This window comes from Pigmentiphaga sp. NML030171 (genome assembly GCF_002188635.1).
In the GTDB taxonomy this organism is placed as follows: Bacteria; Pseudomonadota; Gammaproteobacteria; order Burkholderiales; family Burkholderiaceae_B; genus Pigmentiphaga; species Pigmentiphaga daeguensis.
This window is the reverse complement of sequence record NZ_NINX01000036.1, coordinates 1-54875: the sequence shown is the minus strand read 5'-3', so window position 1 is coordinate 54875 and position 54875 is coordinate 1. Positions and strand designations below refer to the sequence as shown.

At 67.9% G+C, this 54875-nt stretch carries 59 protein-coding genes, 1 tRNA gene and 3 pseudogenes (1 of these 63 running past the window's edge); 40 read left to right on the top strand and 23 right to left on the bottom strand.

All coding sequences use genetic code 11. The annotated features are described in order from the left end of the window. The 4 genes in view from CDO46_RS16665 to CDO46_RS16650 are tightly spaced (at most 30 nt apart) and all read left to right on the top strand, a layout consistent with a single transcriptional unit that may run on beyond the window. On the top strand, window positions 1–593 hold the 3' portion of the coding sequence (locus tag CDO46_RS16665) for a tripartite tricarboxylate transporter substrate binding protein (RefSeq protein ID WP_176400773.1). Its footprint begins 430 nt before the window's first position; the window shows 593 of its 1023 coding nt (coding positions 431–1023); the start codon falls outside the window, past its left edge; the stop codon is at window positions 591–593. Continuing rightward, window positions 590–1828 (top strand): CaiB/BaiF CoA-transferase family protein, encoded by a 1239-nt coding sequence (locus tag CDO46_RS16660; protein WP_087839611.1) that lies wholly within the window; start codon window positions 590–592, stop codon window positions 1826–1828. Before CDO46_RS16665 ends, CDO46_RS16660 begins: the two co-directional genes overlap by 4 nt. A gap of 12 nt (window positions 1829–1840) precedes the next feature. Then, a complete protein-coding gene (locus CDO46_RS16655) occupies window positions 1841–3214 on the top strand; it encodes an acetyl/propionyl/methylcrotonyl-CoA carboxylase subunit alpha (RefSeq protein WP_087839610.1) in 1374 nt (457 codons plus the stop codon). Between the two features lie 30 nt (window positions 3215–3244). Beyond that, window positions 3245–3466, top strand: a complete 222-nt coding sequence (locus CDO46_RS16650; protein WP_087783379.1) for an acetyl-CoA carboxylase biotin carboxyl carrier protein subunit — start codon at window positions 3245–3247, stop codon at window positions 3464–3466. On the opposite strand, the gene CDO46_RS16645 is transcribed toward CDO46_RS16650, so the two are convergent. Beyond that, window positions 3453–4052, bottom strand: a complete 600-nt coding sequence (locus CDO46_RS16645; protein ID WP_087839609.1) for a DUF2239 family protein — start codon at window positions 4050–4052, stop codon at window positions 3453–3455. The genes CDO46_RS16650 and CDO46_RS16645 overlap by 14 nt on opposite strands. Window positions 4053–4160: 108 nt before the next feature. Beyond that, window positions 4161–4949, bottom strand: a complete 789-nt coding sequence (locus CDO46_RS16640) for an HpcH/HpaI aldolase/citrate lyase family protein (protein ID WP_165963076.1) — start codon at window positions 4947–4949, stop codon at window positions 4161–4163. A gap of 131 nt (window positions 4950–5080) precedes the next feature. Between CDO46_RS16640 and CDO46_RS16635 the strand changes: the two genes are divergently transcribed. The 6 genes from CDO46_RS16635 to CDO46_RS16610 all read left to right on the top strand — a co-directional run bounded on the left by CDO46_RS16635 (window position 5081) and on the right by CDO46_RS16610 (window position 11016). Beyond that, a complete protein-coding gene (locus CDO46_RS16635; RefSeq protein ID WP_087839607.1) occupies window positions 5081–6388 on the top strand; it encodes an aromatic ring-hydroxylating dioxygenase subunit alpha in 1308 nt (435 codons plus the stop codon). Between the two features lie 26 nt (window positions 6389–6414). Further along, a complete protein-coding gene (locus tag CDO46_RS16630) occupies window positions 6415–6897 on the top strand; it encodes an aromatic-ring-hydroxylating dioxygenase subunit beta (protein ID WP_176400772.1) in 483 nt (160 codons plus the stop codon). Window positions 6898–6916: 19 nt separating this feature from the next. Next, entirely contained in the window at window positions 6917–7756 is an 840-nt protein-coding gene (locus tag CDO46_RS16625) for a fumarylacetoacetate hydrolase family protein (protein ID WP_087839605.1), read from the top strand. Window positions 7757–7789: 33 nt separating this feature from the next. Beyond that, window positions 7790–9211, top strand: coding sequence for an MmgE/PrpD family protein (locus CDO46_RS16620; protein ID WP_087839604.1), 1422 nt, complete (start codon window positions 7790–7792; stop codon window positions 9209–9211). Window positions 9212–9293: 82 nt separating this feature from the next. Then, window positions 9294–10268, top strand: coding sequence for a tripartite tricarboxylate transporter substrate binding protein (locus tag CDO46_RS16615; RefSeq protein WP_087839603.1), 975 nt, complete (start codon window positions 9294–9296; stop codon window positions 10266–10268). A 4-nt stretch (window positions 10269–10272) separates the two neighbouring features. Continuing rightward, window positions 10273–11016 (top strand): SDR family NAD(P)-dependent oxidoreductase, encoded by a 744-nt coding sequence (locus tag CDO46_RS16610; RefSeq protein ID WP_087839602.1) that lies wholly within the window; start codon window positions 10273–10275, stop codon window positions 11014–11016. A gap of 13 nt (window positions 11017–11029) precedes the next feature. Here the strand turns inward: CDO46_RS16610 and CDO46_RS16605 are convergent, their stop codons facing one another. Genes CDO46_RS16605 through coaBC form a run of 4 tightly spaced genes read right to left on the bottom strand, consistent with a single transcriptional unit; the run spans window position 11030 to window position 13971 of the window. Continuing rightward, complete coding sequence (locus CDO46_RS16605; RefSeq protein WP_087839601.1) at window positions 11030–11746, bottom strand: GntR family transcriptional regulator; 717 nt, start codon at window positions 11744–11746, stop codon at window positions 11030–11032. 10 nt (window positions 11747–11756) lie between these two features. Further along, the gene (dut, locus tag CDO46_RS16600; protein WP_087839600.1) at window positions 11757–12206 is read right to left on the bottom strand and encodes a dUTP diphosphatase; all 450 of its coding nucleotides are present in this window, start codon (window positions 12204–12206) and stop codon (window positions 11757–11759) included. Then, window positions 12203–12760, bottom strand: a complete 558-nt coding sequence (locus CDO46_RS16595) for a hypothetical protein (protein WP_087839599.1) — start codon at window positions 12758–12760, stop codon at window positions 12203–12205. The genes dut and CDO46_RS16595 overlap by 4 nt, the downstream gene beginning before the upstream one ends. Window positions 12761–12780: 20 nt before the next feature. Further along, on the bottom strand, window positions 12781–13971 hold the full coding sequence (gene coaBC, locus CDO46_RS16590) for a bifunctional phosphopantothenoylcysteine decarboxylase/phosphopantothenate--cysteine ligase CoaBC (protein ID WP_087839598.1): 1191 nt from the start codon (window positions 13969–13971) through the stop codon (window positions 12781–12783). A gap of 179 nt (window positions 13972–14150) precedes the next feature. Between coaBC and CDO46_RS16585 the strand changes: the two genes are divergently transcribed. Next, window positions 14151–14402 carry a type II toxin-antitoxin system Phd/YefM family antitoxin gene (locus tag CDO46_RS16585; RefSeq protein WP_087839597.1) on the top strand — a complete coding sequence of 84 codons (252 nt, stop codon included), beginning with the start codon at window positions 14151–14153 and terminating at the stop codon, window positions 14400–14402. Further along, window positions 14403–14717, top strand: a complete 315-nt coding sequence (locus tag CDO46_RS16580) for a type II toxin-antitoxin system RelE/ParE family toxin (protein ID WP_087839596.1) — start codon at window positions 14403–14405, stop codon at window positions 14715–14717. Between the two features lie 8 nt (window positions 14718–14725). Here CDO46_RS16580 and lspA read toward each other — a convergent pair whose 3' ends face one another. The 3 genes from lspA to CDO46_RS16565 all read right to left on the bottom strand — a co-directional run bounded on the left by lspA (window position 14726) and on the right by CDO46_RS16565 (window position 19224). Beyond that, window positions 14726–15217 carry a signal peptidase II gene (gene lspA, locus CDO46_RS16575; RefSeq protein ID WP_087839595.1) on the bottom strand — a complete coding sequence of 164 codons (492 nt, stop codon included), beginning with the start codon at window positions 15215–15217 and terminating at the stop codon, window positions 14726–14728. Beyond that, the gene (ileS, locus tag CDO46_RS16570; protein WP_087839594.1) at window positions 15217–18033 is read right to left on the bottom strand and encodes an isoleucine--tRNA ligase; all 2817 of its coding nucleotides are present in this window, start codon (window positions 18031–18033) and stop codon (window positions 15217–15219) included. The genes lspA and ileS overlap by 1 nt, the downstream gene beginning before the upstream one ends. Window positions 18034–18228: 195 nt before the next feature. After that, complete coding sequence (locus tag CDO46_RS16565; RefSeq protein ID WP_087839739.1) at window positions 18229–19224, bottom strand: bifunctional riboflavin kinase/FAD synthetase; 996 nt, start codon at window positions 19222–19224, stop codon at window positions 18229–18231. Between the two features lie 164 nt (window positions 19225–19388). Here CDO46_RS16565 and purN point away from each other — a divergent pair, with 164 nt between their 5' ends. From purN to CDO46_RS16550, 3 genes are all read left to right on the top strand, one after another. Then, entirely contained in the window at window positions 19389–20087 is a 699-nt protein-coding gene (gene purN / locus CDO46_RS16560) for a phosphoribosylglycinamide formyltransferase (protein ID WP_087839593.1), read from the top strand. Continuing rightward, the gene (locus CDO46_RS16555; RefSeq protein WP_087839592.1) at window positions 20084–21604 is read left to right on the top strand and encodes an RsmB/NOP family class I SAM-dependent RNA methyltransferase; all 1521 of its coding nucleotides are present in this window, start codon (window positions 20084–20086) and stop codon (window positions 21602–21604) included. The genes purN and CDO46_RS16555 overlap by 4 nt, the downstream gene beginning before the upstream one ends. Before the next feature lie 264 nt (window positions 21605–21868). After that, window positions 21869–23068 (top strand): fatty acid desaturase, encoded by a 1200-nt coding sequence (locus tag CDO46_RS16550; RefSeq protein WP_087839591.1) that lies wholly within the window; start codon window positions 21869–21871, stop codon window positions 23066–23068. A 72-nt stretch (window positions 23069–23140) separates the two neighbouring features. Here CDO46_RS16550 and CDO46_RS16545 read toward each other — a convergent pair whose 3' ends face one another. After that, window positions 23141–24571, bottom strand: a complete 1431-nt coding sequence (locus tag CDO46_RS16545) for a DHA2 family efflux MFS transporter permease subunit (RefSeq protein ID WP_087839590.1) — start codon at window positions 24569–24571, stop codon at window positions 23141–23143. Window positions 24572–24660: 89 nt separating this feature from the next. Continuing rightward, complete coding sequence (locus tag CDO46_RS16540; protein WP_087839589.1) at window positions 24661–25599, bottom strand: LysR family transcriptional regulator; 939 nt, start codon at window positions 25597–25599, stop codon at window positions 24661–24663. A 158-nt stretch (window positions 25600–25757) separates the two neighbouring features. Between CDO46_RS16540 and CDO46_RS16535 the strand changes: the two genes are divergently transcribed. From CDO46_RS16535 to CDO46_RS16505, 7 genes are all read left to right on the top strand, one after another. Beyond that, window positions 25758–26600, top strand: coding sequence for a MaoC family dehydratase N-terminal domain-containing protein (locus CDO46_RS16535; RefSeq protein WP_087839588.1), 843 nt, complete (start codon window positions 25758–25760; stop codon window positions 26598–26600). 51 nt (window positions 26601–26651) lie between these two features. Next, complete coding sequence (locus tag CDO46_RS16530) at window positions 26652–27800, top strand: acyl-CoA dehydrogenase family protein (protein WP_087839587.1); 1149 nt, start codon at window positions 26652–26654, stop codon at window positions 27798–27800. 9 nt (window positions 27801–27809) lie between these two features. Then, on the top strand, window positions 27810–29195 hold the full coding sequence (locus CDO46_RS16525; RefSeq protein WP_087839586.1) for an MmgE/PrpD family protein: 1386 nt from the start codon (window positions 27810–27812) through the stop codon (window positions 29193–29195). A 77-nt stretch (window positions 29196–29272) separates the two neighbouring features. Then, window positions 29273–30496, top strand: coding sequence for a CaiB/BaiF CoA-transferase family protein (locus CDO46_RS16520; protein ID WP_243724429.1), 1224 nt, complete (start codon window positions 29273–29275; stop codon window positions 30494–30496). Between the two features lie 210 nt (window positions 30497–30706). Next, complete coding sequence (locus CDO46_RS16515; protein ID WP_087839584.1) at window positions 30707–31672, top strand: tripartite tricarboxylate transporter substrate binding protein; 966 nt, start codon at window positions 30707–30709, stop codon at window positions 31670–31672. A 23-nt stretch (window positions 31673–31695) separates the two neighbouring features. Beyond that, entirely contained in the window at window positions 31696–32649 is a 954-nt protein-coding gene (locus CDO46_RS16510; RefSeq protein ID WP_165963074.1) for a fumarylacetoacetate hydrolase family protein, read from the top strand. Then, window positions 32646–33461 (top strand): CoA ester lyase, encoded by an 816-nt coding sequence (locus tag CDO46_RS16505; protein WP_087839582.1) that lies wholly within the window; start codon window positions 32646–32648, stop codon window positions 33459–33461. The genes CDO46_RS16510 and CDO46_RS16505 overlap by 4 nt, the downstream gene beginning before the upstream one ends. A gap of 67 nt (window positions 33462–33528) precedes the next feature. Here the strand turns inward: CDO46_RS16505 and rpmG are convergent, their stop codons facing one another. Together rpmG and rpmB are read right to left on the bottom strand one after the other, a co-directional pair. After that, the gene (gene rpmG / locus CDO46_RS16500; protein WP_087839581.1) at window positions 33529–33699 is read right to left on the bottom strand and encodes a 50S ribosomal protein L33; all 171 of its coding nucleotides are present in this window, start codon (window positions 33697–33699) and stop codon (window positions 33529–33531) included. 24 nt (window positions 33700–33723) lie between these two features. Continuing rightward, entirely contained in the window at window positions 33724–33960 is a 237-nt protein-coding gene (gene rpmB / locus CDO46_RS16495) for a 50S ribosomal protein L28 (RefSeq protein ID WP_087839580.1), read from the bottom strand. 457 nt (window positions 33961–34417) lie between these two features. Here rpmB and CDO46_RS16490 point away from each other — a divergent pair, with 457 nt between their 5' ends. The 7 genes from CDO46_RS16490 to CDO46_RS16460 all read left to right on the top strand — a co-directional run bounded on the left by CDO46_RS16490 (window position 34418) and on the right by CDO46_RS16460 (window position 40942). Continuing rightward, window positions 34418–35116 carry a TetR/AcrR family transcriptional regulator gene (locus CDO46_RS16490; protein WP_087839579.1) on the top strand — a complete coding sequence of 233 codons (699 nt, stop codon included), beginning with the start codon at window positions 34418–34420 and terminating at the stop codon, window positions 35114–35116. Between the two features lie 71 nt (window positions 35117–35187). Continuing rightward, entirely contained in the window at window positions 35188–36243 is a 1056-nt protein-coding gene (locus tag CDO46_RS16485) for a C4-dicarboxylate TRAP transporter substrate-binding protein (RefSeq protein ID WP_087839578.1), read from the top strand. A gap of 20 nt (window positions 36244–36263) precedes the next feature. Next, window positions 36264–36836: a TRAP transporter small permease subunit gene (locus tag CDO46_RS16480; protein WP_087839577.1), complete on the top strand. Its 573-nt coding sequence runs from the start codon at window positions 36264–36266 to the stop codon at window positions 36834–36836. Next, entirely contained in the window at window positions 36833–38146 is a 1314-nt protein-coding gene (locus CDO46_RS16475) for a TRAP transporter large permease (RefSeq protein ID WP_243724428.1), read from the top strand. The genes CDO46_RS16480 and CDO46_RS16475 overlap by 4 nt, the downstream gene beginning before the upstream one ends. Window positions 38147–38161: 15 nt before the next feature. Further along, a complete protein-coding gene (locus CDO46_RS16470; RefSeq protein WP_087839575.1) occupies window positions 38162–38938 on the top strand; it encodes a cyclase family protein in 777 nt (258 codons plus the stop codon). A 13-nt stretch (window positions 38939–38951) separates the two neighbouring features. After that, entirely contained in the window at window positions 38952–39914 is a 963-nt protein-coding gene (locus CDO46_RS16465) for a 3-keto-5-aminohexanoate cleavage protein (protein WP_087839574.1), read from the top strand. Between the two features lie 8 nt (window positions 39915–39922). Next, a complete protein-coding gene (locus tag CDO46_RS16460; RefSeq protein WP_087839573.1) occupies window positions 39923–40942 on the top strand; it encodes an SMP-30/gluconolactonase/LRE family protein in 1020 nt (339 codons plus the stop codon). Window positions 40943–40945: 3 nt separating this feature from the next. On the opposite strand, the gene radC is transcribed toward CDO46_RS16460, so the two are convergent. Beyond that, window positions 40946–41638, bottom strand: a complete 693-nt coding sequence (radC, locus tag CDO46_RS16455) for a DNA repair protein RadC (RefSeq protein WP_087839572.1) — start codon at window positions 41636–41638, stop codon at window positions 40946–40948. Window positions 41639–41696: 58 nt separating this feature from the next. Here radC and CDO46_RS16450 point away from each other — a divergent pair, with 58 nt between their 5' ends. From CDO46_RS16450 to CDO46_RS16435, 4 genes are all read left to right on the top strand, one after another. Further along, complete coding sequence (locus tag CDO46_RS16450) at window positions 41697–42170, top strand: peptidylprolyl isomerase (protein WP_087839571.1); 474 nt, start codon at window positions 41697–41699, stop codon at window positions 42168–42170. Further along, window positions 42170–43120, top strand: a complete 951-nt coding sequence (gene ispH, locus CDO46_RS16445; protein WP_087839570.1) for a 4-hydroxy-3-methylbut-2-enyl diphosphate reductase — start codon at window positions 42170–42172, stop codon at window positions 43118–43120. Before CDO46_RS16450 ends, ispH begins: the two co-directional genes overlap by 1 nt. 15 nt (window positions 43121–43135) lie before the next feature. Then, complete coding sequence (maiA, locus tag CDO46_RS16440; protein ID WP_087839569.1) at window positions 43136–43780, top strand: maleylacetoacetate isomerase; 645 nt, start codon at window positions 43136–43138, stop codon at window positions 43778–43780. Between the two features lie 124 nt (window positions 43781–43904). Next, window positions 43905–43980, top strand: a tRNA-Thr gene (locus tag CDO46_RS16435). A gap of 57 nt (window positions 43981–44037) precedes the next feature. Here CDO46_RS16435 and CDO46_RS16430 read toward each other — a convergent pair. Further along, window positions 44038–44295 carry a hypothetical protein gene (locus CDO46_RS16430; protein ID WP_140416871.1) on the bottom strand — a complete coding sequence of 86 codons (258 nt, stop codon included), beginning with the start codon at window positions 44293–44295 and terminating at the stop codon, window positions 44038–44040. Between the two features lie 429 nt (window positions 44296–44724). Here CDO46_RS16430 and CDO46_RS16425 point away from each other — a divergent pair, with 429 nt between their 5' ends. The 7 genes and pseudogenes from CDO46_RS16425 to CDO46_RS28685 all read left to right on the top strand — a co-directional run. Continuing rightward, on the top strand, window positions 44725–45570 hold the full coding sequence (locus CDO46_RS16425; protein WP_087839567.1) for a universal stress protein: 846 nt from the start codon (window positions 44725–44727) through the stop codon (window positions 45568–45570). A gap of 130 nt (window positions 45571–45700) precedes the next feature. Continuing rightward, window positions 45701–46450 carry an energy transducer TonB gene (locus CDO46_RS16420; RefSeq protein WP_087839566.1) on the top strand — a complete coding sequence of 250 codons (750 nt, stop codon included), beginning with the start codon at window positions 45701–45703 and terminating at the stop codon, window positions 46448–46450. Between the two features lie 10 nt (window positions 46451–46460). Next, window positions 46461–47183, top strand: a pseudogene (locus CDO46_RS16415) (MotA/TolQ/ExbB proton channel family protein); the annotation flags it as partial. 15 nt (window positions 47184–47198) lie between these two features. Then, window positions 47199–47633, top strand: coding sequence for a biopolymer transporter ExbD (locus CDO46_RS16410; RefSeq protein ID WP_087839564.1), 435 nt, complete (start codon window positions 47199–47201; stop codon window positions 47631–47633). Between the two features lie 97 nt (window positions 47634–47730). After that, a complete protein-coding gene (locus CDO46_RS16405) occupies window positions 47731–48408 on the top strand; it encodes a response regulator transcription factor (RefSeq protein WP_087839563.1) in 678 nt (225 codons plus the stop codon). After that, a pseudogene (locus CDO46_RS28690) lies at window positions 48392–48949 on the top strand (sensor histidine kinase N-terminal domain-containing protein); the annotation flags it as partial. The gene CDO46_RS16405 and the pseudogene CDO46_RS28690, both read left to right, overlap by 17 nt. After that, a pseudogene (locus CDO46_RS28685) lies at window positions 48950–49906 on the top strand (sensor histidine kinase); the annotation flags it as partial. It abuts the pseudogene before it with no gap. A 20-nt stretch (window positions 49907–49926) separates the two neighbouring features. On the opposite strand, the gene fliR reads toward CDO46_RS28685, so the two are convergent. The 8 genes from fliR to CDO46_RS16360 form a co-directional block, all read right to left on the bottom strand. After that, window positions 49927–50700 carry a flagellar biosynthetic protein FliR gene (gene fliR / locus CDO46_RS16395; RefSeq protein ID WP_165963073.1) on the bottom strand — a complete coding sequence of 258 codons (774 nt, stop codon included), beginning with the start codon at window positions 50698–50700 and terminating at the stop codon, window positions 49927–49929. 4 nt (window positions 50701–50704) lie between these two features. Then, complete coding sequence (gene fliQ / locus CDO46_RS16390) at window positions 50705–50977, bottom strand: flagellar biosynthesis protein FliQ (RefSeq protein ID WP_087839561.1); 273 nt, start codon at window positions 50975–50977, stop codon at window positions 50705–50707. A gap of 43 nt (window positions 50978–51020) precedes the next feature. Continuing rightward, window positions 51021–51764, bottom strand: coding sequence for a flagellar type III secretion system pore protein FliP (fliP, locus tag CDO46_RS16385; protein WP_087839560.1), 744 nt, complete (start codon window positions 51762–51764; stop codon window positions 51021–51023). Next, a complete protein-coding gene (gene fliO / locus CDO46_RS16380; RefSeq protein ID WP_087839559.1) occupies window positions 51764–52099 on the bottom strand; it encodes a flagellar biosynthetic protein FliO in 336 nt (111 codons plus the stop codon). Before fliO ends, fliP begins: the two co-directional genes overlap by 1 nt. Window positions 52100–52105: 6 nt before the next feature. Further along, window positions 52106–52528: a flagellar motor switch protein FliN gene (fliN, locus tag CDO46_RS16375; protein ID WP_207958601.1), complete on the bottom strand. Its 423-nt coding sequence runs from the start codon at window positions 52526–52528 to the stop codon at window positions 52106–52108. Continuing rightward, entirely contained in the window at window positions 52512–53525 is a 1014-nt protein-coding gene (fliM, locus tag CDO46_RS16370) for a flagellar motor switch protein FliM (RefSeq protein WP_087839557.1), read from the bottom strand. Before fliM ends, fliN begins: the two co-directional genes overlap by 17 nt. A gap of 59 nt (window positions 53526–53584) precedes the next feature. Next, on the bottom strand, window positions 53585–54118 hold the full coding sequence (fliL, locus tag CDO46_RS16365) for a flagellar basal body-associated protein FliL (protein ID WP_176400771.1): 534 nt from the start codon (window positions 54116–54118) through the stop codon (window positions 53585–53587). Between the two features lie 135 nt (window positions 54119–54253). Further along, window positions 54254–54875: flagellar hook-length control protein FliK (locus CDO46_RS16360; RefSeq protein WP_217896319.1), on the bottom strand; the 622-nt coding region annotated here is incomplete at its 5' end.

The window sequence follows — 54875 nt, the reverse complement described above, 5'->3', positions numbered from 1 at the left end:
AGTCGCCCATACAGTCCGCCGCCGACCTGGCCGAGCGGCTGCGCAGGGATCCCGCCAGCCAGCGCATAGGCGTGGCCACCAGCATCGGAAACCACATCCACATCGGCACCGCCAAGGCCCTGGGCGCGGCAGGCGTGGACGTGCGCAAGCTCGTGGTGGCGCCGTTCAAGTCCTCGGCCGAGTCCATGGTCGCGCTGGTCGGCGGCCACCTGGACGTGGTGGCCGCGACCACGCCCAACGTGATCGCGCTGAAGAAGGCCGGCAAGATCCGCGTGCTCGCGGTCAGTGCCGGCCAGCGGCTGGGCGGCCAGTTCGCCGACGTGCCGACCTGGAAGGAGCAGGGCATCGATTCGACCTTCAGCTCGGCCATGGGCATCGTCGCCGCCAAGGGCATCTCTGAGGACCAGATCCAGTTTTGGGAAGACATGTGCCGGCGCATGAGCCAGTCGCCGATGTGGGAGCAACTGGCCGAGACCAACCAGAGCCGGCCCAATTTCATGGGACACCGCGACGCGGCGCGGTTCTACGAAGAGGAGTACCAGAGCATGCGCGAGATCGTCGCCAAGCTGGGATTGCTGGGGGCGGGCAAATGAGCAATGCCAGGCTGACCGGGCATCCCGGCCCGCTGAGCGGCTACAAGGCGATCGAGATCTGCTCCACGGTGGCCGGCCCCGCGTGCGGGCGCATCCTGGCGGATTTCGGCGCGGACGTCATCAAGATCGAACCGCCCAGCGGCGATCCGCTGCGCAACATGGGCAAGCACGTGGGCGACGTGTCGCTGTACGCCGCCACGGCACTGCGCAACAAGCGCGCGATGGTCATCGACCTGAAGACCGCGGAAGGCCGGGACCTGGTGCGCCGGCTGGCGGCCAAGACCGACGTGCTGGTCGAGAACTACCGGCCCGGTGTGATGGAGCGGCTGGGCCTGGGCTACGAGGACCTGTCGCGCGACAACCCGGGCCTGGTCATGGTGCGCATCAGCGGCTATGGCCAGACCGGTCCCTACCGGATGCGGCCCGGCTACGGCGCGATCTGCGAGGCCATGGCCGGCGTGCGCCACCTGACCGGCGATCCCGACCGGCCGCCGGCGCGCGTGGCGGTGGCCACGACCGACTATCTGTCGGCGGTCTATGCCGCGTTCGGCACGGTGTCGGCGCTGTTGAACCGGACCCGCACCGGCAAGGGGCAGGTGGTGGACGTGGCCCTGTACGAGACGGCCTTCACGCAGATGGAAGTCTACGTGCCCGCCTTCAAGACCCTGAACCTGATCCCCAAGCGGGTGGGGCCCAACCTGCCCAACATGGCACCCAACAGCCTGTATCCCACCCGCGACGGCGGCTATGTACTGATCGCGGCCAACAGCAATCCCACCTTCGAGCGGCTGATCGCGGTCATGGGCCGGCCGGAACTGATCGAGGACCCGCGCATGAGCTCGATCCGCGCGCGCGGATCGAACATCCCCTATTGCAACAGCGTCGTCAGCGAATGGACGCTGCAGCACGACGGCAGCGAGATCGAGCGCATGCTGCTCGAGGCGGAAGTGCCCGTGTCGAGGGTCTACACGATGGCCGACATCTTCGAGGATCCGCAGTTCGCCGCGCGCGGCATGCTGCCGGAAATCCCGCACCCCGAACTGGGCTCGCTGCATCATCCCGGCATCGTGCCCAGGCTGAGCGACACCCCCGGGCGGATCATGCACACCGGGCCGGACCTGGGCCAGGATACGCGGCAGGTGTTGGCCGATGAACTGCAACTGTCGCCCGACGAGATCGACGCGCTGGTCGAGCGCGGCATCGTGGCCTGCGGCGAACCCAAGGAGCCGGCATGAGGAGCGAGCGCCATGTTCCATAAGGTGCTGGTGGCCAATCGCGGCGCGGTCGCGGCCCGCGTGCTGCGCGCGCTCAAGCAGCTCGGCATCCGTACCGTTGCCGTGTATTCCGAGGCGGACCGCGATCTGCCTTACCTGGCGTGGGCCGACGAGACCCGAGCGATCGGTCCGGCCGATGCGCGCGCCAGCTACCTGAACCAGGATGCGCTGCTCGCGGTGCTGGCCGAGACGGGGGCCGACGGCCTGCATCCCGGCTATGGATTCCTGTCCGAGAATGCCGGCTTCGCGCGCCGCGTGGCGGCCCAGGGGGCGACCTTCATCGGGCCCGGCGCGGACTGGATCGAGGCCATGGGCCACAAGACCCGGGCCCGCGACCTGATGGCCGCGCGCGGCATGCCGCTGGGGCCCAGTTCCGGGCTGCTGGACGAGGATGCCGAAGCGACCCTCGCGGCCGCGCGGCGCATCGGCTATCCGGTATTGGTCAAGCCCGCCGGCGGCGGGGGCGGCATAGGGATGCTGGCCGCGCACGACGACGCGCAACTGCTGGCCGCCGTCGCGCAGGCGCGTTCGCTGTCCCAGCGCAGCTTCGGCTGCGCAGACCTCTACCTGGAGCGGCTGGTCGAGCGGCCTAGGCACATCGAGTTCCAGGTGCTGGCCGACCGGCACGGCAACGTGCGGCATCTGTACGAACGGGAATGCTCGGTCCAGCGGCGCCACCAGAAGGTCGTGGAAGAAGCGTCGGCGCCCGGCCTGCCGCGCGCCGCGCTGGCCGCCGCGGCCGATCGCCTCACCCGCATCCTGGCCGACATGCGCTATGACGTGATCGGCACGGTCGAGACCCTGTACGACGGCGAGGGCGGCTTCAATTTCCTGGAGATGAACACGCGGCTGCAGGTGGAGCACGCGGTCACCGAGGAGGTCACCGGCATCGATCTCGTGCAGGCCCAGGTGCGGCTGGCCTTCGGCGAGCGGCTGGATGCGGTGCTGCCGCCCTCGATCGGCCTGAACGGCCACGCGATCGAGGCGCGCATCTATGCCGAGGACCCGCTGCGCTTCCTGCCTTCGCCAGGACCGCTGGCCAGGCTGGAATGGCCGTCCGGTGCCGGCATACGGGTGGAGACCGGCTACACCCAGGGCTGCCGCGTCACGCCGTACTACGACCCCATGATCGCCAAGCTCATCGTGCATGCGGAGGATCGCCCGCGCGCGCTCGCCGCGTTGGAAGAGGCCCTGCGCGCCACGGTGGTCGAAGGGGTCAAGACCAATATTCCGTTCGTGCTCGCGCTGCTGCGCAACGAACGGTTCGTCAACGCGGATATCGACACCGGCCTGGCGGCCGAGGTCGTGCGGGACATGAAGGCGGCTGCCGCGGCGAACGCCGCGTGAGCCCGCGGAACATCGACAGGGGAGGGCGCCATGGCGCGTATCGAAGTGCAATCCGAGATCACCGGCACCGTATGGAAGGTGGAGACTTCCGTGGGGGCGAACGTGGATGCGGAAGCGGCGCTGCTGATCGTCGAATCCATGAAGATGGAGATCCCCGTCCCGGCGCCTGTCGCCGGGACGGTGCTGGAGCTGCGCGTGGGCGAGGGCGACCCGGTCGAGGAAGGCCAGGTCGTGGCCGTCATCGAGGGGTAGCGTCCGCCGCCAGGCGCAGCGCGTAGTCGCGCACGTCCGCCGGCCAGTCGCGCAGCAGCGCCGCGAAGCGCTCGCCGTCGCCCGCGAAGAGGGCGCGGGCGGCTTCCTCGAAGCCGGGCAGGTCGCCCGCCATGGCGGACATGAAATGGTAGGCCGCTTCACGCGCGCGCCGCTGCTCGTCCTGGCCCGCGTGGGCGCGGCGTGCTTCCTCCACCAGCTTGCGCAGCGCCACCGAGGCGCCGCCGGGCTGGGCATTCAACCATTCCCAGTGGCGGGGCAGCAAGGTGATCTCGCGCGCGACCACGCCCAGTTTGGGGCGGCCCTTGCCGCGCGGGGCCGCGGGCTCGCCGGCGGCGCTGGCTTCGTCGGGGGCGGCCGACGGCGGCGGGCCCAGGCGCGCCAGCACCTCGCGTTCCGAGCCGCGCGTGTCGATGTCGAAGGCTTTGCCGGTCGCGTCGTCGAAGATCAGAATCGGCGCGTGGTCCGGCGCGCGCGCGGCACGCCGCACGGCCAGCGCGACGTCGCGCAAGGGGCCGCTCGCGAGCAGGCGGTGGCCGCCGAAGGCGGTGCAGGTAAGGGCAGGCATGGCATTCACCACAAGAAAGAATGTGGCGATAATTTACCCGGGTAAAAATGAAATTGCAATATCACCCGGGTAAATTTATTGGCATGTCGACGATCCGCAACGATCGCTTCAGGTATAGCCCGATGCCGCGGGATTGGCCGCGTCGCCGCGCGCCCGCGCCAGTTCCTGCCGCGTGCCGGCCTGGAGCAGCGCGCTGTCCTTGGCGATGGTGACGAAGCCGAATCCCTGGTCGGCATACCGGCGTCCCGAGGCGCCTCCCGAGCACTGGATGCCGGCCACGCGGCCATGGCGGCGGCAGGCCTCGAGAATGGCCGCCACCGCGTCGGCGTGTTCCTTTTCCGGCTTGTCCAGGTCAGGCTCCAGTCCCAGGCCCAGCGCCAGGTCGGCGGGACCGACATAGATGCCGTCCAGGCCCGGCGTGGCGACGATTGCCTCCAGGTTGTCGAGCCCCCGGCGGCTTTCGATCATTACGAAGCACATGGGCTCGTCGCCCAGCGTGGCCGTATCGCGCGCCTGCCGCACCAGGGCCGAGCGGATGGGGCCGTAGGAACGGATGCCGGCGGGCGGATAGCGGCAGGCCGCGACGGCCGCGGCCGCCTGCGCAGGCGTCTCGCACATCGGCACGATCACGGCTTGCGCGCCGGCGTCCAGCGCCTTGGCGATCATCCAGTCCGTCGCGGCCGGCACGCGCGTCACGGGAATGCCGCCGGCGCGTTCGATGGCGGTGAACATGGGCGTGACCTCGGCATAGTCGATCAGGCCGTGCTGCTGGTCCACGCAGACGTAGTCCAGTCCTTCCGCGGCCAGGAGTTCCGCGCCGAACGCGCAAGGTAGGGCACACCATCCGCCGAACACGGTTCGCTTCTCGGCGATCGCTAGGCGCAGGACTTTCGACATGACTGCCTCCCGTTGGGGGTTTTCACGCATGGGCGTGGATTCGTACGAAAAGTGATTGACAAAGATTCTGGCTGCCAACAGACTAAAAGTGTATCCACTTTTTCACGATAGAGATAGTGTCAAAGGCAAGCATGAGCAGGACACCAGAGATCGATGTTGGGGACTACGTCCGCGAGATACCCGGGCAGCAATTCCTCGTTCGCACCGAGGCGTACACGGACGAGGAAGTCTTCGAGCTGGAGATGAAGCACATCTTCGAGCGGACCTGGATCTACGTCGGACACGAGACCGAGTTTCCATCGGCCGGCAGTTTCAAGACGGCATACGTCGGCCGCCAGCCCATCGTCGTGATCCGCGACAAGGAAGGAAAGATCGGCGCCTTCTTCAACCGCTGCGTGCATCGCGGCGCGACGCTGCTGCGCGAGCACCAGGGGACCGTGCAGGAAATGCGGTGCCCGTACCACGGCTGGATCTTCGACCTCGCGGGCAGGACGCGGCTGGTGTCCGAACGGGGGGACCCGGGCGGCTATGGCGCCAACTTCATCGAACCGGAAGGCCTGCTGCGCGTGCCGCGGCTGGAAAGCTATCGCGGCCTCTTGTTCGTGTCGCTCGATGCGGACATCCAGCCGCTGGCTTCCTACCTGGGCGAACTCAAGACCGTCATCGACGCCAAGCTCGACCTCTCGCCCGTGGGCCGCATCGCGATCGCCTCCAAGCCCTATGTCTGCCGATACCGGGGCAACTGGAAGCTGCAGACCGAGAACATCGTCGATGCCTATCACTTCATGCACACCCACGGCGCCTTCGTAAAGCTGCAGGCGAAATACGGCGACAGTACCGGCGACTTCGGCGTGCACAAGGGACGCAGTTCGCGCGAGATGCGGGAGCAGCGCTTTCGCGGCGAGACCTGGTCCTGCCGGCAAGGGCATGGCTTCGCGCGCGTGCCGGCGGCCGATCCCGGCTATCTGCTGGACGGCGAGTTCGGACGCATGTATCGCGAGCTACTGGATAGGCATGGCGAAGCGGCCTTCGCGGGCATCACCTCCAAGGCGACCTCCACCGTATTCCCCAGCATGGGCATGATCCACCAGCAGATCCGGGTCTGGCGCCCGATCTCGGTCGACGAGACCGAGGTGCTGATCTACCCGTACGAGATCGAAGGCGCGCCCGAGGCATTCAACGCCGGCATGCTGCGCAGCCAGGAGCGGTTCTATGGGCCGTCGGGGTTCGGCATGACCGACGACACCGAGATATTCGCGCGCGTGACGCAGGGCCTGCGCGCCAGCAGCGTGGAATGGCTGGTGTTCGACCGCGGCATGGACAGCGATGAGCGGACCGAGAGCGGCGACTACCGGGGCCTGCCGTCCAGCGAAGCGCCGCAGCGCGCTCTCTGGCGGGCCTGGAAAAAAATGATGCAGCAGGCATCGAAGCACGCTTGAGGCGGGAACCGAGCATGGAAAGCGCAATGTTGCAAGACATCACCCAGTTCATTTATCGCGAAGCCCGATTGCTGGACGACAGGCAGTTCGACGACTGGCTCGGCTTGTTCGACGACGACGGGCTCTACATCGTGCCGCTGGTGGACCAGGCGCAGCCCGGCCGGCAGGCCGCCATCGTCAATGACGACAGGATGGCCCGCGAAGAGCGCGTGTATCACCTGGTCAATCACTGGTTTCCGGCGCAGCAGCCGCCGTCGCGCACGCTGCACTTCGTCTCGAACGTCGTAGCCGGCGAACGCGGCGGTCTCTGGTCCGTATCGAGCAGCCAGTTGATCCACGAGATCCGCGGCGGCGACTGGACCCAGGTCGGCCTGGGCGAGAAGAACGCCATCGTGGCCCGCGTCGACTATCTGCTGCGCCGGGCCGACGGCGGATTCCGGATCCACGAGAAACGCGTCCACCTGCTCGACCGCGCCGGGTGGCAAGGCAATCTCGCCTTCATTTATTGATACTCAGGGAGCACAGCACATGAAGCTGGTCAGGTACGGCGCCGAAGGATGCGAGCGGCCGGGCATGCTGGACGGGCAGGGCGGGCTGAGGGACTTGTCCGGGCTGCTGCGGGACATCGATCCGCAGGCCATGGTGCGCGGCCTCCAGGACAGCCTGGGCGCGGTCGATGCCGAGAGGCTGCCGCGGATCGATGGAACACCCCGCCTGGGACCGCCGCTGGCGCGGCCGGGAAAGATCATCGCCATCGGCCTGAACTACGTCGACCATGCCAAGGAATCCGGCATGGCGATTCCGGCCGAACCCGTGGTGTTCATGAAAGCGCCGTCGACCTTGTCGGGACCGTATGACGACGTACCGAAGCCGGCGAAGGCCGAGAAGATGGACTGGGAGGTCGAGCTGGGCATCGTCATCGGCAAGTCCTGCCGCGACGTGTCCGAGCGTGATGCGGCCGGCAACATCTTCGGCTACGTGCTGGCGAACGACCTGTCCGACCGGGCCTTCCAGCTCGATCGCGGCGGCCAGTGGGACAAGGGCAAGAGCTTCGACCGCTTCTGTCCCGTCGGTCCCTATCTCGTGACCCGGGACGAGATCGCCGACGTGCATGCGCTCGACATCTGGCTCTCGGTGGACGGCGAGCGCGTGCAGCAGAGCAACACCCGCCAGATGATTTTCAACTGCCCGGCCATCGTCAGCTACCTGAGCCAGTGCATGACGCTGGAGCCCGGCGACCTGGTCATCACCGGCACGCCGGCGGGCGTCGGCCTGGGCATGAAGCCTCCGCGCTACCTGCGGGGCGGCGAGCTGATCGAACTGGGCATCGCCGGCCTGGGCACGCAGAAGTACCGCATCACCTGCTGATCCCCCGTCAACCGTTTTCCACAGGAATCCCGCATGCACGCCGTCTCTCCCAACGATGCATTTCTTGATCGCCTGGCCGCGTTCTGCATCCGTTCCCGCCGCTTCGAGATCGATGCCGCCTGTCGCGAGGCCGTCAGGAAGATCGTGCTGGACTCGTTCGGCGTGGTGCTGGGTGCGCTGGACCATCGCGCCGCCCGGTGCGCGCGCAAGTTTGCCGCCTGCTTTCCGGTGCCCGCGGGCGGGGCCCGGCTGTGGGGAACCGGCGAGCGCGTCGGCATCGAGCATGCGGCCCTGCTCAACAGTCCGCCGCTGCGCGCCTACGACTTCAACGATTTCTATCTCGGCCGCCTGGGCGGCGCCCATCCCAGCGACATCCTGACGGGCGTGATCGCGGTGGCCGAGTCGGCCGGCGCGGGCGGCCGGGAGGTGACGCGGGCCTTGTGCCTGGGCTACGAGATGATCGTCGCCATGAGCGACTACATCGATCCCGACCGCGCCGGCTGGGACTACCCGTGCCTGACCGCGCTGGGCGCCACGGCCGCGATCGGCGACATGCTGGAGCTCGATCATGCGCAGTTCCGGCAGGCGTTCTCGATCACCGTGAATGCGAACTATCCGTCGCTGGAAGCGGAGTCTTCCGAGTTCGACGCGCATGGCGAGCTGACCATGTGGAAACGCTTCAACGGCGGCGACGGGGTCCGGCACTCGATCTACGCCTGCCACCTGGCCAAGTGCGGCGTGGAGGGCGTGGTTCGCCCCTTCGAAGGGAAGTTCGGCTATCTCGCCAAGCTGCAGGTTACCCCCGACGAGGCGGAACAGGCCATGCGGCGCATCGAAGGCATCGAGCGCTTCGAAGGCACCGACCGCGGAAGCTTCAAGCGCTGGCCGGTCGGATCGCGCGCGCAGAGCGCCATCCAGTCGGCCCTGCGCGCGCGTGCCGCATGGCAGGAAGCCGGCCGGTCGTCCGGCACGATCGCCAAGGTGACCGTGCATGCCGACCCCGGGGTATATCGCCACCTGTACGAGATCCGCGTCGATCCGTTCGCGCCCCGCACGCGCGAGGCCGCCGACCATTCCCTGCCCTACATCGTCGCGGCCGCGCTGGTGCAGGGCGGCATCGGCCCCGCCAGCTTCGAGGCGCCGCTGCGCGAATCGCCCGAGCTGCGCCGGCTGCTGGATGGCCGCGTCCGGTTGGTGCAGGCCAAGCAGGCTTCGCCGTCCAACCTGTTGTCGGAAGTGGTGATCGAGGACGAGGCCGGCAATCGCTGGAGCGGCGGCCGGGAGGCCGCGCCCGGGTCGGCCGGCGTGCCGATCTCGTTCGACACCCTGGTCGAGAAGTTCAAGGAAAACCTGGGCGCAGGCCGGGCCGCGCAGGCCGAGGCATTGATTTCGGCCGTGGCGAATCTCGATGCGTGCGTCGACGTACGGAAACTGGTGGACGAGACGGTGGCCTGAAAGCCATCGCCTCTGGATGCCGCGCAGGCAGCGTGCTTGGCGGTGGATGTGCCGTGTAGAGCTTCTATGAGAGGGCCTTGCCATGCTTACCCGTTCAGTCTGGAAATTCCTGCTTGTCCTGTGCTGTGCCGCGAGTTCGTCCCTGGCGCTGGCCGACGACTTCCCCAACAAGGCCGTGCGCTTCATCGTGCCCTTCTCGCAAGGTACCGGACCTGACCGCCTGGCCCGCCTGGTCGGGGAAGAGCTGGCGAAGGTCTGGAAGGTCCCGGTGGTGGTGGAGAACCGGCTCGGGGCGTCGGGCCACGTCGGCGCCCAGGTCCTGGCCCAGTCGCAGCCCGACGGCTATACCGTCGGCGTCATGGGCAGCAACATCTCGGTCACCGCGCACCTGATGAAGTCCGATACCTTCGTGCCCATGCGCGACCTGCAGCCGCTGATCATCGCGGGCTATGGCGACATGACGCTGGTGGTCTCGGGCAAGTCGCGCTTCAACACGCTGACGGAGTTCCTGGACTACGCCAAGGCCAATCGCGGCAAGGTGGCGTTCGCCAGCGCCGGCATAGGCTCGCCTTCGCACATCTTCATCGCCCAGTTGCAGCAGAAGACGGGCACCGAATTCCTGCACGTGCCGTACAAGGGCACGGCCCCGGCCGTGACCGATCTGATCGGCGGCCAGGTCGAGGCGTTCTTCATCGCCACTCATACCGTCAAGCCCTATCTCGCCTCGGGCCAGTTGAAGGCGCTGGGCGTGGGGGCCGAGCAGCGCAACTCCCATGCGCCCGACATTCCTTCCTTCGCCGAACTGGGCGTGAAGGATTTCTCGACCGAAGCGTGGTACGGCTTCATGCTGCCGACCGGCGTGCCCGCGCCGGTTGCCGAGAAGCTGTACCGCGACATCCATGCGATCGTCAGCAACGAACCCGTCCGCGGCCAGCTCGACAAGTTCGGGCTGACCATGCGGCCATCCACGACCGCCGAGATGCGAGAGTTCGTCGGCAAGGAATTCCGGCGCTACGGCGAAGTCATCGCGCAATACAACATCAAGGCCGAGGAGTAGGGCGATGCGGACAGGGGCGCAGCAATTTCCCGCGGTGATCGACGTCACCGGCATGTCGGTGCTCGTGGTGGGGGCGGAAGGCGGCGTAGGGCCCGCCGTGGTGGACGGCTTCGATGCGCATGGGGCCAGGGTCCATGCAGGATACCTGTCGCCCGGCGGCGTCGCGGACATGCCCGGCGACCGCGTGCCGGTGCATGCGGAGCCGGCCGCGATCGGCGATTTCCTGGATCGGGTGGAAGCCGCCAATGGGCCGCTCAATGCCCTGGTCTTCGTCTCGCCGCCGGTATCGGTGGGCAAGGCGCTGGACATCGATCCGGCGCTGTATGCCCAGGTCGCGCGTGACGAACTGGTGCTGCCCGTGCTGTTGCTGCGCGATGCCGCGGCCCGGATGGCGCAGCGCGGCTTCGGGCGCCTGCTGTCGTTCTGCTCGATGTCGGGCAAGACCGGCGCCCACCCGGGGGTCAGCCCCTATGCCGCGGCCAAGGGCGGCCTGATCGCGTTCACCCGCTCGCTGGCGGCGGAACTGGCGCCGCAGGGCGTCACGGTCAACGCCATCGCCACGGCGCTGTTCGACGTCCAGGTGACCAAGACGGGGGAGGACCTGGAGCACGTGCTCAAGGGCATTCCGGTCGGACGCGTGGGACGCTCGCAGGAGGCCGCCGCGGCCGCCCTGTTCCTTGCCTCGCGCCTGTCCGGCTACATCACGGGGGAAACGCTGAACATGTCCGGCGGGCGCTTCATGGATTGAACCTCGCCCCGGACTACAGGCGCACGCGCAGGACCGCCACCGCGTTCTGCATGAATACCGGCGTGTAGTCGGGGTCGATCAGCTTGATCGAAGCGGTGGCCGAGCGCACGAGCTGCAGGGTCTGGATGCGCTGCGCCGCCTGGAGGTCTTCGGTTTCGTAGGCGTGCAGCAGGCCGGCATGGTCGCCGTGGTCGTCGGCGAAAAGCGAGGGCGAGGTCTGTTCGAGCGAGTAGCGCGCGCGCTCGGTCCGGTGCCAGTACTCGTCCATCTTGTCGATGTACATCCTGCCCGCCGGCCGGTTCAGGCGACGGTGGAAATCCAGGTGCAGGTCGCGCCAGTGGCTGGACTGCTCGTCGCCCTGGCGCGACATCCTGTCCACCACCTTCTTGCAGGCGGCCAGTTCGGCGCGGCTCAGCCGCCCCATGGAAACCTGGGTGGCGATGGCTTGGCAGGCGATCCACAGGCCGTAGATCTGGTCGACTTCCTCGGCCGTGAGCTGGGTGACCGTCATCCGGTACTTGAACCGCGCCTCGGCCAGCCCGTCGGCCTGGAGCATGCGCAGCGCCTCGCGCACCGGCGTGCGGCTGACGCCATATTTCTGGGAAATATGGACCTGGTTCAGCTCGTGGCCGGGTTGGAACTCGCCCTGGAAAATGCATTTGCGCAGCGCTTCGTAGATGCGCACTGCCTCGAGGTCGGTCTCGGCGCCCGCGCCGTCGGTCTTCGCCATGGACGCGCGGTCAATGCTTGCCGGTGCTTCCGAACCCGCCCGCGCCGCGGTCGGATTCCGTGAAATCGTCCACCACGTTGAAGCTCACCTGGGCCACCGGCACAATGATCATCTGCGCCAGGCGCTCCATGGGCTGGAGCACGAACGCTTCCTGGCCACGGTTCCAGGTGGACACCATCAACTGCCCCTGGTAGTCGGAATCGATCAGACCGACCAGGTTGCCCAGCACGATGCCGTGCTTGTGGCCCAGGCCCGAGCGCGGCAGGATCATCGCGGCGTAGCCGGGATCGGCGATGTGGACGGCCAGGCCCGTCGGCACCAGCACGGTCTGGCCGGGCTGGATCGTCTGCGGCGCATCCAGGCAGGCGCGCAGGTCCAGGCCGGCGGAACCGGGGGTGGCGTAGGCGGGCAGGTAGTCGCGCATGCGCGCGTCGAGGATCTTCAGGTCTACGGATTTCATGCGTTGCGATGGGAGGAGCGTTGATTGCGGTTGGGAGGCACGAAGGGCGGCAGCGTCGTGCCGGGTATGCCCTGAGCGCCGCGCAGCGTCTGGCGGCCCCGGCGGAACAGCGAGCGCGCGACGAAGAACAGGATGAGGGTGCGGACGATGTTGAAGGGTTCGAGCGGGTCGTGGTCCATGAGCGCCGCGGCGATGCTGCCAATGGTCAGGAAGCCGAACAGCACGCCCAGCAGGATCTGGACGGTGCCCTTGACCGCGCTGTTGCCCTGGGCCGCCAGCGTGGCGCGCGAGGCCGGCTCGCTGACGCCGGCCGGCATGTTGGCCGAGGGTGCAGAGGGCGCCGTGGGCGCGGACGGGATGCCGGTGCCCGCGGTGTATTGCTGGCCGGGGCTGCGCGTGTCCTTCTGCGCGCCCGGCAGCCGCAGCGCCGGCCGGAAGCCGCCCGTGCCGGTCTTGAGCAGGCCCTGCGCGCCCGGCGTGCCGGCACCGCGATTGACCATCTTGTCGATATAGGCGGCGTAGTCGCCGTTGGGGGGTTCCGCGTCGAAGGGCATGACGGTCCTCCTCGGATCGTTTACGAGCCGGCGCGCCGGCCGATTTCTGCCACCAGCTGCCGCGCGGCCGCGAGCTTGGACAGGCGGGCCAGCGGATGTTCGCCGGCGTCGTCGTACAGTACCAGGGTGGTGTCGTCGCGGCCCAGCACGTCCTGGGCCAGGTTGCCCACCAGCAGCGGCACGCGCTTGCGCGCGCGCTTCTCGGCGGCATGGCGGGCCAGGTCCTCGGTCTCGGCGGCGAAGCCCACGCAATAGGGCGGGCGCGGCAGGGCCGCCACGGTGCCCAGGATGTCGGGGTTCTGCACGAACTCCAGGGCCGGCGGCCGGCCGTCGGTTTTCTTCAGCTTGCTGGCGCTGACCTCCTTGACCCGCCAGTCGGCCACCGCCGCGACGGCCACGAAGATGTCGGCATCCGGCACGCCAGCCATCACGGCATCGAGCATGTCGCGCGCGGTCGTCACGTCCACCCGGCGCACCCCGCGTGGCGCGGCCAGTGCGGTGGGGCCGGACACCAGCGTGACCTCGGCGCCCGCCTCGCGTGCCGCGCGCGCGATGGCATAGCCCATCTTGCCCGAGGAAACATTGGTCAGCACTCGTACCGGGTCGATGGGTTCGGACGTGGGGCCGGCCGTGACCAGCACCCGCTTGCCGGCCAGCACCTTGGGCTGGAAGTGGGCGATCAGGTCCTCGAGGATCTCGTGCGGTTCCAGCATGCGGCCGGAACCGACTTCGCCGCAGGCCTGATCGCCTTCGGCCGGGCCCAGCAGCGTGACGCCGTCCGCGCGCAGCTGCGCGGCGTTGCGCTGGGTGGCCGGATTGGCCCACATCTCGCGGTTCATCGCCGGCACCACCAGCAGCGGGCAGGCGCGGGCCACGCACAGCGTGGACAACAGGTCGTCCGCCATGCCGTGCGCCAGCTTGGCCAGGAAATCGGTGCTGGCAGGCGCGATCAATACCGCGTCCGCCCCGCGCGTCAGGTTGATGTGCGCCATGTTGTTGGGCATGCGCGCATCCCACTGGTCCACGTAGACCGGCCGGCCCGACAGCGCCTGCATCGTGACCGGCGTGACGAAGTGCGTCGCGGCCTCGGTCATGACCACGTCCACCGTCGCGCCGCGCTCGGTCAGGCGCCGCACCAGCTCGCAGATCTTGTAGCAGGCGATGCCGCCGGTCATACCGAGGACGAAGCGCTTGTTGGCGAGGTCGGACATGAGGCCGGGCCGGGGAAATTGGAATGGTTCATTATACGGCGCCACTTCGCCGCGCCTTCCCCTGCGCGCAGGAGCCTGCGAGGTTCCTTTTAGCGTGAACGGGCTCTTTACTTGAACCTGGACACTACACGCCTCCCCTGGCAAAATAGGGCTAAATTTAGCCCTATTTAGGAGGCTGCATGGAAGAGATCCATAGCTTGCTGACTGTCAGCATCTCCGAGTTCAAGCAGAACCCTGGCAAGGTGGTCGAGGAGGCCCATGGGCAGCCGGTAGCCGTGCTCAACCATAATCGCCCTGCCTTCTACACCGTCTCCCCGGAGCTCATGGCGCAAATGGCCGAGTTGTACGACGAACGCCAACTCGAACCATTGGTGCGCTCGCGCCTGAAGTCCCTCGACCAGGCCGTCGAAGTCAGCCTCGACGACCTGTAAATGTCGTACAAACTATTCTTCCTGCCTGAGGCTCGGCAAGAGTGGGATGGGTTGGATGGTTCTCTCAGGACCCTGTTCAAAGCCGCGTTGAAAAAACGGCTGGAGACTCCACGGCTACCAGGCTCACAACTTCGCCCGCCCTTGGTCGATTGCTACAAGATCAAGCTACGCGGCGTCGGCTACAGATTGGTCTATTTGGTGCGGGACGAGGCGACCCCACCAGACATTGTCGTTCTGGTTGTGGGGCGCCGAGATGGTGGGATCTACGAAGCCGCGGCCGAAATGCTGGAGTCCGGCCGCAACGTGGACAAGTAGCTGCTCTATTATGCAGAGGAAGGTTTCTTCCTTACTTCATCGATGATCAACAGCACCGCGCCGACCGTGATGGCCGAATCCGCCAGGTTGAACGCGGGGAAGAACCAGTCGCCGTAGTGCACCAGCACGAAGTCGATGACGTGGCCGTGGATGAAGCGGTCGATCACGTTGCCCAGGGCACCGCCCAGGATCAGGGTCAGTGCCCACGAGAACAGCCGCTGGTGGCCGTGGCGGGAAAGCATCCAGACGATGAAGCCGGACACCGCCAGCGCCAGGATGGTGAAGAACCAGCGTTGCCAGCCGTCGGCGCCGGCCAGGAAGCTGAAGGCCGCGCCGCGGTTGTACAGCAGGGTGAGGTCCAGCACCGGCAGCAGCGGCAGCCGCTCGCCGTAGGCGAACAGCTTGTCCACCGCGACCTTGGTGACCTGGTCGGCGACGATGATGAGCGCGGCGATGGCCAGCCAGGCGGCCAGCCGGGAACGCGGGACGGGCGCGCCCATCAGGCGAACTCGCGCGGTTCGCCCGTGCCCTCGAGATTGGCGACGCAGCGGCCGCAGATCTCGGGCTGTTCGGGATCGACGCCCACGTCCTCGCGCCAGTGCCAGCAACGCTCGCACTTCTTGTGGCCGGACGGCGCGACGTCGATCCGCAGTTCACCCTCGGCGGCATGCACGCCCACGCGCGAGACGATCAGCACGAAGCGCAGGTCCTCGCCCAGGCTGGAAAGCAGCGCGTAGTCGGATGCCGGTGCGTGGATGTCGATCTCGGCCTGCAACGAGGAGCCGATGCCGCCCGCCGCACGAACTTCCTCCAGCTTCTTGGTGACTTCCCCGCGCAAGTGGCGCAGGCGGCCCCATTTCTCGAGCAGGGCCCCGGCGTCCGGCTGGGCCGGCACCGCATGGAAGGTTTCCGTGAAGATGGTGAGCGATCCCTGCTTGACCAGCGCCCAGGCTTCCTCGGCGGTGAACGAGAGGATGGGCGCCATCAGCTTGAGCAGCGCCTGCGTGACGTGCCAGAGTGCCGTCTGCGCCGACCGCCGCGCCACGCTGGCAGGGGCGGTGGTGTAGAGGCGGTCCTTCAGGATGTCGAGGTAGAACGCGCCCAGGTCTTCCGAGCAGAAGGTCTGCAGCCGCGCCGTGGCCGGGTGGAATTCATAGCGGTCGTACAGCGCCGTGATTTCTTCCTGCAGGCGGGCCGTCATGGCCAGCGCGTAGCGGTCGATCTCGAACATCTGCGCGTCGGGCACGGCCTGGGTGGCGATATCGAAGTCGCTCAGGTTGGCCAGCAGGAAGCGCAGCGTGTTGCGGATGCGGCGATACGATTCCACCACACGCTTGAGGATCTCGTCCGAGATCGACAGCTCGCCCGAGTAGTCGGTGCTGGCGATCCACAGGCGCAGGATCTCGGCGCCCAGCGTGTCGGAGATCTTCTGCGGCGCCAGCGTGTTGCCCAGCGACTTGCTCATCTTGCGGCCTTGTCCGTCCACGGTGAAGCCGTGGGTGAGCAGGGCTTTGTAGGGAGGCGTGCCGTTCAGCATGCAGCTGGTCAGCAGCGACGAGTGGAACCAGCCGCGGTGCTGGTCCGAACCTTCCAGGTACAGGTCGGCCGGCCAGGCGCCGTCGGCGGCATGCGAGCCGCGCAGCACGGTCTGGTGGGTGGTGCCGGAATCGAACCACACGTCCAGCGTGTCGCGGTTCTTCTCGTACAGGTCGGCCTCGTCGCCCAGCAGTTCGCGCGGGTCCAGCGATTGCCAGGCTTCGATGCCGCCCTGTTCGATGCGCTGCGCGACCTGTTCGAGCAGTTCGGGCGTGCGGGGGTGCAGCTCGCCGGTTTCCTTGTGCACGAAGAAGGCCATGGGTACGCCCCATTGGCGCTGGCGCGACAGCGTCCAGTCGGGCCGGTTGGCGATCATGGCATGCAGCCGGGCCTTGCCCCAGGACGGATAGAAGCGGGTGGCCTCGATGCCCTCCAGCGCGCGTTCGCGCAGCGTGCCGCCGCCTCCGGCGGGCAGGATGTCCATGCCCGCGAACCATTGGCTGGTGGCGCGGTAGATGATGGGCGTCTTGTGGCGCCAGCAGTGCATGTAGCTGTGGCGCAGCTTCTCGACCTTGAGCAGCGTGCCGGCTTCCTCCAGCGCGGCGACGATCTTCGGGTTGGCATCCCAGATGGTCAGGCCGCCGAACAGCGGCAACGTCGAGGCATAGCGGCCATCGCCCATGACGGGGCTGATGATGTCGGCATCGGGCATGCCGTTGTTCTTGCAGGAGATGAAGTCCTCGATGCCGTAGGCCGGCGCCGAATGCACGATGCCGGTACCGGTGTCCAGGGTCACGTAGTCGCCCAGGTAGATGGGCGAGAGCCGGTCGTAGCCCGGGTCCTTGCGGGCCAGCGGATGGTGGAAGGCGATGTGGTCCAGGGCCAGGCCCTTGCAGGTGGCGACGATCTCGCCTTCCAGGTCCCAGGCCTGCAGGCAGGTCTCGACGCGCTCGCGGGCGAGGACCAGCAGCGTGCCCCACGCCTGCGGCGTCTTCACGCGCACCAGCGCGTAGTCGATCTCGGGGTGGACGTTCAGCGCCTGGTTGGAGGGGATGGTCCACGGCGTCGTGGTCCAGATGACGATGGCGCCTTCCTCGTCGATCGCGGGCAGCCCGAAGGCCTTGGCCAGCGCGGGGCGATCGGCGAAGGGAAAGGCCACGTCGATGGCGGGGTCGGTGCGGTCGGCGTACTCGACCTCGGCCTCGGCCAGCGCCGAGCCGCAGTCGAAACACCAGTTCACCGGCTTCAGGCCGCGGAAGACGAAGCCTTTTTCAAGGATGGTGCCCAGCGCGCGCAGCTCGTCGGCTTCGTTGCGCGGGTTCATGGTCAGGTAGGGGTGATCCCAGTCGCCCAGCACGCCCAGGCGCTTGAAGTCCTTGCGCTGGCGGTCGATCTGCTCGGTCGCGTAGGCGCGCGCCTTGGACTGCACCTCGGCCACCGGCAGCCCCTTGCCGTATTTCTTCTCGATCTGGATCTCGATGGGCATGCCGTGGCAATCCCAGCCCGGCACGTAGGGCGCATCGAAGCCGGCCAGCGTGCGGCTCTTGACGATGATGTCCTTCAGGATCTTGTTGACCGCGTGTCCCAGGTGGATGTCGCCGTTGGCGTAGGGCGGGCCGTCATGCAGCACGAAACGCGGCCGTCCGGCGCTGGCCGCGCGGATGGCCTGGTACAGATGCTTCTCTTCCCAGGCCGCGACCCAGCCGGGCTCGCGCTTGGCGAGATCGCCGCGCATGGGGAACGGAGTGTCGGGAAGGTTGAGAGTTTTCTTATAGTCCATGGAAAAACAGGATTTTGCACATCGGCCCCGTCCGCGGGGCAGGCAAGCTTCACATTCAAATATCGTAGGCCACGGAAGGCGGGAAGAACCCAATTCTTCGCCAGCCAAGGCAGTTTCCAGGATGCGGTGGATCCGGCTCCGCCGGTCCACCCGCATCGCCCCCTGGGGGGCGCGCGTCAGCGCGTAGGGGGGGGCCTAACTACTAATTCGATCGGTCGCGGAAGTGGCCAGATCGGCCTGGCCCAGGTGGCTGGACGCGAAATAGGCCCGGGCCTGGCGCGCGTCGTCCTCGATCGCCGCTTTCAGCGTCGGCAGATCGACGAATTTTTCTTCGTCGCGCAGCTTTTTCAGGAATTCCACCTGTACGAGTTTACCGTAAGCGTTGCCGCTGAAATCGAACACGTGGACTTCCAGCAGGACACGCCCGCTGTCGTCGACCGTGGGGCGTACCCCCAGGCTGGCCACGCCGGGCAACGGCCGGGAGGCCAGCCCGTGCACCTGCACGACGAAGATGCCGGACAAGGCCGGGCAGCGGCGCGAGACGCGCAGGTTCAGCGTGGGAAAGCCCAGCGTGCGGCCCAGTTTCTGGCCGTGGATGACGTGGCCGCTGACGCTGTAGGGGTGGCCCAGCAGCTCGGCGGCGCGGTCCAGGTCGCCGACCGCCAGCGCCGTGCGGATGGCGGAACTGGAAATGCGCTGGCCCTGGTCGGTGACCGACTCCATGGACTCGACCTCGAAGCCATGGCGCGCGGCGTTGGCGCGCAGCAGCGCGATGTCGCCGGTGCGGTGGGCGCCGAAGCGGAAGTCGTCCCCCACCAGCAGCCATTTCACGTGCAGGCCCTCGATCAGCAGCCGGTCGATGAAGGCCTGGGCGGGCATGGAGGCCAGGCGTTCATTGAAGCGTTCCACCACCACGTGCCGCATGCCGTAGCGGGCCAGGGCACACAGTTCGTCGCGCAATCCGGCGATGCGGGTGGGTGCCAGTTCGGGGCGCTTGTGCAGTTCGGCGAAGAATTCCCGGGGGTGGGGCTCGAAGGTCATGACCGTCGGCACGAGGTCCCGGGCCTGGGCCGCCTCGCGCACCCGGGCCAGGATGGCCTGGTGGCCACGGTGCACGCCGTCGAAGTTGCCGATCGCCAGCGCGCACGGACGGCGCAGCGAAGGCGGCGGCAGGCCCCGGAATATACGCAGGGCGGACGGCGAAGCGGATGGGGCGGACGGATTCAAGCCGGTGACAAAGCGGTAGCTGGGAGTCGAATTCTAGCTGCCGGGGGGCAGGTCCTTGATTATAGGCGCGTCGCCATCGGGCCGCTGGAGACGCCGGGTCGAGTCGGCCCCGATGCTACAATCCTCCGGTGAAAGCCTCTCATTTTTCCCCGGCCCGCCGGTGCCGTTTTGTCATCCTGATTTCCGGCCGCGGCAGCAACATGCAATCCATCACGCAGGCCTGCCGCGACCAGGGCTGGCCCGCCGAGGTGGCCGCCGTGATCGCCAACCGCGAACAGGCCTCCGGTCTTGAATGGGCCGCCGCAATGGGCATCCCCACGCGGGTGGTGCCCCATCGCGACCATCCCGATCGTGCCTCGTTCGATGCCGCGCTGGCCCGCGAGATCGACGCCTTCGAGCCCGACTACGTGCTGCTGGCCGGTTTCATGCGCATACTCACCGATGATTTCGTGCGGCATTATGCCGGCAGGCTGGTCAACATCCACCCGTCGCTGCTGCCGCTGTTTCCGGGCCTGGCCACCCACCGTCAGGCCCTGGAAGCGGGGGTGCGGGTCCACGGCTGCACCGTGCATTTCGTCACGCCGGTGCTGGACCATGGCCCCATGATCGCGCAGGGCGTGGTACCGGTGTGCGAGGGCGATACCGAAGACGCCCTGGCCGAGCGCGTGCTGTCCATCGAGCACGTGGTCTATCCGGCCGTGGCGTCCTGGCTGGCGCATGGGCGGGTGGAGCTGCAAGACGGCAAGGTCACGGTGGACGGCGTGGCCGACCGCGCGTTCGGCCTGGCGCCGCGGGCGGCGGCAGTTTCGCGGGGAGACGAGGCATGACATCCGAGCGTTCGAGTTCTTCAGCGCGGCAGGCCCAGGGCGGGCGGCGCCCCGGTGGCCAGCAGGCACGGCCCGGCGCGCGGCGCGCCGCCACGGCGGGCACGAATCCCGTCGCGCAGCGCATCGAGCAGGTGCGCTCCGCGCTGGGCGAGATCCTGCAATGGTCCGGCCCGGCCGACCAGGTGCTGTCCCGCTGGTTCCGCGACCACCCCAAGCTGGGCGGGCGCGATCGCGGCACGGTGGCCGAGGCGGTCTACGACGTGCTGCGCCACCTGCGGCGCTACCGCCACGTGGCCGAGGGCGGGCGGGGCGCGGCCACGCGCCGCCTGGCCATCCTGGGGCTGGCGTCCACGCTGGGCCGCGACGGAATCCTGCCGGCCCTCGAGGCCGATGAGGCGGATTGGCTGCGCCGCGTGTCCGCCATCGACCAGGCGGCACTGCCGCGCGAGATCCGCCTGAGCATTCCCGACTGGCTGTCCGAGGCGCTGGCCATCGAACAGGACAGCGGCAGCCTGCTGGCGGCGCTCAATCGCGCCGCGCCGCTGGACATCCGCGTCAATCCGATGAAGGCCGATCGCGAAACCATCCTGGCCGAACTGCGGGCGGGCGTGGCTGCCGACATGGCCGAACCGACGCCGTATTCGCCGTTCGGCATCCGGCTGCAGGGCCGGCCGGCACTGACCCGATGGGCGCGCTTCGAGGATGGCAGCATCGAGGTCCAGGACGAGGGCAGCCAGTTGCTCGCGCTGCTGGTCGCTCCCCGGCGCGGGGAAATGGTGATCGACTTCTGCGCCGGCGCCGGCGGCAAGACGCTGTTGCTGGGGGCGCTGATGCGTTCGACCGGGCGGCTGTATGCCCTGGACGTCTCGCACACCCGGCTGGCGCGCTTCAAGCCTCGCCTGGCGCGCAGCGGGTTGTCCAACGTCGTGCCGGTGGTGATCGCCAACGAGAACGACGCCCGCGTCAAGCGCCTGGCGCGCAAGGCGCACCGGGTGCTGGTGGATGCACCGTGCAGCGGCACCGGGACGCTGCGGCGCAATCCCGACCTGAAATGGCGCCAGAGCCCCGAGAGCGTGTCCGACCTGTGCGCGCTCCAGCGTAGCATCCTGGCGTCGGCCGCGCGTTGCGTGGCCCCCGGCGGCCGGCTGGTCTATGCGACCTGCAGCATCCTGCGCGTCGAGAACGAAGGGCAGGTCGAGGCGTTCCTGGCCGCCCACCCCGAATTCGAGCTGCTGTCGGCCCCCGAGCTGCTGGCCGATCGGGCAGGGGCGCTGTCGCTGCCCGGGCCCTATCTGAAACTGCGTCCCGACGTGCACGGCACCGATGGTTTCTTTGCCGCGGTGTTTCAACGGCGCCACGGTCCGGCAGCCGTCCAGGTTGCCGCGGCGCAGGCCGAACTGCCCGAGCCGGATGCGGAAGTGGCGGGCCTGGGCGATGAAATCGAGGGCCCGGACGGCCAGCCTACCCAGGACGAGGCGACCGGATCGGCGCCGAGCCCTGGCCAAGAGGATCGATAACCCTGTTTGAACTAGGGTTATCCCCCTCTTTGAAAGGGGTCGTCCCGCCCCAAGATTCGCGTTATCGTGTCAGGCGCATGGCGGCGCGCCGGATTCCGGCCTTTCCGCCGTCCGGCCGCGGGTTTCCCCTGGGGAACCGCCGCCGCCGTCCGCTTTCCAAGACCTTGGTCCCGCCATCGGTGACCAGGGTCGACGAGTTGAGTTTCTTCGAGGCGCAAGGCGCCTCCCGCGCCGGCACTGCCGCCGGCCTGTCTGTGAGGTGATATGGATTTTGTGCTTTCGTTCTTGTCCGATGGTCTGCTTGGCGCGTCATGGTGGCAGATCGTCGCCTTCACCCTGGTAGTGACCCATATCACCATTCTCGGCGTCACGATCTACCTGCATCGCAGCCAGGCGCACCGCGGGCTGGACCTGCATCCGGCCATCGCGCATTTCTTCCGGTTCTGGCTGTGGCTGACCACCGGCATGGTCACCAAGGAATGGGTGGCGATCCACCGCAAGCACCACGCCCGCTGCGAGCGTGAAGGGGATCCCCATTCGCCCATGGTGTACGGCATCGGCAAGGTGTTCTTCCAGGGCGCCGAACTGTATCGCGACGAGGCGACCAACCGCGAGACGCTGGACAAGTTCGGCCACGGCACCCCCGATGACTGGGTCGAGCGCAATGTCTATTCGCGCTTCGGCTGGCAGGGCGTGGGGCTGATGATGGTGATCGACGTTGCGCTGTTCGGCGCGATCGGCCTGACCGTCTGGGCGGTACAGATGATCTGGATCCCGTTCTGGGCGGCCGGCGTGGTCAACGGCATCGGCCATTTCTGGGGCTACCGCAACTACGCCAGCCCGGATGCCAGCCGCAACGTCTTCCCGTGGGGCATCGTCATCGGCGGCGAGGAACTGCACAACAACCACCACGCCTATGCCTCGTCGGCGCGGTTCTCCACCAAGTGGTACGAGTTCGACATCGGCTGGGGCTATATCCGTGCCCTGGAGATCCTGCGCCTGGCCAAGGTCAAGAAGGTCGCGCCCAAGGTGCGGCTGGCGCACGGCAAGCCGGTCGACCTTGAGACGCTGCAGGCCGTGATCACGCATCGCTACGAAATCATGGCGCGCTATGCCGACCTGCTCAAGCATGCCTGCCGCGACGAGATCGCCCGGCTGAAGGCCGCCAAGGAATCCCATCTGCAGTGGAAGCTGCTGCGGCGGGCGAAGGCCCTGCTGCACCGCGCCGACGACGAGTCGCTTCCCGATTCGCACCGTTCCGCGATCAATACCGTGCTGGCGGATCACCGCTCGCTGGCCATCCTGGTCGAGATGCGGCGCGAACTGGCCGCCATCTGGGAGCGGTCCAGCGCCTCCAGCGAACAGCTGCTGCGCGATCTGCAGGATTGGTGCAACCGCGCCCAGCAAAGCGGCATCGCGCGGCTCGAGGAGTTCTCGGCCAGGCTGCGCAGCTACGCGACCTGAGCCTGCTGGTCGGAAACAAGAAAAAAGGAGCCTCGGCTCCTTTTTTCTTTTGGGGCCGCGCGGCGATAGGGGTCAGCCGCGCGCCGGTTCACCGTCCCGCCGGCGGTGGCCGCTCAGTTCGGCGCCGGCGTTGGCCGGCAGTTCGCGGCACTGGGTGACGGCCAGCACGCCCAGGAGACCCATGGCGGCGAAGGCCAGGGTGAAGTCCGTCAGTTGCACGGCCGCATGGCCCAGCGCATGCCTCGAGGTGTCGAGCACCAGCGCGGCCAGGCCGATGCCCAGCGCCGCCGTCATCTGCTGGTTGGTGCTGGCCAGGCTGGTCGCCGCGCTCATGCGCGGCTGCGGCACGTCGGCGTAGACGATGGTGCCGTAGGCGTTGAATTGCAACGAGCGCGCCAGGCCGCCCAGGAGCAGCAGCAGGTAGATCGCCGCCAGCGGCCATTCCGGCCGGAACGCGCCGCACAGGCCCAGCAACACCGCAGACAGCAGGCCGTTCCAGATCATGACCCGGCGATAGCCGAAGGCCCGCAAAAAGCGCACCGAGATCGCCTTCATGACCAGGCCGCCCACGGCCCCGGCGAAGGTGATGGCGCCGCTTTCGGCGGCCGACAGGCCGAAGCCCAGTTGCAGCATCAGCGGCATCAGGAAGGGGAAGGAGCCGTAGGCCACCCGATACAGGAAGCCGCCGCGCATCGCCACGCGAAAGGTGGGGATGCGCATCAGGCTGAAGTCCAGCACGGGGTCGGCATGCCGGCGGCTGTGCCAGGCGTAGGCCAGCGCGCAGGCGGCCGCGGCGCCCAGCAGGAGCAGCGCGGTCGGGGACAGGCCGCCGTGGCCCAGTCCTTCCAGCCCGACGATCAGGCTGGCCAGCGTGGCGGCCGCCAGGGCGAAGCCCACGTAGTCGAACGACGAGGGCGGCGCGTCGCTGCGGATATCGGGGATGTAGGTGGTGGCGAGCGCGATGCCGGCCAGCCCGATCGGCACGTTGATGAAGAAGATCCAGTGCCAGGACAGGTAGGTGGTCAGGAAGCCGCCGATCAGGGGCCCGACGGCCGGGCCTATCATCGCGGGAAACAGCACCCAGGACATGGCCGAGACCAGCTGGGACTTTTCCACCGTGCGCAGCAGCACCAGCCGGCCCACCGGCACCATCATGGCGCCGCTCGCGCCCTGGAGCAGCCGCGCGCCGATCAGCCACGGCAGGTTCTGCGCCAGGCCGCACAGCACGGAGCTGACGACGAACAGCGTGATCGCGCCGCGGAAGGTGTTGCGCGTGCCGAAGCGGTCGGCGATCTTGCCGCTGATCGGGATGAAGGCCGCCAGGCTGAGCAGGTACGCCGTCATGGCGAAGTTCATGCGGACCGGGTCGGTGCCCAGGGACTGCGCCATGGCCGGCAGCGCGGTCGAGATGATGGTGGAGTCCAGTTGCTCCATGAAGAACGCGCTGGCGACGATCAGCGCGATGATCCGGTAGCTGCCCTGGCGGGACGTGGCATGACCCATGAAGCCGTGGTCTCTTGTGCGATGGGTGGAACGCCCGCGCGGCGGGCCGGCGGGGAAGGACGCGGCCGTGGCCGTGCAAGCCCGCGATTTTAGTCCTTCGCGGGCGAGGCCGCGCCGCCTGCCGCGTGCGCGGCGGTCTGTTCCCCGTAGGCCCGGACCGCGTCGACCAGCGCCCGCACGCAGGCGGGCAGGGCCTCGAGCTCGCGCACCAGCAGGTCGCGTTCGCGCACGGCCCACGGCTCGTCCAGCTCCACGATGGACAGCTCCATCGTGCGCCGGTGGCGGCGCGCCGCCGACTCGGGGATCACGCCTATGCCGACGCCCGCCTCCACCATCCGGCAGATGGCCTCGAAGCTCGAGACCTGGATGCGCAGGATGAGCCCCGCGCCCCGGTTTTCGACCTGTTCACGCAGGAAGGTCAGCATGGTGCTGCCCTCGTGCAGGCTGATGTGGGGATAGCGCAAGGTGTCGTCCAGGGTAACCCGGCCCCGCGCGGCCAGCGGATGGACGGTCGGGACGGCCAGTACCAGCCGGTCGGTGCTGAAGTGCAGGCGCTCCAGGCCGGGGGCGTTGATGGGGCCGGCGGTGATGCCCAGGTCGGTCGAGCCATCCATCACCCCGCGGATGATGTCGCGGGTCAGCCGTTCCTGCAGGTCCACCGTCACGCCGGGCCGCCCGGCCAGGAAACGCGCCAGGATCTCGGGCATGAACTCGGTGACGGCGGTGGTGTTGGCGAAGATGCGGATATGGCCCGTGGTGCCGGTGCTGCCATCGGCGAAATCGTTCTTGAGCGAATCGACCTGCCGCATGACCTGCCGGGCGTGCTCCAGCAGCCGCCGGCCGGCGGGCGTCAGCTCTACCCCGCGGCTGTTCCGGTACAGCAGGCGGGCGTCGAGCCGGGTTTCCAGCGACTTGATGCGGGTGCTGGCGGCGGTCAGCGAAAGATGGGCGCGCCGCGCGCCCTGCGTCAGGCTGGGCGCTTCGGCCACGTGGATGAAAAGCCTGAGGTCGGCCAGGTCGAGATGCATGGCGGCACGTGTGGGGGAAAGCATTCACCTTACCTGATCCCTTCCGTTTTGGCGAAAACTGGATGAGGAAAATCAAAATTTACAGAAGGCTGGCGCGGGTGCATGCTGGCGGCATTTCACGCAAGGCGGCGCCCATGGGCGGGCCGCAAGGAGCAAGCATGAGCCAGGACCAGGCTCCATCCCCGCGCGACTGGATCGGGCGCACAGAAACCTCGTCCGACCAGATCACCGGCAACCTGGCGCGGCGCATCGCCGCCATCCTGGGGCAGGCGGCGCCCGAGCCGGGCAGCGCGTTGCCCGAGCTGTGGCATTGGGCGTATTTCCAGGAGCCGGTGGACGCGGCCGGACTGGGCGCCGACGGTCATCCCGCCCGCGGCGGCTTCCTGCCGCCGGCCGACCGGCGCAATCGCATGTGGGCCGGTGGCCGGCTGGCGTTCCATCGGCCGCTGGTGGTGGGCGAGGACGCCACGCGCCATTCGACCATCCTGTCGGTGCAGGAGAAGGCGGGGCGCACCGGTTCCCTGCTGTTCGTGACCGTGCGCCACGACTACGAACAGCGCGGCGGCCTGGCCGTGCGCGAGGAACAGGACATCGTCTACCGCGAGCCGTCCCCGCCGCGTACCGCCGATCCGGAGCCCGTGCCGCAAGCCGGATGGTCGGAGACCATCGTGCCGACCTCCACCATGCTGTTCCGCTATTCGGCGGTCACCTTCAACGGCCACCGCATCCACTACGACTGGCCCTATGCCACGGACGAGGAAGGCTATGCCGGCCTGGTGGTGCACGGCCCGCTGATCGCGACATTGCTGGTGGGGGCGTTCGTGCGTGCTCATCCGTCGCTGCGGCCGACGCATTTCTCGTATCGGGGTGTACGGCCGCTGATCGCGCCCACGCCCTTCGAGGCGGCGGGGCGGATGGCGGACGAGGGCGTGGCCCGGGTCTGGGCCGGCAATGCGCAAGGCGCGATCCAGCGCGGCGAGCTGCGCTACGAGCAGAGATAGCAACGGCGGCCCGCGCGGAGGCGCGAACGGCTGTTTGTCACCGGAGATGGCATGGAAGAGTACGACGACATCCGCCAGGGCGTGCGCGCCCTGTGCGCCCACTATGACGCCGCCTATTGGCGCGGGGTGGACGAGGCCCGGGGATTCCCCGAGGCGTTCGTGCGCGCGCTGACCGAGGCCGGATGGCTGGGGGCGATGATTCCCGCCGAGTACGGCGGATCGGGCCTGGGGCTGTCCGAGGCATCGGTGATCCTGGAGGAGGTCAACCGCTGCGGCGGCAACTCGGGCACCGTGCACGGGCAGATGTACAACCTGTTCACACTGGTGCGCCACGGGTCGCAGGCGCAGAAGGATCATTTCCTGCCGCGCCTGGCCAGCGGCGAGCTGCGCCTGCAGTCCATGGGCGTGACGGAGCCGACCACGGGCACCGATACGACCCGGATCAAGACCACCGCCGTGCGGCGCGGCGACCGCTATGTGGTCAACGGACAGAAGGTCTGGATCTCGCGCGTGCAGCACTCCGACCTGATGATCCTGCTGGCCCGCACCACGCCCCTGGCCGAGGTCGCCAGGAAGACCGAGGGCATGTCCATCTTCCTGGTCGACCTGCGCGAGGCGATCGGCCATGGCATGGAGGTGCGCCCCATCGCCAACATGGTCAACCATGAGACCAACGAACTTTTCTTCGACAACCTGGAGCTGCCGGCCGACAGCCTGATCGGCGAGGAAGGCAAGGGCTTTCGCTACATCCTGGACGGGCTGAACGCCGAACGCACGCTGATCGCCGCCGAGTGCATCGGCGATGGCCGCTGGTTCGTCGAGCGCGCGCGCAGCTACGCCGGCGAGCGGCAGGTGTTCGGTCGTCCGATCGGGCAGAACCAGGGCGTGCAGTTTCCCATCGCCGAGGCCCACATCGAGGTCGAGGCCGCGGACCTGATGCGCTGGCGCGCCTGCCGCGAATACGACGCCGGCGTCGCGGCGGGCGCCAGCGCCAACATGGCCAAGTACCTGGCCGCCAAGGCCTCGTGGGAAGCGGCCAACGTCTGCCTGCAGACGCACGGCGGCTTCGGCTTCGCCTGCGAATACGACGTCGAGCGCAAGTTCCGCGAAACGCGCCTCTACCAGGTGGCGCCGATCTCGACCAACCTCATCCTTTCCTACGTGGCCGAGCACCTGCTGGGGCTGCCGCGTTCCTTCTGAGGCGCGTCCATGGACAAGACCAGCCTGGCGCGGGACGGCGCCACCGCCTCCCTGTGCGAATTCCTGGCGGCACTGCGTTTCAAGGACCTGCCCGCGCCGGTGGCGGACCGGATCGAAGACCTGTTCCTGGACTGGGTGGCATCGGCCCTGGCCGGGAAGGGCGGGCATCCGGTGCCGCTGTTCGAGCGCTATGCCGCGGCGATGGGGCCCGAAGCGGGGCGCTGCGCGATCCTGACCAACCGGCGGACCACGTCGGCGCATTTCGCCGCGCTGGTCAACGGCGCCGCCTCGCACCTGGTCGAGCAGGACGACCTGCACAACAGCTCGGTGCTGCATCCGGCCACGGTGGTGTTTCCGGCCGTGTTCGCCGCGGCGCAGGACCTGGGCAAGTCGGGTAGCGAGATGCTCGTGGCGGCGGTGGCCGGCTACGAGGCCGGCGTGCGCATCGGCGAATTCCTGGGTCGGTCGCACTACCGCATCTTCCATACGACCGGCACCGTGGGCACGCTGGCGGCCGCGGCCGGCGTGGCCAGGCTGATGGGGCAGGATGCGCGGACGCTGGCGCACACGCTGGGGTCGGCCGGCACGCAAGCCTCGGGCCTGTGGGAATTCCTGCGCGAGGCCGCCGATTCCAAGCAGCTCCATACTGGCCAGGCGGCCGCGAACGGGCTCCTGGCCGCCTACCTGGCACAGGATGGCCTGACCGGCGCGCACGGCGTGCTCGAAGGCCGGCAGGGCATGGCGGCGGGCATGTCCTCGGACGCGGATCCGGCCCGGCTGAACGATCGCCTGGGCCGGCGCTGGGCCACGCTGGAGACATCGTTCAAGTTCCATGCCTCGTGCCGCCATACCCATCCGGCCGCCGATGCGCTGTTGCAGCTGATGCGTACCGAAGGCATCGCCCACGGCGACATCGCTTCGATCCGCGCCCGGGTGCACCGCGCCGCGATCGATGTGCTGGGCAACGTGGACGAACCCAGCACCGTGCATCAGGCGAAGTTCTCGATGGGGACGGTGCTGGGCCTGATCGCGGTCCACGGCCGCGCCGGCCTGGAGGAATTCCGCGACCATGCGCTGACCGATCCCGCGGTGGCGGACGTCCGCCGGCGCACGACCATGGTGATGGACGACGAGGTCGACCGCGCCTATCCCGCCCGCTGGCTGGGACGGGTCGAGGTGGAGACGCGCGATGGCCGGCGCCTGTCCGCCGCCATCGACAGCCCCAAGGGCGACCCGGACAACACCTTGTCGCGCCCCGAGCTGGAATCCAAGCTGAGGCGCCTGGCGGCTTTCTCCGGCGCGGCGACGCCGGCGGAGATCGATGCCTGGATTCCCCGCCTGTGGAGCCTGCGGCACGCGCGCGAGCTGTCCGATTTCATGCCGGAGCTTGCATGAGCGCGCCCGCCCGACCGCCCGAAGGGCGCGCGACCTCCCTCGGGGAGGATGTCGCGCAGCGACAGGAGGGTAGTCCAGTGAGCACGCCGGTGACCGCCTCTCTTCTACCGACCCCGCCGCGTCCGCTGGACGGCGTCACCGTGCTGAGCCTCGAGCACGCCATTGCGGCGCCGTTCTGCACCCGGCAACTGGCCGACCTGGGCGCCCGCGTGATCAAGATCGAACGCCCGGGGACGGGGGACTTCGCGCGCGGCTACGACGAGCGCGTCCGCGGGCTGTCGTCCCACTTCGTCTGGACCAACCGGTCGAAGGAAAGCCTGGCGCTGGACCTGAAGCAGGACGGCGCGCGCGAGGTGCTGGAGCGGCTGCTGCCGCGCGTCGACGTCCTGGTGCAAAACCTGGCGCCCGGCGCCGCCGAGCGGCTGGGGCTGTCGTTCGAGGCGCTGCACGTACGCCATCCCAGGCTGATCGTCTGCGACATCTCCGGCTACGGCGACAGCGGCCCGTATCGCGACAAGAAGGCCTACGACCTGCTGATCCAAAGCGAAGGAGGTTTCCTGTCGGTCACGGGCACGCCCGAAGAACCGTCCAAGGCCGGGGCCTCGGTGGCCGACATCGCCGCCGGCATGTACGCCTATTCCAACATCCTGGCCGCGCTGCTGCTGCGGGCCACGACGGGGAAGGGCAGCCGCATCGACGTCTCCATGCTCGAGAGCATGGTCGAGTGGATGGGCTACCCCATGTACTACGCGTTCGACGGCGCGCCCCCGCCGCCGCGCTCGGGCGCCTCGCACGCGACCATCTACCCCTACGGCCCGTTTCCCGCCGGCGATGGCGGCACCGTGATGCTCGGCCTGCAGAACGAGCGCGAATGGCGCGTGTTCTGCGAACGGGTGCTGGCGCGGCCGGAACTGGCCGGCGACCCCCGTTTCGATGCCAATTCGCGGCGCACCGAAAACCGGGCGGCGCTGCGCGACATCATCGTGGAGGTCTTCGCCGGCATGAACACCGAACAGGTCATGGCGGCGCTGGACGACGCCCAGATCGCCAACGCCCGCGTCAACGACATGGCAGGCGTCTGGTCCCACCCGCAGCTGGCGGCCCGCCAGCGCTGGACCGAGGTGGCAAGCCCGGCCGGCATGTTGCCCGTGTTGCTGCCGCCAGGAGCGGGCGGCGCCTATGCGGCCCGCATGGACCGGATACCGGCCCTGGGTGAAGATACCTTGTCCATCCTGGCCGAACTCGGCTATGGCGAAGCCGAGATCGCCGCGCTGCGTGCGCGGCATGTAGTAGCGTCATGATGCGGGCGAGTCGGCTGCGAGAATCGTGCCTGGTGCCCTGATATTTTCGATCAGAGGATCTCCGGTGCGCGGCAGGAAATGCCGGGCCGTCGGCTGGCAGAGGGGCGTCTTCGGCAGAAAAAATCGTGCCACGCGTGATAGTGTAGGCACTGCGTGGCCGCCAGCGGCACGCGCCAAAACGAAAGCAAAAAACGACTCAGGAGACTACCAATGAATCGAGGCCTTGCGTGCTTCGCCGTCGCTTTATTGTGTCCACTCGCCGCGCTCGCGGCGGACAACTACCCTTCCCGTCCCATTACGTTGGTCGTGCCGTTCTCGCCGGGTGGCGTGTCGGACACCACGGCGCGTCCGCTGGCGCCTGTCATGGCCAAGCGTCTGGGGCAACCGGTCATCGTCGAGAACCGGCCAGGAGCAGGGGGTGGAGTGGGAATGGCTCATGTGGCGAAGGCGGCTCCAGATGGCTATACGCTCATGATGGCGTTGGCCAGTATTTCGGCAATTCCCCCCGCCGACAAGCTGACGGGCAAGACACCTTCATATTCCACCTCGCAATTTGCCGCCATCGCTCGCATATCGGCCGATCCCACCGTGCTGGTGGTGCGCGACGATGCGCCCTGGAAGTCCGTGCGTGAGCTGGTGGAGGCGGCCAAGGCCAAGCCCGGCACGATCAGCTTCAGTTCATCCGGAATCTACGGCACTACGCATGTAGCGATGGAGCGTTTTGCCCACGCCGCGGGAATCAAGCTGCTGCACGTGCCGTATGGCGGCGGCGGCGAACAAGTGACGGCGCTGTTAGGTGGACATGTCCAGGCCTCGACGCAGACCTATGGCAACATTTCCGGCCATATCAAGAGCGGCAAGTTCAAGCCGCTGGCGGTTCAGAGCGCCGAGCGCCTGGCCAGCCTGCCCGATGTGCCGACGCTGAAAGAGCTCGGCTACGACGCTGAATACTATCTTTGGGCCGGACTATTCGCGCCGACGGGCCTGCCCGAGCCCGTCATGGCGAAGCTGCGCACCGTCGCCAAGGAAGCAGCGGCCGATCCGGCTTTCGTCAAGGCCATGACAGGAATGGGGACGCCCGTCCAGTATCTGGATGCGCCGGAATTCGAGGCCTTCTGGCGAGCCGACGAGCGGCATCAGACGCAGATCATCAACAGCATCGGCAAACTCGAATAAAAAGGGAATCCATGAAATATGCAATGTATCGCCGTGACGGCGTCAAGCGCGTGGCCATCCTCGACGGCGCGTACCTGGTTGATCCGCAAGCGCTCGAACAAGCCGTTGGCGGGCTGGGGCCGCAAGTGAGCTGGTTTGCCGACATGACCGAGGTGATCCGCCATGCCCCGCAGTCCCGGGAACTCGGTGCGCGGGCGGTGGCGCTCGCCGCCGAGCGGGGTGTGGGACGCGTGGCGCTAGATGACGTGCAGCTCTGCGCCCCCATGCTGCCTTCCACCATCCTGTGCGCGGGCAGCAACTACCTGAGCCACAACGCCGAAAAGGCCGGCTCCGACACAAGCGGCAAAGAGCCGGAGTTCTTCCTCAAGACCGCCGACTGCGTCGTCGGCCCGCACGACGAGATCGTCCACGATCCGGTGCTGACGCGCAAACTGGACGGCGAGGTCGAGCTGGGCGTGGTCATCGGCAAGCCGGGGCGGCACATTCCACGCGAACGGGCGCTGGAGCATGTGTTCGGCTATACCATCGTCAACGACGTCACGGCTCGCGATCGCCAGGTGCGCTTTCGGCCGGACGGCAGTAGCTGGTACGAGCTGGGCCGCGGTAAGGTATTCGATACCAGCGCTCCGCTGGGCCCGTACATTGTCGGCGCCGAAGAGATCCCCGATCCGCAAGGCCTGGGCATCCGTTCCTGGGTCAATGGCGAGCTGCGGCAGAATAGCAATACCGCACAGATGATCTGGAGCGTGGCCGAACTTGTCCATGTGTTTTCGATCAACCTGACGCTGCGGCCGGGCATGGTGATCATCACGGGCACGCCCAGCGGTACGGCCTGGTCCACCGACAAGGAGCTCGGCGGCAAATGGTCGGGAGGCAACGGCATCGTTCCCGCCTCGGGCTATTTGAGGCCTGGCGATCTGATCGAATGCGAAGTCGATGGCATCGGCAGGCTGCGCAATCGGGTGGCGGGCGCATGAAGCGCGTGCGCTCCGCCCTGTTCGTGCCGGGGGACCGGCCCGAGCGGCTGCCCAAGGCGCTGGCCAGCGGCGCCGATGCCGTCATCGTGGACCTGGAGGACGCGGTCGAACCCGGCGCCAAGGCGGCCGCGCGCGTGGCCGTGGCGGCATCCCTGAAAGCTTGCGCGGACCGATCGGTGGTGGTGCGCGTCAATGCGATCCAGACGATCTATTTCGACGAGGACATTGCGCTGTGCGCCGCCAGTCCCGCGGTGGCCGCGGTGATGCTGCCCAAGTCGGAGTCGGCGGCGGATATGGCGCGCGCGGCGTCGGCTGGCCGGCCCGTGTGGCCGCTGATCGAAAGCGCGCGCGGCGTGCTGGCGCTGGCGGCCATCGCCGATGCGCCGGGGGTGGAGCGGCTGGTGTTCGGGAGCCTGGATTTCGCGCTGGACCTCGACCTGGACCCGGTGTCGGCGGCGGGCCGGGCGGTCCTGGACGATGCCCGGCACCGCATGCTGCTTCACGCGCGCGGCGCGGACCTGCCCGCGCCGCTCGACGGCGTACACCCGCAACTGGACGACATCGACGGCCTGCGCGCCGAAGCCGCGCGGGCGCGCGGGGCGGGCATGGGCGGCATGCTGTGCGTGCACCCCGTGCAGGTCGCCGCCATCAACGAGGCCTTCAGTCCTTCGGACGCGGAACTGGCTTGGGCCCGCCGCGTCGTCGAGGCGGCGGCGGGGCAGCGGGGCGCGTTCCGGCTGGAAGGGCGGATGGTGGATGCGCCGGTGCTGGCGCGCGCCCGGCGGATGATGGAAGCCGCGGGCAGGGCATAGCGGCGGATGTTTGCCGCGGGCAAAGAAAAACCCCGCCTGGGCGGGGTTTGTTCGCAAACCGAGCCGATTACTTCAGCTTGGTTTCCTTGTAGTCCACGTGCTTGCGCGCGACCGGATCGAACTTCTTGATCAGCATCTTTTCCGGGGTGGTGCGCTTGTTCTTGGTCGTGGTGTAGAAATGCCCGGTTCCGGCGGTGGACTCGAGCTTGATCTTTTCGCGAATACCCTTGGCGGCCATGGTGTGCTCCTGTGGATCCGGTGATTAAACGGCTTCGCCGCGAGCGCGCAGATCGGCCAGGACGGCTTCGATGCCGTTCTTGTCGATGGTGCGCAGGGCGTTGGTGCTGACGCGCAGGCGAACCCAGCGGTTTTCGCTTTCCACCCAGAACTTGCGGTATTGCAGGTTCGGCAGGAAACGGCGCTTGGTCTTGTTGTTGGCGTGAGAAACGTTGTTGCCCGTGATCGGACCCTTACCGGTTACTTGACATACTCGTGCCATGGCGACACCTCTTCTGCTATTTCGTGAATTCGGGAGACGGATCCGGGGGCCGGCGATACCGGACTGTGCCCCGAATTTCTGGCGCGGTTTGGCAGGATGGATGCCGACCCGGTTCGCACGGGTTCTCAAGGCATCCCGGCGCAAAATCCAGAATGCGTTGAAAACGTGCGCCGAAAGCCAGCTTCATCCGCGCCCGGAAAGCGCGCTTGCGAAGGGCTTTCCCCGGGGCGAGAGCTCTCGCGGGCCAAAGACAACGCCGTAAAGCTCGCAAGAATAGCACGAAACCCGCCGTTTTTTCAACTCGTTGTTTGCGACGCAGCTTGTTTCCCCACGGGACGGGTACGGGATTCTACGGCATCGGGCTGCCAGGCACCGGAGCCGGCTGCTCGCTAACCCTATGTTGACTGATCGATCAGTCAGGGCCTAGGCTAGCGCATCCTTATCCAGGAAGCGCGCCTTGACCGACCAGAACGCCCGGACCGCCATCCTCGACGCCGCCGAAGGGGTTTTCGCCGCCCACGGCTTCGATGGCACCAGCATGCGGCAGATCGCCAACGAAGCCGGCGTGGCCCAGGCATTGCTGCACTACCACTTCGGCACCAAGGAAAAACTGTACGAGGCCATGTTCGCCCGCCGCTCCGACGCCATCAACGCCGTCCGCGCGGCCGCGCTGGACCGGCTGTTCGGACCGGACGGGCAGGGGCGGCCCACCCTGGGCGACCTGCTGGAAGCCTTGTTCCGGCCAACGGTGGAGTTCGGCCACGAGGGGCCGGCGGGCAATCTGTTCTCGCGGGTGCTGGCCGCCACCGCCAACGCCGAGGACGAGCGTTCGCGCACGCTGATCGGCGCCCACTACGACGCGATCGCCCGCCGTTTCATCGCCGCCTTCCGCCGTGTCCTGCCGCAGTTGGAGCAGGACGATGCCGTGTGGTCCTACATGTTCGCCATCGGCGTGGGCATGACCATGATGGCCGCCACCGGGCGGGCAGGACGCCTGTCGGACGGCGCCTGCGACGACAGCGACGTCGATGCCGTCATGGCCCGCCTGGTGCCTTTCATCAGCGCCGGCATCGAGGCGCTGGCGGCCGACCGTGCCGCCGGCCGCACGGGCCGTCCCCACGTTCTTTCCCCGCGCTCCGGTTCCGGAGCCGGTTGATTCCCCGGGGCCATGCCCCGGCCGCAAGAACCGGGCCGCCACGAGCCCGGCCCCCTGACAAGGAGACATGCATGCGTATTCTGCCGGCCGCATTGGCGGCCTTGCTGGCCACCGCCACGATGGCGGCACAGGCCAAGACCATCACCGTGACGCTGGTCAACGGCCATCCGCCGGTGTTCCGCTGGGTCAAGCATCTGCAGGAGTCCTTCGTGCCGGCAGTGAACAAGGCGCTGGAGGGGACGGACATCAAGCTCGAATGGAAGCAGCAGTACGGCGGCTCGCTGGCCAAGGTGGGCGAGGAGCTGGAAGCGGCCCAGGACGGCGTGGCCGACATCGCGCTGGTTCCCACGATCTTCGAGCCGGCCAAGTTGCCGCTGCAGAACGTCACCTATTACACGCCCTTCGTATCGGACGATCCCGGCCTGGTGACGCAGGCGGTACAGGACGTGCAGCGCAAGATCCCGGCGATGATGAAGGCCTGGGAGGCGAACGACGTCGTCTACATCGGCGGCGGTTTCGGGCTGGACGACTACCTGTTGTTCACGAAGTTTCCGGTCAAGGGCATGGCCGACCTCAAGGGCCGCAAGATCGGCACGCCGGGCACGTCGATCAACTGGATGAAGGGCACGGGCGCGGTGGGCGTCGCGGGCAACCTGACCGAGTACTACAACTCGCTGCAGACCGGCCTGTACGACGGCGTGGTCACCTTCGCCACCGCGGCCCTGCCGGCCAAGATCCAGGAGGTCGCGCCCTACATCACGCAGATCGGCTACGGCGCTCAGTACTCGGGCGGCATCGCGGCCAACAAGGACTGGTACGACGCCCAGCCGGAAGCCTTGAAGAAGGCATTGAAGGCCGGCGCCGACGCCTTCGAGAAGGCGTATACCGACGACCTGCGCAAGGCCACCCGCGCCGCGCTGGACGAACTGGTCGCCAAGGGCGGCAAGCTCAATCCGGATTCGGCCAGCCTGCGGGGCGCCTATGCCAAGGCGCTCGAGGACCCGACCAAGGGCTGGGTCGCCGAGCTGCAAAAGCAGAAGCTGCCGGCCAAGCAGGTGCTGGACGCCTACATGAAGGAAGTGCGGGCGGCCGGCGCCAAGCCGGTGCGCGACTGGGATCGGAACTGAACCGGGCGGCGAGGTCATCCATGTCTGAAGTCCCCACCACCGGCGAGGGAGATTTCCTCCCTCCGTCCGACCATCCCTTGCTGCGCATCCTGGATGCCTGCACCGCGGCCCTGAACGCGGTCGGCACGCTGCTGATCGTGGGCGTGATGGTCGCCATCAACTCCGACATCGTCGGCCGCGCGTTCTTCGGCCATCCCATCTCGGGCGTGCCCGAGATGGTCAGCATGTCCATCGTCGCCATCGTCTTCCTGCAGGTGGCCCATTCGCTGCGGCTGGGCGGGCTGACGCGGGCGGAGGTGCTGCTGGACAAGCTTGCGCCGCGCGGGCGGGCCGGGCTGGAGGCCTTGTACTGCCTGATCGGCGCCGCGTTCTGCGCGGTGCTGTTCAACGGCCTCGTGCCGCTGTTCGAGCGCGCCTGGACCCGGGATCTGTTCGTAGGCGCGATCGGCGACTTCACCGCGCCGATCTGGCCGGTGCGGCTGATCATGCTGGTGGGGACGGTGGCGCTGGGCCTGCAGTTCCTGGCCAGGGCGGTGCGCGCGCTGTGCGCGGCCGCGACGACGCACGGCCGGGCCGTGCAGGCGGGGGCATGATGAGCGATCTGGTCATCGGCGCGCTGGCGCTGTTCGGAATGGTGGGGCTGATCTATGCCGGCATGCACGTCGCCATCGCGCTGGCCGTCTGTTCCTTCCTGGGCGTGCTGGCGATCAAGGGCAGCTTCCTGATCACCGGCCGCATGCTGGCGCTGGCCGCCACCGAGTCCATCGACTCCTATATCTTCGGCGTGGTGCCGCTGTTCGTGCTGATGGGGTTCGTCGTATCGCAGGCCGACATCGGCCGCGACGCGTTCGACGTCGCCAACCGCATGCTGGGCCGCATCAAGGGCGGACTGGGCATCGCCACCGTGGGCGCCAACGCGATCTTCGCCGCCATCACCGGCATTTCGATCGCCTCGGCCGCCGTGTTCACGCGGGTGGCCGTGCCCGAGATGCTGCGGCACGGCTACACCAAGCGCTTCGCCTACGGCATCGTGGCGGGCAGTTCGGTGCTGGGCATGCTGATCCCGCCCAGCCTGCTGCTCATCCTGTACGGCATCCTGACCGAGCAGTCGGTGGGCGACCTGTTCCTGGCCGGCGTGGTGCCGGGCATCGTGCTGGCCATCGCCTTCGGCCTGGGCGTCTACTGGCTGGCCCGCAACCGTCCGGATTTCGCCGGCGCCAGCATTTCCGAGGACGTCGCGCCCCTGTCGGCCGCCGCGATGGGACGCAAGGCGCTGCCCATCGTGCTGCTGATCGGCCTGGTGCTGGGCGGCATCTACGGCGGCTTCTTCACGCCCACCGAGGCCGGCGCAGTCGGCGCGCTGGGCGCGATCGTGATCGGCCTGTTCCGCCGCGCGCTGCCGCCCGGGCGCATCTGGCGGGTATTGACCGACACCGGCCAGGTCACCGCCGCCATCTGCTTCCTGATCATCGCGGCCAGCATGTACTCGCGCATGCTGTCGCTGAGCGGCCTGCCGGAGTTCCTGACCGCGGCGCTCGCCGCCAGCGACATCGGCTACTGGGGCATCATCATCGCCTACGTGCTGCTGATCGTCGCGATGGGAACCATCCTGGACAGCTCGTCCATCCTGCTGATCGTGGTGCCGTTGTTCTATCCGATCATGAAGGCCTTCGGCATCGATCCCATCTGGTTCGGCATCGTCACCGTGATCGCCGTCGAGGTCGGCCTGCTGACGCCGCCGTTCGGCCTGTCCGTCTACGTGATCAAGGGAACCTCGCCCGATCGCACACTGAAACTGGGCGAGATCTTCCGCGGCGCCTTGCCGTTCGCCGCCATTATGCTGGCGGTGCTCGCCCTGATCCTGGTATTTCCGTGGCTGGCCACCGGCCTGCTCGGACGCTGAACGAAGGAGCCCTTCATGCCTCGACGTTTCGTCGATCTTTCCGTCGCACTGGACGACCGCATCGCCTCCGATCCCCCCGGCCACCTGCCGCAGATCGCCTATCTCGACCACCGCTCGACCGCCGCCGACATGGCGTCCTTCTTCCCCGGGCTGGACGTGGCGGACCTGCCGGGGGGCGAGGGGTGGGCCATCGAGCGGCTGAATGTCTCGACCCACAACGGCACCCACCTGGATGCGCCCTACCATTTCCACTCGACCATGGATGGCGGCGAGCGCGCCATCACCATCGACGAGGTGCCGCTGGAGTGGTGCTTCAGCCGGGGCGTGAAGCTGGACTTCCGCCACTTGCCCGACGGCCACGTGGTGACGCCCGAGGAGGTGGAGGCCGAACTGGCCCGCATCGGCCACGTGCTCGAGCCCTACGACATCGTGCTGGTGAACACGTCGGCCGGAGCGCGCTACGGGCAGCCCGACTACGTGTCCGCGGGCTGCGGCATGGGCATGGAGGCGACGCTCTACCTGACCGAGCGCGGCGTGCGCGTGACCGGCACCGACGGCTGGAGCTGGGACGCGCCTTTCGTACACACCGCCAAGCGCTTCGCCGAGAGCCCGGATCCTTCCATCATCTGGGAAGGGCACCGCGCCGGCATGGCGCGCGCCTATTGCCACCTGGAGAAGCTCGGCAACCTGGAAAGCCTGCCGCCGCACGGATTCACCGTCTCGTGCTTTCCCTACAAGATCCGTGGCGCCTCGGCCGGTTTCACCCGCGCCGTGGCCATCTTCGAAGACTGAACCGGAGCCCGCGATGAACGACACCCAAGCCAAGCCCGCCAAGAAAGCCGCGCCCAAGATCATCATCACCTGCGCCGTCACCGGCGGCATCCATACGCCCACCATGTCCGAGGCGCTGCCCTACCGCCCCGAGGACATCGCCGAGCAGTCCATCGCCGCCGCCAGGGCCGGCGCGGCCATCCTTCACCTGCATGCGCGCGATCCCAAGGACGGCCGGCCCACGCCCGATCCGGCGGTGTTCATGCAGTTCCTGCCGAAGATCAAGGAAGCCACCGACGCCGTCATCAACGTCACCACCGGCGGCGGCCTGAACATGACGGTGGAACAGCGCCTGGCCGCGCCGCTGCTGGCCAGGCCCGAGATGTGCTCGCTCAACATGGGGTCGATGAACTTCGGCATCTACCCCATGGCCGATCGCTACAAGCAGTGGAAGTTCGATTGGGAAGAGAGCTACCTGCGCAATACCGACGATTTCATCTTCCGCAACACTTTCCGCGACATCGAACGCATCCTGAAGATGCTGGGCGAGGAGCACGGCACCCGCTTCGAGCACGAGTGCTACGACGTCGGCCACCTGTACAACGTTGCCCATTTCGTGGACCGCGGCCTGCTCAAGCCGCCATTTTTCATCCAGATGATCTTCGGCATCCTGGGCGGCATCGGCGCCGAGCTGGACAACCTGCTGTTCATGAAGCGCACGGCCGACCGGTTGTTCGGCAACGACTACCGCTGGTCGGTGCTGGCCGCCGGCCGCCACCAGATGAACTTCGCCACGCAGGCGGCCTTGCTGGGAGGCAGCGTGCGGGTCGGGCTGGAGGACAGCCTGTACATCGGCAAGGGCCAATTGGCGGCTTCCAATGCCGAGCAGGTCGCCAAGGTGCGCCGCATCCTGGAGGAAATGGGGCACGAGATCGCGACGCCGGACGAGGCCCGCGCCATGCTGGCGCTCAAGGGCGCGGACCGGGTCGGCTTCTGAGCGCGGCCATGGCGGGCGCTCCCAATCCGCTGGACGGCTTCGTCGTCGATCCGGCCGCCATGGCCTATGTGGGGCAGGGGCTGCAACGCCCCGAATGCATCCTGGCCGAACGCGATGGTTCCCTGTGGGCCGCCGATGCGCGCGGCGGCGTGGTCCACATCCGGCCCGACGGCAGCCAGCGGCTGGTCACGCAGCAGGCCGACACGCATTTCAGCCAGGCCCCCGACGACGCCACCCGCTTTGTCGCGGGCACCTTGCCTAACGGCCTGGCCTTCGCGCGCAACGGCGACATCGTCATCTCCAACTTCGGCACCGACCGGCTGGAACTGATGACGCGCGAGGGGCAGACCCGCGTGCTGGCCGACACCGTGGACGGCCAGCCCATCGGCAAGGTCAATTTCGTGCTGCGCGACAGCCGCGATCGGCTGTGGCTGACCATTTCCACCCGCATCAGGAACTGGATGCAGGCCATGGATCCCACGGTGGCCGATGGCTATATCGCGCTGTACGAGCACGGCCGGTTGCGCATCGTGGCCGACGGCTTCCATTTCACCAACGAGATCCGGCTCGATGCCCGCGAGGAGTGGCTGTACGTGGCCGAGACCTGCGCGCGGCGCGTCTCGCGCCTGAGGGTGGGGCCGGACGGCAGCCTGTCGGGCCGGGAGGTGTTCGGTCCCGCCGATCATGGCGCGTTCATCGACGGCATCGCGTTCGATGCCCATGGCAACCTGTGGGGCACGCACGTGATGACGGACCGGGTCTTCGCGATCACGCCGGAAGGGGAGCTGCGGATCGTGCTGGACGACGATGGCGGCAGTGCCGCGGGGAAGGCGTTGATGGCGGCGTTCGAGCGGAGCGAGGCGACGCCGGAGATGATGCTGGCCTGCGGCGGGAAGATCGCGCCGTGGTTCGCCAGCGTGACGTTCGGGGGGCCGGATCTGCGGACGGTTTACATCGGCAGTCTGAGGGGGGAGCGGATTCCGTATTTCCGTGCGCCCGTGGCGGGGCTGCCCATGGCGCACTGGTAGGCCCTACATCACCCCGCGTTCCGCCAGCGAGGTGGTCCGCCCGCCTGCCACGATGATGTGGTCGAGCAGGCGCACGTCCACCAGCGCGAGCGCGGCGCGGACGTGGCGGGTGAGGTGTTCGTCGGCCTGGCTGGGTTCGGCGTTGCCCGAGGGGTGGTTGTGGGCGAGGATGACCGAGGCGGCATGGTGGCGCAGCGCGGCGCGGACGATCTCGCGCGGGTAGATGGTGGCCTGGGACAGGGTGCCCTGGGACAGGATTTCGCTGGTGATGAGGCAGTTGCGCGCGTCCAGGTACAGCGCCATGCAGCATTCGATGCGGCGGTGGGCCAGGGTGGCGGCGCAATAGCGGCGTACGTGATCGGGGCGGGACAGGGCGTCGCCGCGGTGGATTTCCTCGGCCAGTTCGCGCCGGGCCAGCTCCAGGATGGCCTGCAGTTGGGCCGCCTTGACTTCCCCCATGCCAGGCATGCCCCGGAGTTCGTCGCGCGAGGCGCCGAACAGGCCGCGCAGGCCGCCGAATTGCGCCAACAGGCGCCGGCCCAGTTCGAGCGCGTTGCAGCCGCGCGTGCCGGTGCGCAGCAGCACGGCCAGCAGTTCGGCGTCGGTCAGCACCGTGGGGCCGTGGCGCAGCAGGCGCTCGCGGGGGCGTTCTTCGGGGGGCAGGGAGGCCTGGAGGGTCGGAAGGGCGGTCGGCATGGCGGCGGGACGGGTAAAATCGGTTCTTTGGCGCACAGCATCGACACGGTGACACACTTTGGCTGCATCTTCTTCCTCCACGCCCCTCGTTGTCCGTGAGGACTCCTACGTAACCCTCCACTACCGCATTTCGCTGGCCTCGGGCGAAGGCGCGGGAGGCGTTTTCGTCGATACCTTCACCGGCCGTCCCGCCACGCTGCAACTGGGCATCGGCCAGTGGGCGCCGGGCATGGAGGCGGCGCTGGTCGGCCGCGGCGAAGGCGAGCGCTTCAGTTTCACCCTCGCTCCGGCGCAGGCGTACGGCGATCGCAATCCGGAGCTGATCCAGCGCGTGACCCTGGCGATGCTGCGCAAGCACGCGGGCGACGAGACCTTCCAGCCCGGCGACCTGGTCGAATTCGCCGCGCCCAATGGCGGCCGGTATTCGGGCGTATTCAAGGAACAGGGCGAGGACTATGCGCTGTTCGATTTCAACCATCCGCTGGCCGGCTCGGCGCTGAAGGTGGATGTGTCCATACTCGGGGTGATGTGATGGCGCAGGCGCCCATGGAAGTGGTCCTGGCCCAGCCGCGCGGCTTCTGCGCCGGCGTCGACCGGGCCATCGAGATCGTCGAGCGCGCCTTGCAGATCTACGGCGCGCCCATCTACGTGCGGCACGAGATCGTCCACAACCGCTACGTGGTCGAGGACCTGCGCGCCAAGGGCGCCATCTTCATCCAGGAACTGGACGAGGCGCCGGCCGGTTCGACGGTGGTCTTCTCGGCCCACGGCGTGTCCAGGGCGGTGCGCCGCGAGGCCGAGCAGCGCGGCCTGCAGGTGTACGACGCCACCTGTCCCCTGGTGACCAAGGTCCACGTCGAGGTGGCCAAGATGCGCGCCGCCGGCAACGAGATCGTCATGATCGGCCACAAGGGGCACCCCGAGGTGGAAGGCACGTTGGGGCAGTCCGAAGCGGGCATGTACCTGGTCGAGACGGTCGAGGACGTGGCGGCGCTGGCCGTGGCCGATCCGGACCGGCTGGCCTATGTGACCCAGACCACGCTGTCGGTGGACGACGCGGCGCAGGTCGCGGCGGCGCTCAAGGCCCGCTTCCCGAACATCGCCGAGCCCAAGAAAAGCGACATCTGCTACGCCACGCAGAACCGCCAGGACGCCGTCAAGGTCATGGCGCCCGAATGCGACCTGGTGCTGGTGGTGGGCAGCGTCAACAGCTCCAATTCCAACCGCTTGCGCGAGGTGGCCGAGCGCAAGGGCGTGGCCGCCTACCTGATCGACGGCGCCGGCGACATCGATCCGGCCTGGCTGGAAGGGCGCAGCCGGGTGGGCGTCACGGCCGGCGCCTCGGCGCCCGACGTGCTGGTGCAGCAGGTCATCGCCCGCCTGAAGGAGCTGGGCGCGGCCTCGGTGCGCACGCTGGCCGGCGCCGAGGAAGGTATCGCCTTCCCGCTGCCCAAGGGCTTGTCCAAGAACGTCCGCCTGTAGTCCTACGGAGCCTCCATGCGCCTCTACAGTTATTTCCGCAGTTCCGCCGCCTATCGCGTGCGCATCGCGCTGGCCCTGAAAGGGCTGCCGTACGACTATCTCGCGGTGCATCTGCTCAAGGACGGCGGCCAGCAGCTGAAGCCGGATTTTCGCCGGCTGAGCCCGGCCGCCCTGGTGCCGGTGCTGGAGGATGGCGGCCATGTCCTGACCCAGTCGCTGGCCATCATCGAATACCTGGAAGAGACGCATCCCCAGCCGGCGCTGCTGCCGGCCACCCCGGCGGAGCGTGCCCGCGTCCGCGCGCTGGCGCTGGACATCGCCTGCGACATCCATCCGCTGAACAACCTGCGCGTGCTGAAGTATCTGAAGAGCCCCCTGGGCATCGACCAGCAGGGGCGCGACGAGTGGTACCGACATTGGGTGGAGGGCGGCCTGGCCGCGCTCGAGCGCATGCTGGCCGACTCGCCCGCGACGGGGCTGTGCTGCCACGGCGACCAGCCGACGCTGGCCGACCTGTGCCTGGTGCCGCAGGTCTACAACGCCCGCCGCCTGAAGTCGGACCTGACGGCCATGCCGACGGTAGTGCGGATTGCCGATCATTGCGCCGCGCTGCCTGCCTTCCAGGCAGCCCACCCCGACGCGCAGCCGGATGCGGAATAGGATTTGAATACGCCAGCAAAGTTTTGCTAGAATAGCGGGCTAGCTTGAAGCACATGCCTTTTAGACGCGGCGTAAGTGGCGTCGGGAAGGCGGGCGTCGGAAAGACAGGCTTCGGGAAGATTTCGCCGGCATAGCTCAGTTGGTAGAGCAGCGCATTCGTAATGCGAAGGTCGTAGGTTCGACTCCTATTGCCGGCACCATCAAAAAAAGGGGCAGCCCATCGGGCTGCCCCTTTTTCTTTGCCGTCCGGGTGGCGTTCATGGGGCGGGTTCCTCGTCGTCGTGATCGTTCATGGTCCGCAGGTCGCGGGCCAGTTGCCCCACCTTGTCCGCGATGGCGCGCAGCTCCGCCGGCGACAGGACCATGTGGGCAGCCAGTCGGAACAGATAGAGGTGCGCGAACAGGGCGGGAATCGTCTCGTCCGTCCAACCTGGCCAGACATCCTGGAGCCTGTCGTCCTCGGTCGGATCGCCGGAGGCGGGCACCGTCCGCGCCGGGTGGGGTCTTTTTTTCATTGTCGCGCCGTGGCCATTTGTACCGGGGTCAGGCAGTGCCGGCAGGCCTGGGCGCCGGGAGATACGTAGCGCCCGCAACGCGGGCAAAGCGAGCCGCCGCGCCGCGCGATTTCCGCCAGGCGCCGCGCCCGGCGGCGATTCCTGATGACGAAAGTGACGCAAATAGCACATATCAGGACAATCAAAGCCACAAAAAGCATATCCATTTGCCCCTCAAATTCCGAATTTCCCGTGAGCGTGGATGATAACCACATTTTGTTACGATGGGTTTCATTTCGGGGTCGGATCAACTTCTTGATAGGGGAATACCCTTGTTTCGAGCCGTGCCCGTGACGCGAGGTTGATCCAGGTCAAGCCCGGCCAAACTCGGGTGGTTCGTGCGGGCCGGCTTCATGGCACGATGGGTTTCCCCAACATTGGAATGCCAGCATGGGTACCGATACTTGCAGCATCTTGCTTGCCACCGACTTGAGCGCGCGCGGCGACCGCGCACTGGACCGCGCGATCGACATCGCCCGCCAGCGGCGCTGCAAGCTGGTCGTGCTCCACGTCATCGAAGAGTCGCCGCTGATCGAGCGGCTGATGGCGCGCAACCGCGAAGCGGACATGGAAGCGGCCGAGCGCGCCCTGCGCGACATCGTGGGCGAAGTGGACGTGCCGATGGAATTGGTGCTGGAGACCGGCAATCCGGTCGAGGTGATCCAGCGTACCGCCCGCAGCCGGCAATGCGACCTGATCGTGACCGGGGTGGCGCGCGACGAGACGCTGGGCCGGCTGCTGCTGGGCTCCACGGTCGAGAAGCTGGCGCGCGAGTCGACCTTGCCCATCCTGATCGTGAAGAAGCGTCCCCATCGCCCCTACCGGCAGGTCGTCGCGGCCACGGATTTCTCCGAGGGCGCCCGGCAGGCGATGAACGCGGCGCGGGCATTCTTTCCCGACGCCCAGATGACCTTGTTCCACGCCTATCCCACGCTGAAGGCCGACCCGGACCAGGACGAGATCGAGGCGGCGAAGCGGGCGGCCGAGCGCCTGGCCGACGGCTTCATCGCGAACAATCTGCCGCAGGCGGGGCAGCCCGGCACGCGGCTGGTGCTGCAGCACGGGATGCCCGAGGGTGCGGTGCCGGATTATGTGCGCCATCATCCGGCCGACCTGCTGGTGGTGGGGACGCATGGCCTGACGGGACTGCTGCGGACCGCGATAGGCAGCGTGGCGGAAAGGCTGATCTATCTGACGCCTTGCGACGCCCTGATCGTGCGGACGATGGAGCATTGAAGCCGGGGCGGTGCGTGCGGCTGGCGAGCCGGCGCACCGCTGTTGTTACTCGTTGTTGTTACCTAACTGCGAATAAGTCGCATTTGTGATATCGTAGCGACCTTCACGGTCTGCTACGCGATTCATTCGAATGAGTGCCACCTTGCATTGGAATACGCCAGCCCCCGTCGGGCTGCGCGTCGGCGCTGGCATCGCGGTGGTGCTTCTGCATGTGGCAGTGGTCGGCGCGATGCTGGTGGCCAAGGCCGAGCCGCAGGTGGCCAAGCCGGTCGAGACGGTCGAGGTGCGGTTCGTCGAGATCGCGCCCCAGGTCCAGGTGGCGGCCGCGCCGCCGGCCCCCACGCCTCCCGCTCCGAAGCCCGAGCCCAAGCCCGTTCCTCCCAAGCCCACTCCCAAGCCCGTTCCCAAACCGCCGCCCCCCAAGCCGGCGCCACCGCCGCCCGAACCGGCTCCTCCTTCCGAAACCGCCTTGTCGCAGCCCGCCCCGGAACCGGCGCCCGCACCCGCGCCGGCGCCCGCCGTGTCGCAGCCTCCCAGCGGCAAGCCCGAGCCTGCCGACCGGACGGCCGCGCCGCAGGCGCCTGTGTCCACCGAGCCCAAGCTGGTCGGCCGCATCGAATACCTCGGGGCGCCGCCCATGCCCGAGTATCCGCGCACGTCCAAACGACTGGGCGAAGAAGGCAAGGTACTGGTGCGCCTGCTGATCAATACCCGCGGACTGGTGGACAAGGCCACGCTGGAGAAATCCTCGGGATTCAACCGGCTGGACGAGGCGGCGCTGGACGCCGCCCGGCGCGGCCGCTTCAAACCGTATACCGAAAACGGCATGGCGATCGCCGCGATCGCCATCGTGCCGTTCGATTTCACTCTCAGGAACTGACATGACCGAGACCCCGAGCCTGGGCTTTGCGCACTTCGTCTCTCAGACCGACGGTCTGGGCAAGGCGCTGTTCTTCATCCTGGTACTGATGTCGCTCGCGACCTGGTACCTGATCGTCGTCAAGGCCATCGCGAACATGCGTTCGCGGCGGCAGGGCGAGACCTTCCTGCAGCATTTCTGGAATGCGACCTCGCTCGAGGCCGTGGACCGCGAAATCACCACGCACGGCGCCAACGATCCGTTCTCGCACCTGACCAGCCACGCCTTGTACGCCCGCCTGCACCACGCGAAGTTCGGCGCGGCCAAGCTGGAAGAGGCGGGCTCGCAGTCCGATTTCGTCACGCGCACCATGCGCAAGGTCATCGACGAGGAAACCGCCAAGCTCGAGAACGGCCTGACGCTGCTGGCCTCGGTGGGGTCGACGGCTCCCTTCGTCGGGCTGTTCGGCACGGTGTGGGGCGTCTACCATGCGCTGGTGTCCATCGGCCAGGGCGGCGCGGCCACCATCGACCGCATCGCCGGCCCGGTGGGCGAGGCGCTGATCATGACGGGCCTGGGCCTGGCGGTCGCCATTCCGGCGGTGCTGGCCTACAACTTCTTCACGCGCAGCAATCGCGTGCTGCTGGCGCGCCTGGACGCCTTCGCCCACGACCTGTTCGCGTTCCTGACCACCGGCCAGCAGATCGTCACGGACAACAACGTGCGCGCCCTGAAGGCCAAGGCGGGCGAATAAGACTAGGAGTCTTCGATGGCTTTCGGCAGTTTCAATGGCGGTGCGGGATCGGGCGCGCCGCAATCCGAGATCAACATGGTGCCGCTCATCGACGTGATGCTGGTGCTGCTGGTCATCTTCATCATCACGGCGCCGCTGCTGTCCCACGCGGTGCGCATCGACGTGCCGCAGGCGACTTCGGCGCCGGTCGATTCCGACCCGGCCAAGATAGACCTGGCGATCGACGCCAGCGGCAAGGTGTTCTGGAACGACGCCGAAGTGTCGCTGGAGGACCTTCCCGCCCGTTTCGCCAGCGTGTCCAAGGACACGCCGCAGCCCGAGCTGCACCTGCGCGCCGACAAGAACACCCGCTACGAGGTCCTGGCGCAGGTCATGGCCGATGCCTCCCGCTCGGGGATGAAGCGCATCGGCTTCGTCAGTACGCCCGAGCCGCCGCCGGCGGCCAAATAGGGGGCGCCGCGAACAGGCCCTAGCTTTCGGCGGCGCCTGGGTTTACCCTAGCGGCTTTCCCCTTTCTCGCTGCGCCGGTTCGCCGGCGCTTTGTCATATGCGTGTATTGGTCATCGAAGACGACGCCACCCTGGGGGGCGCCCTGGCGGAGTTCCTGGGCGACCAGGGCTACGCCGTCGATCTCGTCTCCAGCGGCGAGCGCGCCTCGGCCGCGCTTGCCAGCCAGGGCTACGACCTGGTGCTGCTGGACCTGAACCTGCCGGGTGAAGACGGCCTGACCGTGCTGCGGCGACTGCGGGCCAACGAAAATCCGGTGCCGGTCGTGATCCTGACCGCGCGGGATGCGCTGGAAGACCGGGTCGCCGGCCTGGATGCCGGCGCCGATGACTACGTCACCAAGCCTTTCGAGCTGCCCGAGCTGGCGGCGCGCGTGCGGGCCCAGATACGGCGCCGCGCCGGCCAGGTCAATCCGATCATGGAGGTCGGCGCCCTGAGCTTCGATACGATCGGGCGCGAACTGCGGGTCGGCGGCGAGCGCGTCGCGCTGTCGGTGCGCGAATTGTCGGTGCTCGAGATGCTGATGGCGCGCGCCGGCCGCGTCGTCACCAAGCGTCAGATCGTCAATTCGCTGTCGGCCTGGGATGCCGATTTCAGCGAAAACGCCGTCGAGGTCTACGTCTATCGCCTGCGCAAGCGGCTCGAGAAAGCGGGGGTCAGCATCCAGACGGTACGCGGGTTCGGCTATCTGCTGGAGTCCGATGCCGTCGCGCAGTGACGTCCGGCCCGCTCCCGAGAACCGGGTCCTGCACCGGCGCTCGCTGGCCTGGCATCTGCTGGTGCGGCTGCTGCCCGCCGTGCTGCTGCTGGCCACGATGGACAGCGTCATCACCTATGTCCTGACGCGCAAGCTCAATACCCAGTCCCACGACCGAGCGCTGGTCGACACCACCCGCGCGCTGGCGCGCCAGGTCGTCATGACTCCCCAGGGGCCGCAGCTCGATCCGGCCTGGAACACCACGCGTTTCCTGACCACGGACCCCGACGAGCGGACCTATTTCCGCATCAGCGTCGACGGCGAGATCATCGCCGGCACGGCCGTCCTGCCTTCGCCGCCGGTGGTGGACGACCCGGACGGTGCCGACGAGGACGGCGCCGAGCCGCCCACGCTGCTCGACCGCATCAACAAGGCCGTGCCGACGATCTACGACTCGCTGGTGGAAGGCTTGCCGGTGCGCGCGGTGGCGCTGGATTTCAGCTTCGACGACTATCTGGTCGAAGTGGCGATGGCCGAGACCCTCAACACCCGCAGCCGCTTCATCGAAGAGATCCTGTCGGTACTCGTGGCGGGCCAGTTGCTGTTGATCGCGCTGCTGGGCTTCGTCATCGTCACCGCCGTGCGCTCGGGGCTGGAGTCGGTCAGCAAGCTGTCGGACGAGATCGAGAGCCGCAGCATCGACGATCTGCAGCCCATAGGCGGCGACGACGTGCCGAGCGAACTGACGCCGTTGATCGCCAAGACCAATTCCCTGCTGGGCCGGCTGGACGAGGCGGTGGCCGCGCAGCGCCGCTTCATCGGCCACGCGGCGCATCAATTGCGTACGCCGCTCAGCGGGCTCAAGCTGGAATCCGAGCTGATGCTGGCGCGTCCGGTGCCGGACGACGTGCGCCAGCGGGCCGAGCGGATCAAGGCCGCCGCCGACCGCATGATCCGGGTCGGCGAGCAATTGCTGGTGCTGGCACGCATCGATGCCAACGTGCGTCCGCGCGACACGTTCACGCGCATCGACCTGACGGAGCTGACGCGCGAATGCGGGGCACGCTGGGTGCCGGCGGCGCGCCAGGCCCATGTCGAGATCGTGCTGGTCGCGCCGGACGAACCGGTCTGGGTCGACGGCGACGAGGTGCTGCTGGACCAGTTGCTGGGCAACCTGGTGGACAATGCCATCCGCTACCACGGGGGGCCGGGGCAGATCGTGCTGCGCGTGAACGACTCGCCGCCCAGCCTGGTGGTGGAGGACGACGGGCCGGGCATCGCGCCCGAGGACAGGGCGCGGGTCTTCGATGCCTTCTACCGGGCGAAGAACTCGCAGGCCGGAGGATCCGGGCTGGGACTGGCCATCGTCAAGGAAATCGCCGAGGCGCATGGTGCGCACTGGGACCTGCGCAGCCGTCCCGAGTTCGCCGGTACCCGCATCAGCCTGGTGTTTCCCGGGCCGCGCATCGGCGCCCATCTGAGCCGGGTACGGATCGAGCCGCGGCAGCCGGACTGGTAGGCCGCGGCGGGTCGAGCGCCTCAGCGTATGACGGCGGTCTTGAAATAGGGCACGGCGATGCCCACGATGCGTTCCATGGGGCCGGCCAGCACGCCGAAGGTCAGCCACAGCAGCAGCAGGCCCGCCAGCAGCGTGACCGCGAAGCCGAGGTTGAAGATGTTGAGCTGCGGCGCGCTGCGCGAGACGAAACCCAGCGCGATGTTGATGGACAGGACCGCCGCCAGCACCGGCAGCGCGATCTGCAGGCCGCCTGCGAAGACGATGGAACCCAGGTTGGCCAGCCGCAGCCAGTCCAGGTTGTCCAGCGGATGCGGCGAAACGGGAATGATGCGGAAGCTATCGCCCAGGGTCAGCAGCAGCGTCAGGTGGCCGTCGGTGGCCAGGAAGGCCAGCAGGGCCGACAGCATCAGGAAGTTGGCCAGCAGCGGCGAAGGCGCGCCGCGCTGCGGGTCCAGGAAGGACGCGAAGCCCAGGCCCATCTGCAATCCGACCAGGTCGCCCGCCAGTTCGAAGGCGGCGAAGACCGCGCGCAGGCCGAAACCCATGGCCGCGCCGACGATGATCTGCTGCAGGAGCAGCAGCAGGCCGGTGCCGGAGAAGGCGTCCACGGGCGCGGCCGGTATGGCGGGAGCGACCAGGAAGGAGATCAGGAGCGCCAGGCCGATCTTGACCCGCTGGGGCACGGCCCGGTGGCCGAACACCGGTGCGGTCTGCACCAGCGCCAGGGTGCGCACGAAGGGCCACAGCAGCGCCGCGATCGCGGCATGGATGTCCGCGTCGGTAAAGCTCAGCACGCGCCTAGCCCAGCATGAACGGAATGTTCTCGAACAGCCGCCGGATGTAATCGGTCATCATCGACAGCATCCAGGGGCCCGCGATCAGCGCGGCGGCGAAGATGGCGACCAGCTTGGGCACGAATGACAGGGTCATTTCGTTGATCTGGGTCGCGGCTTGCAGCACGCTGATGATCAGGCCCACGACCAGCGCCGACAACAGCAGCGGAGCGGCAAGATAGATGGCGATCTGCACCGCCTCTTGCGCCAGGGTCAGGATGCCGGCGGTACTGTTCATGGGAGTCCCTTGAAGAGGCGCGCGGGATGCGGCGAGGGGAGGTTCATCGGAAGCTGGCGACCAGGCTGCCGATCAGCAGGTTCCAGCCGTCGGCCAGGACGAACAGCATGAGCTTGAAAGGCAGGGATATCAGCACCGGCGACAGCATCATCATGCCCATGGACATCAGCACGCTGGAGACGACCAGGTCGATGACCAGGAAGGGCAGGAAGACCATGAAACCGATCTGGAACGCCGTCTTCAGTTCGCTGGTCACGAAGGCCGGAACCACCACGCGCAGCGGCAACTGGGCCGCCTCGGACACCGGCGGCGTGCTGGCCAGGCGCATGAACAGCGCCAGGTCGGATTCGCGGGTCTGCCTGAGCATGAAGTCCTTCATCGGCACCTGGGCCTTGTCCACGGCCTCCCGGAAGTCGATCTGCTTGCTGTCGAAGGGCTGGTAGGCCTCGGTATAGACCTTGTCGAACGTGGGCGTCATGATGAACAGCGTCATGAACAGCGCCAGCCCGACCAGCACCATGTTGGGCGGCGACCCCTGCAGGCCCAGCGCGCTGCGCAGCAGCGAGAGCACGATGATGATGCGCGTGAAGCTGGTCATCATCAGCAGCACGGCGGGCAGGAAGCTCAGCGCCGACAGCACCAGCAGCGTCTGCAGGGACAGCGACCAGGTGGTGCCGCCACCCGGGGCCGGGCTGCTGGTCAGGGCCGGGATGCCGGCTTCCTGCGCGTGGACGCCGCCGGCGGCCAGCAGCAGGAGCAGGGCGAGGGGAAACACGAGCGTACGCATCATTGCTTGCCGAAGCGGGCCAGGAGCGCACGGAAGTCGGGCAGCGGGGCGGCCGGGGCGGAGTCGGCAGGGGGCGCGTCGCCGGGGCGCGGCAGCACGGCCAGCGGCCGGACGTTGCCTGCCGAGACGCCGGCAACGATCCACTGGTCCGCGACCTCGACCAGGATCACGCGTTCGCGCGGACCGACCGTCAGCTGGCCGCGCAGCCGCAGCGGATGGTCGCCGCCGCCCTGGGGCCGCTGGACGCGCCGCAGCAGCCATGCGCAAGCCATGATCAACGCCAGGACGGCGATCAGCGCCAGCACGGTCTGCAGGGTCGAGCCGGGGGAAATCATGGGAACCTAGCGGTTGAGGCGGCGCAGCCGCTCGGACGGCGTGACGATGTCCGTCAGCCGGATGCCGAATTTGTCGTTGACCACGACCACCTCGCCCTGGGCGATCAGGCAGCCGTTGACCATCACGTCCATGGGCTCGCCGGCCAGGCCGTCGAGCTCCACCACCGACCCCTGCGCCAGTTGCAGGATCTGCTTGATGGGGATGCGGGTGCGGCCCAGCTCCACGGTCAGCGTGACCGGGATGTCCATGATGATCTCGATGTCGTTGACCGTCCTGGACGTCTCGCCGCCGGGGGTGAACTGCTCGAACAGCTCGTCGGCGGGGCGCGCCGCGGCGCTGGCCTGAGACTGCTCGGCCAGCGCCGCGGCCCAGTCGTCGTCGGCCGTGGCGCCGGGCGGCTCGGGCAGGTGTTCAGGATCCGCTTCCATTCTCATCTCCTAACTGGTTTTCCGATTGCAGGGTGGCCAGCACCTTGCCGATACGGATCGCGTACTGCCCGTTGCTGACGCCGATCTTGCAGTCGAATATGGGCACGCCGTCCACGTAGGCGGGCAGCGTGGGGGCGATGTCGATCGGGATGACGTCGCCCTTCTGCATGTTCAGCAAGTCGCGCAACACCAGTTCGCTCTGGGCCAGGTTGACCACCATCTCGACGTCGGCCAGCTGGATCTGCTTGGACAGCATGCGCAGCCAGCGCTTGTCGGGTTCCATCTGGTCGCCCTGGACGGGGCTGTACAGCGCATCGCGGATGGGCTCGACCGATGCGTACGGAAAGCAGATGTGCAAGTCGCCGCCGGACGAGCCGAATTCTATGGAGAACGTCGAGCAGACGACGATCTCGGACGGCGTGGCGATGTTGGCGAACTGCGTATGCATTTCGGCACGCTGGTATTCGAAGTGCATGGGGTGGACCGCGGCCCACGCCTTGGCGTACTCGTCCAGTACGACCGCCAGCATGCGCTGGATGATGCGCTGCTCGGTGGCGGTGAAGTCGCGCCCCTCGACGCGGGTGTGGTAGCGGCCGTCGCCGCCGAACAGGTTGTCGATGACCGAGAACACCAGCCGCGGTTCGAAGATGAACAGGGCATTGCCGCGCAAGGGTTTGAGCGAGACGATGTTCAGGTTGGTCGGGACGACGATGTTGCGCAGGAACTCGCTGTACTTGACCAGCCGCACCGGGCCGACCGAGACCTCGGGGTTGCGCCGCAGGAAGTTGAACAGTCCCACGCGCAGCAGGCGGCCGAAGCGGTCGTGGATGATCTCGAGCGACGGCATGCGGCCGCGCACGATGCGTTCCTGCTTGGCCAGGTTGTAGGGGCGTATGCCGCCGACGGGCACTTCGTCCTTGGGCTGGTCGTCGTGCTCGCCCGTGACGCCCCGCAGCAGGGCATCGACTTCGTCTTGCGACAGGAATTCACCGGCCATCGTGGGCGCTCCGGGCGGCGTCGTGGGGATGCGTCATCGGCGTCACGGCGCAACGGGACCTACTGGATCACGAAACTGGAGAAGTGCGCGGCATAGACGCTGGTGCGGAACTCCGGCGCGATGTACTTCCGGGCGATGTCGACGACCTGAGCGGCCAGCGTCTGCTTGCCCTTCAGGCTGAGCAGCTCGTCGGCGGTCTTGGAGCTCAGCAGCAGCAGGATCTCGCTGCGGATGGGCGGCACGACCGCGGTCAGGGCGGCCCCCGCCTTGGCGTCGGCCACTTCGATCACGACACCCACCTGCGCGAAGCGGTCATTGTCGCGCTCGGCCAGGTTGGCGGTGAACAGGTCCAGGGCCGTGAAGACGTGCTTGCCGGAATTCGCCGGCGCGGCCGGCGTGCCCGAGGATCCCGGCTGGGCAGCGTCGTCCGACTGCTGCGATCCGGCGTAGCTGTAAGTCTCGAAGCTGGCCAGTTGCTTGTTGTGGATGAGCAGCAGGGCGGCCATGGCCGCGATCACGACCAGCAGCACGAGTCCGCCCAGCACGAAGATCCAGGTGCGGGCGCGTTTCACGGGAACAATGGCCTCGGCCATGAACAACATCTCCGGAGTCGATGGGAAAGGGCAGCGAACTGCCCCCAGGTTGCATTATCCAGAAGCGGATGGGGGACGATCCGTGGAACAGCAGGGGAAATCCTGCAGTTGGCCGGCGGGCCGCCCGGCCGCGCCTCACGCGTACAGATCGACCATGCCGTTGCCCGCCGCCCGGCCGCGCGCGACGGGGGCGGCCGGACCGTCGGCGGGGCCCGAGGCAGCGGCGCCGGCGGCCGGCGCGCGGCCAGGCTGCGCCTCGCGTTCCGCGAACTGTCGCGCGGCAAGGAAGCCGCTCTGCTGTTCGCTGCCGACCGAGGCCTGGCCCAGGCTCAGGCCGTTGGCCGCCAGCACGTCCTTGAGGCCGGCCAGCGAGCTTTCCAGCGCCTGGCGCGTCGATTCGTGATTGCTGCCGAACACCACGCTGGCGGCATCGCCGTCCAGGCGCAGATGGATGGTGATGGGACCCAGGGCCTCGGGGTCGACGCGCAACTGCGCGGTTTGCAGGTGGCCGCCGGCCATCCAGCGCAAGGCCGTGTCGATGCGATCCTGCAAGGCGCCGGCGTGCAACGGTACCGGGGCGCCGGGCACGGACGGGACCTCGTTGCGGGCCGCGGACGCGGGCGCGTGGTGGGGTGCCGGGGTGTTGACCGGGACCGTGGCGGATGCCTGCAGCACTCCGGCCGGGGCCGTGGAGGTCTCGGGGGGCGCGGTGTCCGCCACGGCTGGCCGCGAGGCCGCTGGCGGCGGGGTGCGGGGT

Coding starts and splice junctions, on each gene's coding strand:
- CDO46_RS16645 (WP_087839609.1), bottom strand. CDS start 4,052: ATGCCTGCCCTTACCTGCACCGCCTTCGGCGGCCACCGCCTGCTCGCG.
- rpmG (WP_087839581.1), bottom strand. CDS start 33,699: ATGGCCGCCAAGGGTATTCGCGAAAAGATCAAGCTCGAGTCCACCGCC.
- CDO46_RS16545 (WP_087839590.1), bottom strand. CDS start 24,571: ATGGGTCATGCCACGTCCCGCCAGGGCAGCTACCGGATCATCGCGCTG.
- CDO46_RS16550 (WP_087839591.1), top strand. CDS start 21,869: ATGGATTTTGTGCTTTCGTTCTTGTCCGATGGTCTGCTTGGCGCGTCA.
- CDO46_RS16480 (WP_087839577.1), top strand. CDS start 36,264: ATGTCTGAAGTCCCCACCACCGGCGAGGGAGATTTCCTCCCTCCGTCC.
- CDO46_RS16410 (WP_087839564.1), top strand. CDS start 47,199: ATGGCTTTCGGCAGTTTCAATGGCGGTGCGGGATCGGGCGCGCCGCAA.
- CDO46_RS16620 (WP_087839604.1), top strand. CDS start 7,790: ATGCACGCCGTCTCTCCCAACGATGCATTTCTTGATCGCCTGGCCGCG.
- CDO46_RS16505 (WP_087839582.1), top strand. CDS start 32,646: ATGAAGCGCGTGCGCTCCGCCCTGTTCGTGCCGGGGGACCGGCCCGAG.
- CDO46_RS16475 (WP_243724428.1), top strand. CDS start 36,833: ATGATGAGCGATCTGGTCATCGGCGCGCTGGCGCTGTTCGGAATGGTG.
- CDO46_RS16510 (WP_165963074.1), top strand. CDS start 31,696: ATGTATCGCCGTGACGGCGTCAAGCGCGTGGCCATCCTCGACGGCGCG.
- CDO46_RS16635 (WP_087839607.1), top strand. CDS start 5,081: ATGAGCAGGACACCAGAGATCGATGTTGGGGACTACGTCCGCGAGATA.
- CDO46_RS16470 (WP_087839575.1), top strand. CDS start 38,162: ATGCCTCGACGTTTCGTCGATCTTTCCGTCGCACTGGACGACCGCATC.
- CDO46_RS16615 (WP_087839603.1), top strand. CDS start 9,294: ATGCTTACCCGTTCAGTCTGGAAATTCCTGCTTGTCCTGTGCTGTGCC.
- CDO46_RS16650 (WP_087783379.1), top strand. CDS start 3,245: ATGGCGCGTATCGAAGTGCAATCCGAGATCACCGGCACCGTATGGAAG.
- CDO46_RS16655 (WP_087839610.1), top strand. CDS start 1,841: ATGTTCCATAAGGTGCTGGTGGCCAATCGCGGCGCGGTCGCGGCCCGC.
- fliQ (WP_087839561.1), bottom strand. CDS start 50,977: ATGAACAGTACCGCCGGCATCCTGACCCTGGCGCAAGAGGCGGTGCAG.
- CDO46_RS16585 (WP_087839597.1), top strand. CDS start 14,151: ATGGAAGAGATCCATAGCTTGCTGACTGTCAGCATCTCCGAGTTCAAG.
- lspA (WP_087839595.1), bottom strand. CDS start 15,217: ATGGGCGCGCCCGTCCCGCGTTCCCGGCTGGCCGCCTGGCTGGCCATC.
- CDO46_RS16630 (WP_176400772.1), top strand. CDS start 6,415: ATGTTGCAAGACATCACCCAGTTCATTTATCGCGAAGCCCGATTGCTG.
- CDO46_RS16530 (WP_087839587.1), top strand. CDS start 26,652: ATGGAAGAGTACGACGACATCCGCCAGGGCGTGCGCGCCCTGTGCGCC.
- CDO46_RS16465 (WP_087839574.1), top strand. CDS start 38,952: ATGAACGACACCCAAGCCAAGCCCGCCAAGAAAGCCGCGCCCAAGATC.
- CDO46_RS16515 (WP_087839584.1), top strand. CDS start 30,707: ATGAATCGAGGCCTTGCGTGCTTCGCCGTCGCTTTATTGTGTCCACTC.
- fliM (WP_087839557.1), bottom strand. CDS start 53,525: ATGGCCGGTGAATTCCTGTCGCAAGACGAAGTCGATGCCCTGCTGCGG.
- CDO46_RS16420 (WP_087839566.1), top strand. CDS start 45,701: ATGAGTGCCACCTTGCATTGGAATACGCCAGCCCCCGTCGGGCTGCGC.
- CDO46_RS16605 (WP_087839601.1), bottom strand. CDS start 11,746: ATGGCGAAGACCGACGGCGCGGGCGCCGAGACCGACCTCGAGGCAGTG.
- CDO46_RS16580 (WP_087839596.1), top strand. CDS start 14,403: ATGTCGTACAAACTATTCTTCCTGCCTGAGGCTCGGCAAGAGTGGGAT.
- fliP (WP_087839560.1), bottom strand. CDS start 51,764: ATGCGTACGCTCGTGTTTCCCCTCGCCCTGCTCCTGCTGCTGGCCGCC.
- fliN (WP_207958601.1), bottom strand. CDS start 52,528: ATGGAAGCGGATCCTGAACACCTGCCCGAGCCGCCCGGCGCCACGGCC.
- CDO46_RS16405 (WP_087839563.1), top strand. CDS start 47,731: ATGCGTGTATTGGTCATCGAAGACGACGCCACCCTGGGGGGCGCCCTG.
- CDO46_RS16595 (WP_087839599.1), bottom strand. CDS start 12,760: ATGCCCTTCGACGCGGAACCCCCCAACGGCGACTACGCCGCCTATATC.
- CDO46_RS16640 (WP_165963076.1), bottom strand. CDS start 4,949: ATGTCGAAAGTCCTGCGCCTAGCGATCGCCGAGAAGCGAACCGTGTTC.
- CDO46_RS16460 (WP_087839573.1), top strand. CDS start 39,923: ATGGCGGGCGCTCCCAATCCGCTGGACGGCTTCGTCGTCGATCCGGCC.
- maiA (WP_087839569.1), top strand. CDS start 43,136: ATGCGCCTCTACAGTTATTTCCGCAGTTCCGCCGCCTATCGCGTGCGC.
- fliO (WP_087839559.1), bottom strand. CDS start 52,099: ATGATTTCCCCCGGCTCGACCCTGCAGACCGTGCTGGCGCTGATCGCC.
- CDO46_RS16610 (WP_087839602.1), top strand. CDS start 10,273: ATGCGGACAGGGGCGCAGCAATTTCCCGCGGTGATCGACGTCACCGGC.
- CDO46_RS16625 (WP_087839605.1), top strand. CDS start 6,917: ATGAAGCTGGTCAGGTACGGCGCCGAAGGATGCGAGCGGCCGGGCATG.
- CDO46_RS16485 (WP_087839578.1), top strand. CDS start 35,188: ATGCGTATTCTGCCGGCCGCATTGGCGGCCTTGCTGGCCACCGCCACG.
- rpmB (WP_087839580.1), bottom strand. CDS start 33,960: ATGGCACGAGTATGTCAAGTAACCGGTAAGGGTCCGATCACGGGCAAC.
- CDO46_RS16535 (WP_087839588.1), top strand. CDS start 25,758: ATGAGCCAGGACCAGGCTCCATCCCCGCGCGACTGGATCGGGCGCACA.
- CDO46_RS16430 (WP_140416871.1), bottom strand. CDS start 44,295: ATGAAAAAAAGACCCCACCCGGCGCGGACGGTGCCCGCCTCCGGCGAT.
- CDO46_RS16540 (WP_087839589.1), bottom strand. CDS start 25,599: ATGCATCTCGACCTGGCCGACCTCAGGCTTTTCATCCACGTGGCCGAA.
- CDO46_RS16425 (WP_087839567.1), top strand. CDS start 44,725: ATGGGTACCGATACTTGCAGCATCTTGCTTGCCACCGACTTGAGCGCG.
- coaBC (WP_087839598.1), bottom strand. CDS start 13,971: ATGTCCGACCTCGCCAACAAGCGCTTCGTCCTCGGTATGACCGGCGGC.
- CDO46_RS16525 (WP_087839586.1), top strand. CDS start 27,810: ATGGACAAGACCAGCCTGGCGCGGGACGGCGCCACCGCCTCCCTGTGC.
- dut (WP_087839600.1), bottom strand. CDS start 12,206: ATGAAATCCGTAGACCTGAAGATCCTCGACGCGCGCATGCGCGACTAC.
- CDO46_RS16660 (WP_087839611.1), top strand. CDS start 590: ATGAGCAATGCCAGGCTGACCGGGCATCCCGGCCCGCTGAGCGGCTAC.
- radC (WP_087839572.1), bottom strand. CDS start 41,638: ATGCCGACCGCCCTTCCGACCCTCCAGGCCTCCCTGCCCCCCGAAGAA.
- ispH (WP_087839570.1), top strand. CDS start 42,170: ATGGCGCAGGCGCCCATGGAAGTGGTCCTGGCCCAGCCGCGCGGCTTC.
- fliL (WP_176400771.1), bottom strand. CDS start 54,118: ATGGCCGAGGCCATTGTTCCCGTGAAACGCGCCCGCACCTGGATCTTC.
- CDO46_RS16555 (WP_087839592.1), top strand. CDS start 20,084: ATGACATCCGAGCGTTCGAGTTCTTCAGCGCGGCAGGCCCAGGGCGGG.
- ileS (WP_087839594.1), bottom strand. CDS start 18,033: ATGGACTATAAGAAAACTCTCAACCTTCCCGACACTCCGTTCCCCATG.